This window comes from Microcoleus vaginatus PCC 9802 (assembly GCA_022701275.1).
In the GTDB taxonomy this organism is placed as follows: Bacteria; Cyanobacteriota; Cyanobacteriia; order Cyanobacteriales; family Microcoleaceae; genus Microcoleus; species Microcoleus vaginatus_A.
Window position 1 is genome coordinate 5,669,386 of sequence record CP031740.1, and the last position, 57,671, is coordinate 5,727,056.

The 57,671-nt window shown below is 46.1% G+C and carries 52 protein-coding genes and 2 pseudogenes (2 of these 54 only partly in view); 26 read left to right on the top strand and 28 right to left on the bottom strand.

What is annotated here, in order from left to right; all coding sequences use genetic code 11:
- From D0A34_23455 to D0A34_23485, 7 genes are all read left to right on the top strand, one after another.
- Nucleotides 1–508, top strand: the 3' portion of a protein-coding gene (locus tag D0A34_23455) for a histidine kinase (protein UNU21406.1). Its footprint begins 500 nt before the window's first position; the window shows 508 of its 1,008 coding nt (coding positions 501–1,008); its start codon lies off the left edge, out of view; it ends in the stop codon at nt 506–508.
- Between the two features lie 227 nt (nt 509–735).
- Nucleotides 736–1,200, top strand: coding sequence for a transcriptional repressor (locus tag D0A34_23460; GenBank protein ID UNU21407.1), 465 nt, complete (start codon nt 736–738; stop codon nt 1,198–1,200).
- Between the two features lie 734 nt (nt 1,201–1,934).
- On the top strand, nt 1,935–4,148 hold the full coding sequence (locus D0A34_23465; GenBank protein ID UNU22436.1) for a hypothetical protein: 2,214 nt from the start codon (nt 1,935–1,937) through the stop codon (nt 4,146–4,148).
- A 47-nt stretch (nt 4,149–4,195) separates the two neighbouring features.
- Nucleotides 4,196–6,124 (top strand): DUF3685 domain-containing protein, encoded by a 1,929-nt coding sequence (locus D0A34_23470; GenBank protein UNU21408.1) that lies wholly within the window; start codon nt 4,196–4,198, stop codon nt 6,122–6,124.
- Between the two features lie 215 nt (nt 6,125–6,339).
- Nucleotides 6,340–6,825 (top strand): DUF1817 domain-containing protein, encoded by a 486-nt coding sequence (locus D0A34_23475; protein UNU21409.1) that lies wholly within the window; start codon nt 6,340–6,342, stop codon nt 6,823–6,825.
- Nucleotides 6,826–7,129: 304 nt separating this feature from the next.
- Complete coding sequence (locus tag D0A34_23480; protein UNU21410.1) at nt 7,130–8,662, top strand: NAD(P)/FAD-dependent oxidoreductase; 1,533 nt, start codon at nt 7,130–7,132, stop codon at nt 8,660–8,662.
- Nucleotides 8,663–8,970: 308 nt separating this feature from the next.
- Nucleotides 8,971–10,185, top strand: coding sequence for an FAD-dependent oxidoreductase (locus tag D0A34_23485; protein UNU21411.1), 1,215 nt, complete (start codon nt 8,971–8,973; stop codon nt 10,183–10,185).
- Nucleotides 10,186–10,332: 147 nt separating this feature from the next.
- On the opposite strand, the gene D0A34_23490 is transcribed toward D0A34_23485, so the two are convergent.
- Entirely contained in the window at nt 10,333–11,205 is an 873-nt protein-coding gene (locus D0A34_23490) for a pentapeptide repeat-containing protein (protein UNU21412.1), read from the bottom strand.
- A gap of 1,119 nt (nt 11,206–12,324) precedes the next feature.
- Here D0A34_23490 and D0A34_23495 point away from each other — a divergent pair.
- Together D0A34_23495 and D0A34_23500 are read left to right on the top strand one after the other, a co-directional pair.
- Nucleotides 12,325–12,588, top strand: a complete 264-nt coding sequence (locus tag D0A34_23495; GenBank protein UNU21413.1) for an XRE family transcriptional regulator — start codon at nt 12,325–12,327, stop codon at nt 12,586–12,588.
- The gene (locus D0A34_23500; protein ID UNU21414.1) at nt 12,585–13,502 is read left to right on the top strand and encodes a hypothetical protein; all 918 of its coding nucleotides are present in this window, start codon (nt 12,585–12,587) and stop codon (nt 13,500–13,502) included. Before D0A34_23495 ends, D0A34_23500 begins: the two co-directional genes overlap by 4 nt.
- On the opposite strand, the gene D0A34_23505 is transcribed toward D0A34_23500, so the two are convergent.
- Nucleotides 13,492–14,553 carry a site-specific DNA-methyltransferase gene (locus D0A34_23505; GenBank protein ID UNU21415.1) on the bottom strand — a complete coding sequence of 354 codons (1,062 nt, stop codon included), beginning with the start codon at nt 14,551–14,553 and terminating at the stop codon, nt 13,492–13,494. The genes D0A34_23500 and D0A34_23505 overlap by 11 nt on opposite strands.
- A gap of 156 nt (nt 14,554–14,709) precedes the next feature.
- Nucleotides 14,710–15,387 (bottom strand): 5'/3'-nucleotidase SurE, encoded by a 678-nt coding sequence (gene surE, locus D0A34_23510; protein UNU21416.1) that lies wholly within the window; start codon nt 15,385–15,387, stop codon nt 14,710–14,712.
- Between the two features lie 964 nt (nt 15,388–16,351).
- Between surE and D0A34_23515 the strand changes: the two genes are divergently transcribed.
- The 5 genes from D0A34_23515 (at nt 16,352) to D0A34_23535 (ending at nt 26,790) form a co-directional block, all read left to right on the top strand.
- Nucleotides 16,352–18,310: a lignostilbene-alpha,beta-dioxygenase gene (locus tag D0A34_23515; GenBank protein ID UNU21417.1), complete on the top strand. Its 1,959-nt coding sequence runs from the start codon at nt 16,352–16,354 to the stop codon at nt 18,308–18,310.
- 74 nt (nt 18,311–18,384) lie between these two features.
- Entirely contained in the window at nt 18,385–19,173 is a 789-nt protein-coding gene (locus tag D0A34_23520; protein ID UNU22437.1) for a serine/threonine protein kinase, read from the top strand.
- 32 nt (nt 19,174–19,205) lie between these two features.
- Nucleotides 19,206–20,474 carry an IS701 family transposase gene (locus D0A34_23525; protein UNU21418.1) on the top strand — a complete coding sequence of 423 codons (1,269 nt, stop codon included), beginning with the start codon at nt 19,206–19,208 and terminating at the stop codon, nt 20,472–20,474.
- Nucleotides 20,475–20,557: 83 nt separating this feature from the next.
- Nucleotides 20,558–25,045 carry a GAF domain-containing protein gene (locus D0A34_23530; GenBank protein ID UNU21419.1) on the top strand — a complete coding sequence of 1,496 codons (4,488 nt, stop codon included), beginning with the start codon at nt 20,558–20,560 and terminating at the stop codon, nt 25,043–25,045.
- 272 nt (nt 25,046–25,317) lie between these two features.
- Nucleotides 25,318–26,790, top strand: a complete 1,473-nt coding sequence (locus tag D0A34_23535) for a DUF3370 domain-containing protein (GenBank protein UNU21420.1) — start codon at nt 25,318–25,320, stop codon at nt 26,788–26,790.
- Between the two features lie 49 nt (nt 26,791–26,839).
- On the opposite strand, the pseudogene D0A34_23540 reads toward D0A34_23535, so the two are convergent.
- From D0A34_23540 to D0A34_23555, 4 genes and pseudogenes are all read right to left on the bottom strand, one after another.
- Nucleotides 26,840–27,237, bottom strand: a pseudogene (locus tag D0A34_23540) (four helix bundle protein).
- Between the two features lie 56 nt (nt 27,238–27,293).
- Entirely contained in the window at nt 27,294–28,598 is a 1,305-nt protein-coding gene (locus tag D0A34_23545) for a 2-oxo acid dehydrogenase subunit E2 (protein ID UNU22438.1), read from the bottom strand.
- A gap of 176 nt (nt 28,599–28,774) precedes the next feature.
- Nucleotides 28,775–29,215, bottom strand: a complete 441-nt coding sequence (locus D0A34_23550; protein ID UNU21421.1) for a hypothetical protein — start codon at nt 29,213–29,215, stop codon at nt 28,775–28,777.
- A 144-nt stretch (nt 29,216–29,359) separates the two neighbouring features.
- Nucleotides 29,360–31,309, bottom strand: a complete 1,950-nt coding sequence (locus tag D0A34_23555; GenBank protein UNU21422.1) for a long-chain fatty acid--CoA ligase — start codon at nt 31,307–31,309, stop codon at nt 29,360–29,362.
- 138 nt (nt 31,310–31,447) lie between these two features.
- Here D0A34_23555 and D0A34_23560 point away from each other — a divergent pair, with 138 nt between their 5' ends.
- The gene (locus D0A34_23560) at nt 31,448–32,995 is read left to right on the top strand and encodes a leucine-rich repeat domain-containing protein (GenBank protein UNU21423.1); all 1,548 of its coding nucleotides are present in this window, start codon (nt 31,448–31,450) and stop codon (nt 32,993–32,995) included.
- Nucleotides 32,996–33,193: 198 nt separating this feature from the next.
- Nucleotides 33,194–34,240 (top strand): leucine-rich repeat domain-containing protein, encoded by a 1,047-nt coding sequence (locus D0A34_23565; GenBank protein ID UNU21424.1) that lies wholly within the window; start codon nt 33,194–33,196, stop codon nt 34,238–34,240.
- A gap of 2 nt (nt 34,241–34,242) precedes the next feature.
- Here D0A34_23565 and D0A34_23570 read toward each other — a convergent pair whose 3' ends face one another.
- From D0A34_23570 to D0A34_23630, 13 genes are all read right to left on the bottom strand, one after another.
- On the bottom strand, nt 34,243–34,554 hold the full coding sequence (locus D0A34_23570) for a hypothetical protein (protein UNU21425.1): 312 nt from the start codon (nt 34,552–34,554) through the stop codon (nt 34,243–34,245).
- 72 nt (nt 34,555–34,626) lie between these two features.
- Nucleotides 34,627–35,589, bottom strand: a complete 963-nt coding sequence (locus D0A34_23575; protein ID UNU21426.1) for a hypothetical protein — start codon at nt 35,587–35,589, stop codon at nt 34,627–34,629.
- 214 nt (nt 35,590–35,803) lie between these two features.
- Nucleotides 35,804–36,238 (bottom strand): hypothetical protein, encoded by a 435-nt coding sequence (locus D0A34_23580; GenBank protein UNU21427.1) that lies wholly within the window; start codon nt 36,236–36,238, stop codon nt 35,804–35,806.
- Nucleotides 36,238–36,438, bottom strand: coding sequence for a hypothetical protein (locus D0A34_23585; protein UNU21428.1), 201 nt, complete (start codon nt 36,436–36,438; stop codon nt 36,238–36,240). Before D0A34_23585 ends, D0A34_23580 begins: the two co-directional genes overlap by 1 nt.
- Before the next feature lie 181 nt (nt 36,439–36,619).
- Nucleotides 36,620–36,913: a hypothetical protein gene (locus tag D0A34_23590; GenBank protein ID UNU21429.1), complete on the bottom strand. Its 294-nt coding sequence runs from the start codon at nt 36,911–36,913 to the stop codon at nt 36,620–36,622.
- 37 nt (nt 36,914–36,950) lie between these two features.
- Nucleotides 36,951–37,436, bottom strand: a complete 486-nt coding sequence (locus D0A34_23595) for a hypothetical protein (protein ID UNU21430.1) — start codon at nt 37,434–37,436, stop codon at nt 36,951–36,953.
- The gene (locus D0A34_23600; protein UNU21431.1) at nt 37,433–37,681 is read right to left on the bottom strand and encodes a hypothetical protein; all 249 of its coding nucleotides are present in this window, start codon (nt 37,679–37,681) and stop codon (nt 37,433–37,435) included. The genes D0A34_23595 and D0A34_23600 overlap by 4 nt, the downstream gene beginning before the upstream one ends.
- An 8-nt stretch (nt 37,682–37,689) precedes the next feature.
- The gene (locus D0A34_23605) at nt 37,690–38,346 is read right to left on the bottom strand and encodes a hypothetical protein (protein ID UNU21432.1); all 657 of its coding nucleotides are present in this window, start codon (nt 38,344–38,346) and stop codon (nt 37,690–37,692) included.
- Between the two features lie 126 nt (nt 38,347–38,472).
- On the bottom strand, nt 38,473–39,513 hold the full coding sequence (locus D0A34_23610) for a hypothetical protein (protein ID UNU21433.1): 1,041 nt from the start codon (nt 39,511–39,513) through the stop codon (nt 38,473–38,475).
- Nucleotides 39,514–39,585: 72 nt separating this feature from the next.
- A complete protein-coding gene (locus tag D0A34_23615) occupies nt 39,586–40,596 on the bottom strand; it encodes a hypothetical protein (protein ID UNU21434.1) in 1,011 nt (336 codons plus the stop codon).
- Nucleotides 40,597–40,598: 2 nt separating this feature from the next.
- A complete protein-coding gene (locus tag D0A34_23620) occupies nt 40,599–43,214 on the bottom strand; it encodes a hypothetical protein (protein ID UNU21435.1) in 2,616 nt (871 codons plus the stop codon).
- Nucleotides 43,207–44,034 (bottom strand): hypothetical protein, encoded by an 828-nt coding sequence (locus tag D0A34_23625; protein UNU21436.1) that lies wholly within the window; start codon nt 44,032–44,034, stop codon nt 43,207–43,209. The genes D0A34_23620 and D0A34_23625 overlap by 8 nt, the downstream gene beginning before the upstream one ends.
- Nucleotides 44,034–44,576: a hypothetical protein gene (locus D0A34_23630; GenBank protein ID UNU21437.1), complete on the bottom strand. Its 543-nt coding sequence runs from the start codon at nt 44,574–44,576 to the stop codon at nt 44,034–44,036. The genes D0A34_23625 and D0A34_23630 overlap by 1 nt, the downstream gene beginning before the upstream one ends.
- A 212-nt stretch (nt 44,577–44,788) precedes the next feature.
- On the opposite strand from D0A34_23630, the gene D0A34_23635 reads away from it, so the two are divergent.
- Genes D0A34_23635 through D0A34_23645 form a run of 3 tightly spaced genes read left to right on the top strand, consistent with a single transcriptional unit; the run spans nt 44,789 to nt 46,280 of the window.
- Complete coding sequence (locus D0A34_23635; GenBank protein ID UNU21438.1) at nt 44,789–45,361, top strand: site-specific integrase; 573 nt, start codon at nt 44,789–44,791, stop codon at nt 45,359–45,361.
- 3 nt (nt 45,362–45,364) lie between these two features.
- On the top strand, nt 45,365–45,703 hold the full coding sequence (locus tag D0A34_23640; GenBank protein UNU21439.1) for a hypothetical protein: 339 nt from the start codon (nt 45,365–45,367) through the stop codon (nt 45,701–45,703).
- A 1-nt stretch (nt 45,704) separates the two neighbouring features.
- Nucleotides 45,705–46,280, top strand: coding sequence for a hypothetical protein (locus tag D0A34_23645; protein ID UNU21440.1), 576 nt, complete (start codon nt 45,705–45,707; stop codon nt 46,278–46,280).
- Here D0A34_23645 and D0A34_23650 read toward each other — a convergent pair.
- The 6 genes from D0A34_23650 to D0A34_23675 form a co-directional block, all read right to left on the bottom strand.
- Nucleotides 46,249–46,959, bottom strand: a complete 711-nt coding sequence (locus D0A34_23650; protein UNU21441.1) for a hypothetical protein — start codon at nt 46,957–46,959, stop codon at nt 46,249–46,251. The genes D0A34_23645 and D0A34_23650 overlap by 32 nt on opposite strands.
- The gene (locus D0A34_23655) at nt 46,952–47,347 is read right to left on the bottom strand and encodes a hypothetical protein (GenBank protein UNU21442.1); all 396 of its coding nucleotides are present in this window, start codon (nt 47,345–47,347) and stop codon (nt 46,952–46,954) included. The genes D0A34_23650 and D0A34_23655 overlap by 8 nt, the downstream gene beginning before the upstream one ends.
- A gap of 74 nt (nt 47,348–47,421) precedes the next feature.
- The gene (locus D0A34_23660) at nt 47,422–47,724 is read right to left on the bottom strand and encodes a hypothetical protein (protein ID UNU21443.1); all 303 of its coding nucleotides are present in this window, start codon (nt 47,722–47,724) and stop codon (nt 47,422–47,424) included.
- A gap of 73 nt (nt 47,725–47,797) precedes the next feature.
- Entirely contained in the window at nt 47,798–48,076 is a 279-nt protein-coding gene (locus D0A34_23665; protein ID UNU21444.1) for an HU family DNA-binding protein, read from the bottom strand.
- 98 nt (nt 48,077–48,174) lie between these two features.
- Nucleotides 48,175–48,594, bottom strand: coding sequence for a hypothetical protein (locus tag D0A34_23670; GenBank protein ID UNU21445.1), 420 nt, complete (start codon nt 48,592–48,594; stop codon nt 48,175–48,177).
- Nucleotides 48,595–48,674: 80 nt separating this feature from the next.
- Nucleotides 48,675–49,052, bottom strand: a complete 378-nt coding sequence (locus D0A34_23675) for a hypothetical protein (GenBank protein ID UNU21446.1) — start codon at nt 49,050–49,052, stop codon at nt 48,675–48,677.
- A 149-nt stretch (nt 49,053–49,201) separates the two neighbouring features.
- Between D0A34_23675 and D0A34_23680 the strand changes: the two genes are divergently transcribed.
- From D0A34_23680 to D0A34_23705, 6 genes are all read left to right on the top strand, one after another.
- A complete protein-coding gene (locus D0A34_23680; GenBank protein UNU21447.1) occupies nt 49,202–50,542 on the top strand; it encodes a hypothetical protein in 1,341 nt (446 codons plus the stop codon).
- Between the two features lie 362 nt (nt 50,543–50,904).
- Nucleotides 50,905–51,318 carry a hypothetical protein gene (locus D0A34_23685; GenBank protein UNU21448.1) on the top strand — a complete coding sequence of 138 codons (414 nt, stop codon included), beginning with the start codon at nt 50,905–50,907 and terminating at the stop codon, nt 51,316–51,318.
- A gap of 4 nt (nt 51,319–51,322) precedes the next feature.
- Nucleotides 51,323–52,144 (top strand): hypothetical protein, encoded by an 822-nt coding sequence (locus D0A34_23690; GenBank protein UNU21449.1) that lies wholly within the window; start codon nt 51,323–51,325, stop codon nt 52,142–52,144.
- Between the two features lie 11 nt (nt 52,145–52,155).
- Nucleotides 52,156–52,647, top strand: a complete 492-nt coding sequence (locus tag D0A34_23695; GenBank protein UNU21450.1) for a hypothetical protein — start codon at nt 52,156–52,158, stop codon at nt 52,645–52,647.
- 84 nt (nt 52,648–52,731) lie between these two features.
- The gene (locus D0A34_23700) at nt 52,732–53,034 is read left to right on the top strand and encodes a hypothetical protein (protein ID UNU21451.1); all 303 of its coding nucleotides are present in this window, start codon (nt 52,732–52,734) and stop codon (nt 53,032–53,034) included.
- Between the two features lie 280 nt (nt 53,035–53,314).
- The gene (locus D0A34_23705; GenBank protein UNU21452.1) at nt 53,315–54,550 is read left to right on the top strand and encodes an IS110 family transposase; all 1,236 of its coding nucleotides are present in this window, start codon (nt 53,315–53,317) and stop codon (nt 54,548–54,550) included.
- Between the two features lie 68 nt (nt 54,551–54,618).
- Here D0A34_23705 and D0A34_23710 read toward each other — a convergent pair whose 3' ends face one another.
- Nucleotides 54,619–54,861: a hypothetical protein gene (locus D0A34_23710; GenBank protein UNU21453.1), complete on the bottom strand. Its 243-nt coding sequence runs from the start codon at nt 54,859–54,861 to the stop codon at nt 54,619–54,621.
- A gap of 154 nt (nt 54,862–55,015) precedes the next feature.
- Nucleotides 55,016–55,264: pseudogene (locus tag D0A34_23715) on the bottom strand (DNA helicase RecQ).
- Between the two features lie 748 nt (nt 55,265–56,012).
- On the opposite strand from D0A34_23715, the gene D0A34_23720 reads away from it, so the two are divergent.
- Nucleotides 56,013–57,671 carry the 5' portion of an ATP-binding cassette domain-containing protein gene (locus D0A34_23720; GenBank protein UNU21454.1) on the top strand. The gene runs 1,488 nt beyond the window's last position, so the window shows 1,659 of its 3,147 coding nt (coding positions 1–1,659); it begins with the start codon at nt 56,013–56,015; its stop codon lies beyond the right edge, outside the window.

Consider the following 57,671-nt stretch of genomic DNA (forward strand, 5'->3'; position numbering starts at 1 on the left):
TGAAGTGATGACTTTATTGAAAGAAATGTTGCAGGTGTTCAAGCAGAAAGAATCGGTTGCTAGTCGCGCCGAGTTGACGGCTGTTTGCGTTCGCCTCTATAAGTTGGGAGGTAAAATTGAGACTTGGCAAAATTTAGTTAAAACAGCTAGAGCCGCCATCGTTAATCCCAAAAACTCGTATAAAGTCTTAGCTCCGCTGATTATCAAAGAACTCAAGGAAGCTGGGGATTTGGTGCAAGGGGGGAAAGTCAAGGCGATCGTTCCGAGTAAAAATTTGCTACTTTTGGCAGCAAGCCCAAAACCAGCAGAGGTAAGCGCCCCAGCAGCAGCCCCAGCAGCAGCCCCAGCAGCAGCCCCAGCAGCAGCCCCAGCAGCAGCAGCGTCGAAGCAAGTTGCACTTCCGGGCGAACCGAAGGCGGTAGTCAAGCTTTTGCTCAAAACTTTCAACAAAAAGCAACTCTCCGAAATCGCCAAGTTACTGGTTCAAGCCATCAAATCCTCGAACTAGGACTTGTTGCAGTAGAAGATAGAGTCAAAGCAATATTTTTGAAGCGGATAATTTTCTGGGGGTGCTGGCAGCCTGAGTTGAGCAGCAACTCGAAAAAATTCACTCATTCGAGATTTTTGCGCTCTACCTTCTACTGTTGGGCAACCCTGCGTTAGAATGAGTGGATATGTAGGCGTGCAATATTGTACCAGAATTAAAAATCGAGCAGGCTTTATAAGGCGGTAGCTGTGAAACCAATTCGTTCATTAGAAGATGCTTTAAACCGCTGTCAGGCGATGGGAATGCGCTTGAGCCGCCAGCGTCGATTTATTCTAGAACTTTTGTGGGAGGCAAAAGAACACCTCTCGGCTCGCGAAATTTACGATCGCCTCAACAAACAAGCGCATTCGATCGGTCATACTTCTGTCTATCAAAATCTAGAAGCTTTGTCGAGAGAAGGGATTATTGAGTGCATAGAACGCTCAGAGGGACGCTTGTACGGCAATGTCAGCGACTCTCACTCTCACGTCAATTGTCTTGATACGGCTCAGATTCTGGACGTTCATGTGGAATTGCCGATCGACTTGATCGAGCAAATCCAACAGCAAACTGGTGTCCGAATTGTAGACTACCGGATAGATTTCTACGGATATCGCTCGGCCGAGTCCGCTACGCAAGCATCGAGTGTCACCGATACGCCAAAGGCTTCGTAACCGATAAAGCCGCCGCTGTTGGAAGCAAAACAGATGTTTGTGCTGGGCCGGTCGGTCGTATAAAATGATTCAAGTATTTAGCTGCGCTTGATCGTTTTTTTTGCGTCGCCCGCCGGAATTCGGCACAGTAGAAAAAAAGGAAAACAGAAAAATGAAACTCGATCGGCAAGTTTGGCGATCGGGAATAAAATTTATGACTAAACCAAAAAAATCAATCCTATCCCCTACAGGTAAAAGTGTAGACCAAATCCGGCTTTAATACCCCCTTTATTTTTTAATCGGCTTGGAGTGGAGCAAAGTTTGTGTAGTTGGGGTTTCAACCGCTGAGTCCGATCAGGGAATTTCTGACCCGGATTTAATATGAGAGCTTAGTTGAATCCCTCCCACAATTCATGTGCACAGTCAATTCTAAAATCTAAAATCTAAAATCTAAAATCTAAAATTGATGGACTGACGGGGCTTTCTACTGTTTTTTCTGCTAAACGGCCCCGGAATCTGTTAATAACTGTTTGATAACTGGTATGATTTACGTGCTTCGAGAGCCTAAAATACTCGGAAGCAACCAGTGGGGCCAGACACGAACCTCACTATAAAACGCCGTAGAGGGAAAGATTGCCAGTACCTTGAAGGAAGTTCTCGATCTCCTTAACAGGAGTCAGAAGCCGACATCACAATCTATAGATTTGATGTGGGAGTGTCACATTCTAGTGCGCATTACAGGACAGGCTGAAGTAATGGCGAGACGACAATCTGACCAATTCCACACACCACCGCAATACAACCCATCCCCTAAACCGACGGCACAGTTCAGTGCAGAGGCGACAGGCGATGCGAGTTCCTCAGTAACGGCGCTGCCGACCGAGGGAAAAAGAACTTTTTGGCAGTGGCAGCTTATCTGGCTGAGTCTCCTGGTGGGATTTGGAGTAACCGGTGCCGCTGCATTTCTGTGGTTGCTGACGATGCCGCCACCGCCCAATTGCCAGCAACTGTCGCCGCTGGCGGCGGACGGAGAGCGACTTTACTGCGCTCAACAAGCTGCTAAGTCGGGCAAGCTAGAACAGCTAGAATCGGCAATGGCATTGGTGCAGGCTTGGCCGAAAGAACATCCGCTATACTCGCAGGGTCAACATTTGATAGGGGAATGGTCGAAAGCCATTCTGGGATTTGCCAGGGCAAAAATTGAGAGAGGCGATTTGAAAGGTGCTCTGGAGATTGTGGCGAAAATTCCGAAAACCAGTCGGTCTTACCCAGAGGTACAGGAGGCTGTTACTGCTTGGGAAAAAAATTGGCAGGAGGGCCAAAAACTCTACGATACAGCCCTAGCAGCTTTGAAAAGTGAGGATTTAAGGAAGGCTTGGGATTATGCTCAAGCTCTGTTCAAGCTGGAAAATGTTTTCTGGAGTCAGAAACGGTACAACGAGCTGATCCAGCAGATTTCTTTGGAAAGAAACGGCTGGCAGCGCTTGCAAGAGGCTAGAGATTTGGCGACGGAGGGAACTCCGCAAAAATTCGCTGAGGCGATCGTCCTGGCTCGTAAAATAGACTCGCAGCTTTTTGCCCGCGCTAAAGCTGAGAAGGAAATTGAGGGCTGGAGTCGGACTTTGCTGGCAATGGCTACTAAGCGGTTGGGGGCAAAAGACCTGCCGGGGGCGATCGAGGCTGCTTCTGTTGTGCCGCAGGATTCGCCGCTGTTTGCGGAAGCTCAAGATTTGATGCAGTTGGGTAGGGCTCAGGCAGTGACGTGGAACCAGTCGATATCAACACCGCTGCCACAACACATTTTTAGCTTGCTGGAAGGGCAGGGGGCTGCTAGCCAAATTGCTCCGGGTCGCCCTCTGTACAAGCAAGCTCAAGTTCAAATTGAAAATTTGCAGGTGCAGTTTCAAGATTTGCTGCGTCTGCAAGTGGCGAGCACGATCGCTAGTTTCGGTCAGATAGGGACGTTTGGACTCGCGATCGAGCAAGCGCAAACCATCGGACTTAAGCAGCCACGGCGGGTTCACGCTCAAACTTTGGTGGCTGCTTGGCGTCGGGAAATTCAGCGGATTGAAGACCAATCTTTTGTGACTCTGGCGAAGCAGTTGGCAGAACCGCAAACGGTTGAAGGACTCAAGGGCGGCATGGCTCAGCTACTCCTGATCGCTCAAAACCGCCCCCGCAGGATAGAGGCGCAAACTCTCTTGGCTCAGTGGACGAAACGCATAGAAGTTATTCAAGATCAGCCTTTTTTGGATGAAGCTATCGCCTTGGCGAAGCAAGGAAAACTTAGCGCTGCTATTGAAAAAGCTTCGGCAATTAAGAGCGGTAGGACTTTGTACGCCAAAGCTCAGGATAATGTCTATCAGTGGGTGAGCGAACTGCAAGTTGCTCAAGACAGACCGATTCTGGATCGAGCTTCGGAATTGGCATCTCAAGGCAGTCTAGGAGCGGCGATCGATACGGCTTCCCAAATCGGTTACGGTAGAGCGCTGTATTCAGAGGCTGCCAGTGCGATTGGGCGCTGGAGTGCTGAACTTAGAGCCAACAGTGCACCGCCGCCGGCTCCGCAACAGGAGTACGCCCCGGCTCCGCAACAGGAGTACGCCCCGGCTCCGCAACAGGAGGAGTACGCGCCAGCTCCAGCAGAGGAGTACGCGCCAGCTCCGCGACAGGAGGAGTACGCGCCAGAGCCAGAGCCTTACTATCCGCCTGCGAGACAAGAGGCCCCGGCTCCCGAACCTTACTATCCGCCTGCTAGAGAGCCGGCTCCCGAACCTTACTATCCGCCCGCTCCAGAGCCGGAACCTTACTATCCGCCCGCTCCAGAGCCGGAACCTTACTATCCGCCCGCGAGACAAGAGGCCCCGGCTCCGGAACCGGAACCAGCTCCTCCTCCGGCTCCGGAACCAGCGCCGCCCTCGATTCCTGAATCTGCTGGGCCTCCTGATGCTAATTTGCTCCCCGAGTAATTGGGTTTTCGCGCGATCGAGCTCTAAAATCTCCAATCTAAAATCAAGTGAGTAATTTCCAACTGCTGACGATCGATGGCGACCCGATTTTCCGGCTGGGGCTGCGAGTCGCTTGCGAGCAGTATCCAGACTTGCAAGTTGTCGCAGAGGTTTCAAGGGGAACCGAGGCTTTGCGAGTTCTAGAAGCTCGCTCGCTCGAATCGGTAGCAGCCAAGAAACCCGCAGATTTGGTAATTTTGGCTGTTGAGGCTTTAAATTTGCGATCGGGTCAAACAGAGGCGCTGGGATTTTGTCGCGAACTCAAAAGTTTGTACCCCAACCTGCCCCTGTTGCTGCTAGGCGGGCCGCTGACACCGGAGCTGTTGGCGACGGTACAGGCTACGGGCGCGAATGGCTATTGTCCTAAAGGTAGAGATATTTCCTTGACCATCGAAGCTATTCGCGCGGTGGCATCTGGTCGCACTTATTGGGGGACGGATACGGCAGCTAACTCCGGAATAGAAATAAATGCAGCGGGGGTTCAAATAGTAGAAAACTCCGCAGCAATTGCAGATAAAAATGCAGGTAATTCGACAGTTGATACGCCAGTACACAAAAAAATGCTGGCTTATTTTTGTCTTTCTGGACTACGGGAAATAGATGCAACTTTGGCGGTTGTCCAAGCTGATTTGCAAGAGATCAGAGCCGCAGAGCCGACAGATTTGCCCTCTATTTTAGATGGGGTTGTCCTCAGCGGGCGCCGCAGAGAATTGCTGGCAGCTCGTTGGATTGTCAATCAGTTATTATTTGAAGGAAAAGGAGAGAAGGCAGAAGGCAGAAGGCACAGGAGAGAAGGCAGAGGGGAGAAAGAAGAAATTAGAGGCGAGAATTTGTTAAATAATTCTCAATCGCAATTAGCGAATTCCCAAGTTTCGGCTGAATCTTTGGTGGTTGCAACTAATTGGCAAGGTAGCTTGTTTGACTCGGTGGCGGCTAAATTGCAGTTTGAGTTGGTGAATTTGACTGGCTTGCCTTTGGAAATCGATATTTTGCGATCGCCCAAAAAGCATGAATTGATGAGTTCCATCCTGCGGAAGTTAAAGGATTTGCTGGAGGAATTGCGTTTTTCGCAAGTGCAGCCAACTCAATTGTCGCAAAAAATGCCTGCTATTTTACGGAATTTGTGGGAGGCGACAATCATAGATTTTTTTGGCAGATACTATACACTGCAAACAGGAGAAAATCGGGTTTTTGATGGCAGTCAAGCAAGCTTAAAACTGGGAGAAAGTCAAGGGGGAAGCGCTGCTTATCTCTTGGCAGGCAGCGGCGTAGAAGTTGTGCCGATGCTGCTGGCAGATGCTGATGTAGTTGCAGCAGAAATTCTTGACAAAATACCGATGACCGTTGATTTTTTTGCACATTTGCTATTTGAAATTCCTCTAACAGTTGACAATATTTCTTGTGTTTCTGGCAGCCCAGAAGCAATGCAGCGAGCTGAAGCTTTGTTAGAAAATTTGGCAATACAAGTTGCTAGCGGAGTGGTACAGCCTCTATTAAATAATTTGGCAAATATTGAAGAAATTAAGCAAATTTTTTACGATGGTAAGTTGATTTCCACGCGAGAAATTGAGAGATTTCGGAATGATTTGTCGTGGAGATATAGCTGGGATAGATATTTTGTGGAACCGAAAGCTATTTTTGAAAGCAGGCTTTGGCTGTTTGTTTTGGGCGATTCTGGAATTAAGAAAATTTCTATTTATGCTCCGAGAAATGTGGAGTTAGCACAGCTTTCGGGGTGGCAGTTAGCCTTGACCTTGCTGCTGGAAACCAGGGATGCGATCGCACCTAGAGTTCGCGCGGTTATTTCGCTGTTGGGTGCTGGGGTTGTTTACGTTTTGACTCAGGTTATAGGGCGGGGAATTGGTTTGATCGGGCGGGGAATTATCCAGGGGATTGGTAATTCTTTGCAAGATAGCAAGTTTGGGAAAAATGGGTGATGGTTGGACAACGAGTAGTAGAAAATCTTGCATAAATCTTTGAGGCAAGGCGGAAACCGCAGATTAATCGGGATTAACACCGATGCTTTTCAAAATATTTTGCGAATGTCTGCAAGAGTTGTGGTGTAGGGAAGTTAACCGATTTGATATAATTGGTAATTGGTGATTGGTGGTATTATAGATAAAACTTAATGCTATAAGAAGGTTGAAATTTTATGAGTATTATGATAGCGATAGATGCCGATCGCATAAACAGTTTAGATTTGTCTCCGGTGCGGACTGTGATTGAAAAGTGGCTGGCCGAAGGAGCGATCGCCCAAAACGAACAACAGCTACAATTTGAAATTGAGTATCCGCGCGAAGAGTTAGATCCGCGAGAAATTTCAGAAATTCCCGAAGTGCGGCTGTGGTTTATTCGCTTGGATGCTTGTTACCCTTGGCTGCCATTTTTGCTGGATTGGAAAGCGGGAGAATTGGCACGCTATGCCGCAATGTTGGTGCCGCACCAGTTCCACCGAACCCAAGGTATTCAGTACAATCCTGAAGCTTTGGAAATGTTTTTGATGAACAAAATTTTTGTGTTGACTGATTGGTTGAATCAGCAGGGAATCCCCAGTAAATCGAAGTTGATGGCGATGTCGCAGATGTTTGGTTATGATTTGGAGGATGCTTTTTTTGATGTGATTGTGCCGAACAAATAAGCGAGCGCGCCTCTAATTAAGATACTCCTAATTAGGTAGGCTACTCTATACCTTAAGACTAAGAACAAAGGTATAAACCCGGTTTCTTCCCTTGTGGGGCGGGCTTTCCAGTCCGCCTCGGAAGCTATAAGTTCTATCCACAACAGGTTAATTAAGCTTAACAGCAACCGTACTCAGGGTTTAATACAATCCTTAAACCAGCGCGCCTCAAAAAATTGTTGCTGGACTTCAGAATTTTCTCAGAATTGATAGTTAGTTTAAATAGACAACGATCGCCCCATTCAATCGATCGAGGAAATTTACCATGAAAACAGATTACCTCATCGTCGGCAGTGGTTTATCAGCACTGGTTTTCGGAGCTTTGATGGCAAACTCTGGCAAAACCGTACACATCCTCGAAGCTCACGAGCACCCCGGAGGCTTTGGTCACACCTTTACGATGGCCAAAAAGTACACCTTTAATGCCCAATTCCACTACGTTTGGGACTGCGGCGAAGGACATACAGTAAATCGAGTTCTCAAAAAACTCGGTCTCGATCGAGATGTCACCTTTGAACGGTACGATCCGAATGGCTACGACCACATGAGAATGCCTGGGTATGCGCTGGATATTCCCTCGGAACCAGAGGAACTGATCCGCAGATTGTCGGCGCTGTTTCCCGAAGCGGGCGAGAGAATTCGCCAATTCGTCAACGAAGTCGAGAAAACCGGCAACGGACTCAGAAAACTCGCTCCTCCCGTCAAACCAATTGAATTGCTCAAAAATTTCGGTGACGTATTCTGTGCCGTCCAACACCTCAACAGTACACTTCAGGACGTTTTCGACAAGTTCCAACTCCCGCAAGCCGCCCAAACCCTATTAGCCCTGCAATGGCCGGACTTTTTGCTGCCTCCAAATCAGCTTTCTTTCTATGCTTGGATTGCCTTGTTTAGAGGGTATCAAGAAGGCGCATTTTACCCGACCCAGCATTTTGAAGCTGTCATCAATTCTTTAGTTAATGTCATTGAATCCAACGGGGGGAAAGTTCTATTAAACCATGAAGTCACGAATTTTAGGGTGACAAACAGAACAGTAACAGGAGTTGAAGCGATGGATTTGACCACGCATCAAACCCATGAATTCACGGGGGACACGGTGATTTGCAACCTTGACCCGAAAAGAGCGGCCAAGATGATTGGAGAGGAACTGTTCTCTAAAAAAGTGCGGCGGAAACTCAACTATGAGTATTCTGCATCTAACTACATGGTGTACTGCGTTGTCAAAGATATCGATCTCCGAGACTATGGATTTGGCAAGTGGAATACGTTTCATTCGGAACACCTGGATCTAAATGAAGCTTTTGCTCAAATGTATGAGCAAAATGATTTTTCTCGTCCGAGCTTTGCAATTACAACGCCAACTTTACTGACCCAAGCGCGGGGGGATTGTCCAGAAGATTGTCAAATTGTCGAATTTCTGACTGTTGCTAATTACAGCTATTTTAAACAACTTTGGGATAGCGATCGCAAAGCTTACAGACAGAAGAAACAAGAGATTCTGGACTCGATTTTAGATGTAGTTGAAAAACACTATGTTCCGAATTTCCGCAAACACATGGTCTTTCATGTTACCGGAAGTCCGACGACTAACGAGCGCTTCTGTTGGTGTCCTAACGGTAATTCCTACGGTTCCAGCCTGACGCCGCGCAACATGGGGGTCGATCGACTAAATCATGAAACATCCCTCAACAATTTCTATTTCTGCAACGCCTCCTCGGGCTATCCAGGCTTTGCGCCGACATTTTGGACGGGGGCGCTGCTTTATCAACGTTTATCCGGCGATGCGATTTTAGGCTAAGGAAAATTGGCAATTGGTTATTTTCCTGTTTCTCTCGTTCCTTGGCAAAGCCAAGGAATGAATTTCACTCTTGCTCTGCCTGTTCTTAAAAATCTCTCATTTCTGCTCTCATTATCTCGTTCCTTGGCTCTGCCAAGGAATGAATTTCTGGAGGCTCTGCCTCCTCTTAAAAATGACCAGGCATAGCAAGAGTGAAATGCGTTCCCAGGTTCTACCTGGAAACAAGAATTTCTTCCTTCTTCCTTCTTCCTTCTTCCTTCTTCCTTCTTCCTTCTTCCTTCTTCCTTCTATCAATCTAGGAGTGAACTATGAGAATTGCAATTGTTGGGGGCGGAGCGAGCGGTATGGCAGCAGCCTACTGGCTCGATAAACAGGGGCATCACGTCACTGTGTTGGAAAAGCAGCCGATTTTAGGCGGACACATTCGGACGCTCAACAAAAATGTTGCGCCCAATCAATCCGAGTGCAATGAAATATTAGAAAATGGGGTGCTGGAATTTCCCACTGTGTTTTACAATTTCGTGGCTTTTATGCAGGAGCTAGGCGTTGAATTAGAACCCGTGCAGATTGGTTCCGCGCTGTTTCTTAAAGATGGCGATCACTTTTTGTCTAAGGTCTCTATCAGGAAAAATTTTACAGGAATCCAACGCCTGCTCGAGTATTTGCGGCTCGATAGTATCTACGCTCGTTCGGCTGCATTTATTTTAAAAATGCGGTTTGCTAAACAGCACGATTTCTACGATGTGCCGCTTTCTCAGAGTTTGAAAAGCTCCAACATCCGCAATTATTGGCTGAAGTTGCTGACGATGTACAGCTACTCGATACCGTTTGAATCCCTCGACAATTTTCCGGCCGAATTGGCGCTGCCTGTTCTGCGCGACTATGCCTTGGTCAACTGGGTGAGGATTAAAGGCGGGGTGTATTCTTACATTGAAAAGATTCTGGAGCGGTTTAAGGGCGATATACGGCTGAATGTGGAGATTGCCCAGACTTTCAGAAGTGCTGATGCTGTAAAAATTGTGCTTTCTAATGGGGAGAGTCAGGAATTTGATAAGGTGGTTTTTGCGATGCCACCAGACCAAGTGATGAGGCTGTTGTCTGACCCGACGGATGCGGAAACGAAGCGGTTTTCGGCGTGGAAAGCCAATTATGCAACGACTGTGCTGCATTCGGATACATCAATGTACGATCGCTACGGTATCCGCAAGTTATCAGAATTTGATTTTTTCGAGACGGACAAGGGATGGGGATATAATGCGAGCTTGAATCAGCTTTGCGGCATTTCATCCCCACGAGAGTACAGTTTAGCTTTTCAACTGCAGGAGTCGATCGCCAAAAAAGACATTATTCACATTCAGAAACATCACACGCCGCTATATAATGTCGAGTCTTTTCGCTATCGAAATGAAGTTATCGAGACTAATGGCGAAAACAACACTTATCATGCAGGAGCTTATTTGGGGGATGGTTTGCACGAAGGAGCCATTACCTCTGCTTTGCGAGTCGCAAAATTAATTGGGTGAGCTCAATGGTCATGCTACAAACTCTCGCAAATATCAGTAAATTTCTTGCCGGTGCAACACTCTCACAAAAGTAATGATGTCTGCATCAAACAGTTAAACCAATGCGAGAGTCGTCCACTCGGATGCGAAATTAATTTTTGGCGTTGCCTAAGCTGCGACACCACGTGCTGTAGTTAAGTAGACATCATTGCTCAAAGATGGGGGCATTGTTGATCCGGCTAACTGAGTACCCTCAAAGTTGGTTCCCGTGAATGTTGCCCCGCTCAAGTCGGCTTCGCTCAAGTCTGCATAGCACAGCCTAGCCCAATCAAGGTTTGCCTGCACCAAAGAAACTCCCACCAGATTTGCCCTGGTTAAATCTGCTCCCATCAACTTGACGCCCCGCAACTGAGCCCCGCTGAGATTGGCAGCTAACAAGTTCGAGCCTTCCAAGTTTACCCCGTTCAGTTTGGCTCCGCTCAGGTTGACCCCATTGAGATCCGTCCTGCTCAGGTCGATGCCATTGATGTAAGCTTTGCTGAGATAGATGCCTGTTAGTTGAGCGCCAAAAAGCTTTGCACCGCTGAGTTTTGCCCCTCCGCAGTTGGCCCAGTTAAGGTTTGCTCCCGTGAGGTTTGCGCCCCGCAGGTTGATGAATTGCAGGTCGGCTGTACACAAATTGGCGTTCCAGAGGATGGCCATCGCCAGGTTGCTACCTATGAGTTGGGCGCCACTCAACTTTGCCCTGGGCAGTTTTGCTTTGACGAGGAAAGCTCCGCTGAGATTGGCTTTCGTGAGATCTGCGTCCGCTAGTCTGGCTTGACCCATTTTGGCAAAACTCAGATTTGCCCTGTAAAGGTTTGCGTCGTTGAGTTCTGCTTTAGTGAGATGCGCCCGACTCAGGTTAGCTCCCGATAGGTTAGCCCTCGAAAAATTTACCCCGACCAAGATGGCTCCGCTGAGGTTTGCTCCGCTAAGGTTAGCGCCAGCAAAGTCTCTGTTTCCATTTTCGTACTCTTTGAGCAGCTCGGTTACTTCCATAGCGGTCAGATTCCTAATAGCAGAAATTTATCTAGAAATAAACACTCTTTATAGATATTTTATCTCAAAGGGAGTGGAGGCGCTCGCACTTTCAAGAAAGCTGACAATTAACTTTATATTTATACATATATAGCAATCCTTGCAGGAGTCGTAAATTTTTACCCCACCCCAACCCTCCCCGAACCCGCTCGCTCGGAAGTAAGAAATTCACAAATGATGCGAGGATTACTATACTTTGTGCTTTTTCCCGAGTCCCGACCTTTTTGAGGTCATAGTCTGAAACCTTTGATTTATCGTGGGCCTCTAGTGTGCTTCGGCAAGCGTTGCGATCGTACTGAGATCAGTGAAACCGTTATTCTCAGTAGGTAAGCCATCAAACACTGTCCGAAGTGTTAATCAATAGTTAGAATCAATATTCTTGTTGTCCACTGTGGCTAACAGCTTTTTTAAACGGAGACTGCAAATTTGTTAGTTGTGTTTGCGTCAGGTGTCGCGAAGCCTGGCAGGGTCATTGATTTATATTTTATCTACTGTCATTTTTCATGAAAATTAGAAATGGAACAACAGCTTACTCAGGGAGAATTTTTCTCGGTTGTCTCGCAGCAGTTATACGATCGTGCTTTTCAATATTTCCTTGAGTCGATCAGGGTTAAAAGTAATTTCAGACATTCTACTTCTGAGGAATTTATCGATATGCCTAACGGTAGAGGGTATTCGTTCAAAACCTAGCAGATAATATACTGCAGATGGTACAAAACTAACAGCGAGTAGTATCTGTATAGGATCACCCCCTCTACTGACAGTTAGACAAATGTGTCCATCTATGTTATGCTGAGTCAAAATTGAGGAAGGATCATGTCAAAAGAAAGAAAAAGCAACAAAGAAGTCAAAAAGCCAAAGAAACAACCTGATGGTGTTGCTAAGCCGAAGGATGACAAAAAAAATTATGGTAGCAGCGAGGGCCGCAAGTAGAGATAGCTGCCACTCTCTGAACGGTGATTAATTGTGTTCAATTGTCATTACTATCGATTTTTAACAGATTTAAATATCCTTTTTTGGGAGTATCCGAAAACAGGTTTATTATATCTAGGGAATATGCAGTGCTAAACCCAAAGAATAATGAAGTCTGTTTTTAGCGATCAATATGAAACCTTCCGTTGCTGTATGATTGCGGCTCGTAAAGAAGCGCAACTAACTCAGGAGTCTGTTGCTAAATCTCTTAAAAAGCCCCAGTCTTTCGTAGCCAAATATGAAAACGGTGAACGACGGTTAGATGTAATTGAGTTTCTGTTAGTTGCTCATGTAATTGGTGTAGATCCTTGCGATATTATTAGGAAAATTTCACAAAAAATATCTGAAGGATATTGTGAGAGCGAGATATGAATACCCAAGATGTAATCAGACTGGCCTCCCAATATTTAGATCGCTTATCGGGTAACACTTTCGATGTTTTAGATGTATCTAAACCTGTTACCGTAGATGCAGCGGTGAACCTGTCTAAAGTTATCTCAAAGCTTTCGCCCTTAGTCGGAAATTTAATCGAATTTAACACCATTGAATTCTTGAATCAACAAAATGAGTTCGCTGAATTGGGAAAGTGGCATAGGCAAGATCCTGGCTTTCCAGATACTATTTTCCTCGGCATAGTTCAACCAACGCCAGGATTAGAAATTAAAGCGTGGTTCCCACTAGCAACAGAGATAACAGCACGTTTCAAAGATAGTCAAAATCACTTTAGGTTTGATCAGACCTACGTGGCTATCCTGGCATGGCTACCCGATAAAATCATCTATGGCAAGCCTCGCATTCTTGATGTGTGCGTTGTCTCTGGTTTATCGGTAGCTGTAGCGAGAGATACCCACTATCACAATCCGCCGGATTATCTTGTTTTAGAGCCGGAAGATACAACTCAAAGAACAGCAAATTTGCAACAAACAAACACCAGTGGATATAAATTCCAAGGCTCTGCTGAGGAGTTTATAGAAGCTGCGAAAATAGTTGATTCATGGGGTACTCAAGGAAAAGTCTACAAACCAACTAGAGAGTATCAGCGCCTTCTGCGGGAGCTACGGATACGCTATGAATATAGACTAGATACAAATTTTGCAAAGATGGACAGAATTGTACATCCAGGCATTGAGGAATTTAAGCGACGTGTATACAATACTGAAGTTTCCGGTATGACCGTTGGTCGGTGGAATAAGCTTTTATCAAGTCGCCTAGAAGACAGCATCAAGAAATCCCTACAAGATTATCTACAGATTAGAGAAGAGAGTATTGATGAAATTATTGATTAAATCTCTGTACACCATAGTAGAAATAGTCGGGGTCTATCTCGCAAGAAAAGGCTTTTCTTTTGAGTTTACGTGCTGACAAAGCTGCACTGAAAAGCCCGCCAAAAGGTTCCCATATAACATCGTTTTCATCGCTCGATGCCTCAACAATAAGGTTCATCAGCTCCAGAGGTTTTTGGTTGAGATGTAATGCTTTTCCAGAAATAGTTTTAACTCTCTCATCGCCCCGTAAAGCTTGACGCTCCCAAACGTTTGTAAAACCGTGAGGGCATCTAAACTTTGATCGCATCTTGCTCCATTCTTGTCCCGTTAAAGGCTGATTTCCATCCAGCGAAAAGTATGGTTTTCCTTGAGGACTACCATACTCATTTGCATAGTTCACTAGCCTTTCAAACATCTCGGTCGGAGGGAAATACCACAAATGCCCTTGATCGAAGTATTTCCTGGTTGCTGCATCCACCACCCCGCAAGCATTGTTGGCTCGTCGTAACGGCAACCCAGAGCGTTTCCACTCTCGCAGTAACCACGCCTTTAAGGTAAGTTCATTAACTGTTACTTCTCTAACGTATTGAACGCAGACTTCTGTAACGACGGGGAACCTGCGAATTTTCTGTGTGTTAACATTCCCTGCGATATGACCTTTTCCCTTGTTCCAAATATTGGAATTGACATAGCGCCAACCATATTTTTCTAGAAGTGGATGCACAATAGCCCAACCAATCTCTGAATTCCAAAACCAGAGTGTTGTACAGGGTATGGCTGCTTTTGACCAAGCCTCGATATGAGGTTTATACCAATTAGGTAAATCAATGTGATCTGAGGTATCTCCTTCAAACCCAAGAATACCGTAAGCTCCATCTGAAACTATGACAGTAGGTTGCTCCCACTTGTCGTAGTGCTGGAGAGTATCGCCGAGATATAAAGTAACGTATTCGTCACTCCATGCAGAAAAATTAAAGTTGGTATTGAGATTAGCTACTTTGCCACGACCAACAGTGCTGCTCGCTTTGCGTTTTAAGATGCTCGGAGAATTCGCTTCTGCGTTAGGACTCATTTGTTGACTTACGTGACTCTAAAAATTAAGTACAAACATTTTATCCTGTTTTGGGATATTGAGGGGAAGTGATACCAAAGTTAACCTACCTACTTCCGCTTTGTTGACAAAAAAAATAGTTTGATCGCCCAATCCTATCAAATCCCATCAAATGTATCACAGCGATATCTCAGTCACCGCAATATTACCCTCAAAACACACGTCAACATCAGTCCCCGCCGCCCGAGCGCGCGAGCCATATTCTCCGGCATAATAAAAGTATTCTCCCTCCATCCGGTAAACCACTGGCAGTGGCTGCGTCGAAGGCTGGCAAAACACAATTTCCGGTTCCGCACTTCCCGGCGCTAAATGCGGCAAATTCACATTCCAGAAACACCCAGACTTTAGTTCCCGGTTCAGCAAATCCGCCAACACCCGCGATGTCCAGCGAGTAGCGACATCCCAGTCGATTTCGAGCGGCCTTTTAATCCGGTGGGAAATTGCGATGCCCCGAATACCGTGCATGGCTGCTTCGCGCACAGCCGCAACCGTACCCGAAATATACACGTCAACCCCCAAATTGCCACCCGCGTTAATACCCGAAAGCACCAAATCCGGCTTTGCACAAACGTGATGAAGAGCAATACGCACGCAATCGGCCGGTGTTCCCCCTACAGCATACTCAAATTCCGATCGCCGATCGACATGAATCGGACTGTGAGCCGTCACTTGATGCCCGCAGCCCGACAATTGCCCCTGCGGAGCCACCATAATTGTTTTGCCTTCTACAGCCTGCAAAAGTGCCTGAATCCCTGGAGCGTCGATGCCGTCGTCGTTGGTTAAAATTATCGTCATTGAAAATTTATCTGTTTGTAGAACCGTTTCGCTTCATCTGGCTGAGTCAGTTTGATAATCAGACGCGCCATTTATTTTCACGGCTAATTGCCGCCCCTCTTCGGGCGTTTCGGTTAACAGAGAATTATTTGGAATCAGCATAATTTCAGGCGGTAGTGCGGGTGAATCGTTGGAAACTGTTGTGCAATTCATCTCAATATCTCTTGTGGTGTGTTGATAGAGATTCGGCTGTTCATCTACTTCGATCGTACAACAGCTTTGTAATTGCTTCAATGAGCTAGCTCATATTTTAAACGATTTCTCCAGGATTTACTCACGGGTGGCCAGAAACCTGGTTTTTTACGAAAATTCTGCTCCGCAGTTTGCAGATTAGGTAAAAAACCAGGTTTCTTGGATAGAAATGCGTCAGTCTTGTTGTCGATCGCGATCGGCTGTGAACCTCCTGTGACACTCGGTGAACTATAAATAGATAAGACGAAACAGCATGGTTATTTGTGACAATAAAACTGAAGTCAAACTTAAAATGGCGATCGCCAACTTACCAATCAGCGCGATCGCCACATTTTAGGTCAGCCGCATCTTGAGGTGTCAGTTAAAGCGACTTGTTAGGCTTGCCCCAGTGCAGCATTCATGACATCAGTGTCGATGTAAACATCTAATCACATAATTTTTTCCTCGGCTCTACCGGATGCTTGGTGTAAAAAGTAGCAAATAATACTAAGTATCTAAAAGCTGAATGTTGAAACCCTTGATACTGCTAAATTATTAGCTTACGTTATCACCATAAGTACGAGAGAGCCGATAATAAGTTAATGTCGATTCAAATTGAGCTTTGACGCAGGGGATGGGAGAATAGGAAATCCTTACCAAGCAGAGTATCTAAGTTCCAGTGCTCAGCCCCCATTCATAAATCCAATACTCATCTACACTGTTACAATTATTACATCTCACCCAGGAGAGCCACATGAGCGAACCCCCTCAAAGCAATGCCAAAACAGGCTGTCCCCCAGTTCCTCAGTCGATTATGACCGCAAGCAGGGACGAACTAGATAACATCCAACTGGAAATTGAAGGGAACTTACCAGAAGAGGTACAGGGTTATATCTTCATTGTTGCGCCAGTAGGAACCGTTGAATCAGGAGGTCTTCCTTTTCCCGACGGAGACTCATTTTTGAATGGCGATGGCATGATTTACCGACTTGATTTTAATCAAAAGGGTAAAGTAATTTTGAAAACGCGGATTGCCAAGCCTCTAGATTACCATTTTGACGAGGCAACTAAGGGTACTAAGTTGGGATTTTCCAATCGTGGTATCTTAAGGTTCTCCTTACTTCTTGGCGCACGCAACGAGTTAAATACAGCTTTTCTGCCCGTGAAATTCTCAAAAGACGAACAGGAGCGTTTGTTAGTAACTTATGACGCGGGTCGTCCTTATGAAATTGATACCGATACCCTCGATCTGGTGACCCCAGTTGGGTCAAATAAAGAGTGGCGTCCTGAAGCTCCTCTGCCCTATCTTTTTCCACCCATTTTTAGTACCGCCCATCCTACTTTTGATACCTACACGGGCGAGATGTTCGCAGTTAATTACGGTAGATCGTTAGAGAATTTTCTTGATACTATACCTTTCATTGAGAAGATAGACGAACGCTTTCCAGGAGTTCGTCAATTTTGGGAAAAATTTAAGGGTTTAGAAGATTTTGTTTATCTGATTCGCTGGGATGGAGTGACTCACTTGGAGCGGTGGACGCTGGTAAATCCTGATGGTTCGCCAGTCAGCATCAAGCAAACTATCCATCAGATTGGAGTAACCAAAGATTATGTAATTTTGATGGACACAGCCTTTAGCACTGGACTGGATCAGTTGCTCACCAATCCTTTTCCAGACAACAAAGAGCTAGAAAGAATTTTAAGGGACTTATTAGAAAGTCCACCGTCACCCGATTCTATTATTTATATCGTTAGCCGCAGCGAGCTGCAAAAGGGACAACGGCCAGCCTTGAACGAACCTGAAGTTAAAGTTGTCGCGCGAAAAGTGGTAATTCCCCTCGAAGCAGCTCACTTTTTAGTGGACTATGAAAATCCTGACGATAAAATTACGCTCCACGTAGCCCATATTTGTGCTTGGGACGTTGCTGAATGGCTGCGTCAATACGATATTTCCGCTTATCCACCCCACAATCCCGCGCCCGAGTACCTGCCTGGAATGGAACTGAATGAGATGGACATCAGCCGTTTGGGACGCTATGTAATTGACGGAAAAAACCAAGTCGAGCCAAAAGTGATCTGGGATATCGAGTGTACGTGGGGGCTTGGATTATACGCCTACCTTGACCGATTACCGTCAGGTAAAACTCCCAGAAAACTAGATAATATCTACTGGATTTCTTTCGGACTGTGGAAGGATTTAACGACCGATTACTTGTGCCAATTATACCGGCATTATAAGTACCAGAAAGTACCACAGTCAGAAGTTTTGGCTCTTGCTGAAAAGGGCATACCAGCTTGCTTGCTGCGGCTGGAAACGCAGTCGATGGAAATTGCCGATCGCTATCAGTTTGATCCTGGCTACATCGTGAGTTCGCCGCAGTTTATGCCGCGTCGCGGTAATCAAGGTAGTTCAACCGACGGTTATATGGTATGTACGGTTTTCACTCCCCAGAGAAATGAAATCTGGATTTTCGAGGCTGACAATTTGTCCCAGGGGCCGAAATGCAAACTTAGTCATGAATCCCTTAACTTTACATTCACATTGCATACAGCTTGGTTGGAACAGATAGGTTCTCGCTCAGCTCGGTACAAAATCTCGCTGAAGGCAGATTACGAGGACTTAGCAAAGAAATTCCAATACCCTCCGGAGTTCAAGAAAGAGATCGAGGAGTTGTTTGCTAAAGAGTTGTACCCGCGCTTTGAAAGCGAGTAAAAATTTACTAACAGGCAGATTATCCATGAATCGGCCTGTGATTTTGAATAGTTAATGAAAAGGAGAAGGTGAAAATAATGATAGTTCTTTCAGGATACAAAATTATAGAAAATATTTACGAAGGAGTCAGAACCGTTGTTTATCGAGGGATAAGAAATCGGGATCGACAGAGTGTTATCGTTAAAATAATAAAAAATGAACATCCTACGCTTGAAGAAATTACAAATTTAAGGCAAGAATTTATAATTGCTCAAAATTTAGATTTTGAAGGTATTGTCAAACCCTACAGTTTTGACAATTATTATAATAGCTTTGCTCTAGTCTTAGAAGATTTTGGCGGTCAATCACTTTATGATTTTATAGTGACTAATAAACTGTCAATAACCGAGTTTCTCAGAGGCGCCATTGCTATAGCCGAATGTTTGATTTATCTCCATCAAATACCGATTATTCACAAAGACATTAAACCCTCAAATATAATTATCAATCCAGCTACGGGAAAAGTGAAACTAACAGACTTTAGTATTGCTTCGCGGTTGGAATTAAAGAGCCAAACAATTAGCAATCCCAACTTGCTGGAAGGGACATTAGCCTACATTTCCCCCGAACAAACAGGGAGAATGAATCGAGCAATTGACTACCGCACCGATTTCTATTCTTTAGGAGTGACTTTCTATGAAATGCTGACCAACCAGTTGCCATTTACTACCACCGATCCGATGGAGTTGGTTTACTGTCATATTGCCAAACAACCCGTCCCACCTAAAGAGGTAGCAGAAATTCCTCAAGCGGTTTCAGATATTGTGATGAAACTGTTAGCGGGACTTAAACAAAAAAATTGTGCTAAAAATAGTATAATGTAGTCAGGTTAAGCTTTTTACGTCAAAAACGCGCAATGAAAGAAACAACTCCTAGCGCCATGCCACCATGCTTCGATCGATGGTGTCGTCGTTTTGACGATGTTTTTAGCCATCAAGCCCAAAAAACAGGGTTTAAGCACTATTTAGGGGGATTATTGGGAGAAAGTGAGCGAAAAAACCTGACTCAGATGTCAAGAGACTGTATAGGAGTTACATACAACCGATTGCATCATTTTTTGACAGAAGCTCCTTGGAATGCCCAGCAAGTTAACCAACGACGGTTGCAGGTGATGCAGCAGTGTAGGCAGACTCATATCAGCAGAGGGTTTACTCTGATAATAGATGATTCCGGTCACAGAAAAAGTGGCAATTTAACAGCAGGAGTTGGTCGGCAATATATTGGAGAAATCGGAAAAACAGATAATGGTGTAGTAGTGGTAACTACACACTTATATGATGGAGTGAAAAGCCTACCACTTGATGTTGAATTATATCAACACGCTCATTCGTTACCTCAAGGAAAAGAAAATCCAGAATTTATTAAAAAACCCGATATAGCCATCAAACTAATTGACAAATGCTTAGAAAGGAAAGAGCGACCAGCAGTAGTTTTAATCGATGCAGGCTATGGGAATAATAGTAGATTTTTGCAGGAGTTAGAGAAAAGGAAGTTAACCTATGTAGGAGGATTAGCCAAAAATCGAAAAGTAGTCTGTCAAATAGAACCCGAGCGACAACCCGAAGAACTCAAACTCTCAGAATTAGCAAAACGTTTACCAGCAGAGGCTTTAAGTGCTATTACACTAAATCGGGAAAAGCCCAGAACTGTGTGGGTAGCAACTATCACAGTAGAATTCTCAACCATGTCCGGGCCAAAAACAGTCGCTATCGTCATGAATGCTCCGACTTGTTCTACCGCCACAGAAGTTGATTATTTAGTGACTAACGCTGCCAGTGAGCGGGCAACAGCATCATGGATAGTAACAACTTACTCCCAACGTAATTGGGTAGAAGTGTTTTACCGTGAAGCTAAAGGATGGCTAGGGTTAAAAGAATATCAAATCCGAGGAAAGAGAAGCCTTTATCGACATTTAATATTAGTATTTTGTGCTTATACTTTTATCATTTGGCATCAGTTAACAGGAGGATTGCGTCGGCAGTGGGCTAACCAACCTTTAACAACATTTACTGAAGCTTTGTCAGCTTTTAGAACAGCTATATCTTACAGGTTTTTTGGCTGGTTGCAAGAAAACAGGGACCTATTTACTTTATATAAAGCCAGTTTGGGCTTTGTTTGGGCTTAAAACTTGTTTAAGTCCCATTAGCAAAAAATGCGGAAGACCGATATCAAAGTGCGGCGGGATTAAAATTTGACCTGGAAACTTGTTTGCAGCAATTGCAGACAACTGGCAAGATAGAAAACTTTCCCGTCGGTCAACGCGATCGCCGCAACCAATTACTCATTCCCCAGAAGCTTTATGGCAGAGAAACCGAAGTCCAAATTCTTCTAGATGCCTTTGCGCGAGTCAGCCTCGGTGCCACCGAGATGATGTTAGTTTCCGGTTATTCCGGGATTGGTAAAACTTCAATCGTCAATGAAGTTCATAAACCAATTGTAGCAGCTAGGGGATATTTTATTGCGGGTAAGTTTGACCAGTTTAAGCGCAATATTCCCTATGCAGCTTTAATCCAAGCATTTCAAGAATTAGTCGGTCAGCTATTAACCGAAAGTTCCGAACTGATTGGGGTTTGGAAAGAAAACTTATTAAAAGCGCTAGATAATAACGGTCAAGTTATTATTGATGTTATCCCCGAAGTAGAACTAATTATCGGTAAACAGCCTGAAGTTCCTCAACTGGGATCTTCGGAATCGCAAAACAGATTTAATCGGGTATTTCAACAATTTATTCAAGTTTTTGGTCAACCAGAACACCCGCTAGTCATCTTCCTTGACGATTTACAGTGGGCAGATTCGGCATCTCTGAAGTTAATCCAACTCTTAGTCACTGACCCAGATAACAAATATTTGTTAACGATTGGAGCTTATCGAGATAACGAAGTTAGTCCCGTTCATCCTTTAATTCAGACAATAGAAAAAATTCAAGAAAATGAAACGGTGGTGAATAATATCACCATTCAGGCGCTGGCTTTGGATAGCGTCAACCAATTAATCGCCGACACTCTCGATGCCAGCGTAAACTCAGAGCAAATCAAACTTTTTTCTGAATTACTTTTTAATAAAACCCAAGGCAATCCGTTTTTCTTAACCCAGCTACTCAAAACCCTGTACTCGGAAAATCTGCTGCTTTATCAGGTAGACACAGACCGCTGGGAGTGGGATCTTCAACAAATCCAAGCAATTGGTATCGCAGATTTCAATATCGTTGAACTGGTTGCCAGAAATATTCGCAAACTCCCAGAAACAACGCAGAAAGTATTAAAATTAGCGGCTTGTATCGGCAACCAATTTAACTTAGAAGTTTTATCAATTGTCAATGAAGAATCAAACTTAGTGACGGCTGCTCATTTGTGGGAGGGAATGCAAGCTGGTTTGATTCTGCCGCTGTCTGAAAGTTACAAAATTCCTTTACTATTTGCCCAGGAAGAGTTGGCATCTGTACGGGATATCAAAGTTGAATACAAATTTTTGCACGACCGCGTGCAGCAAGCTGCTTATTCTTTGATTCCAGAGTCAGAGAAAAAAGCGACTCACTTGAATATTGGTCAACTGTTGCTGAATAATACAACAGAGCAAGAGCGAAAAGATAATATTTTTGCTCTGGTCAACCAACTGAATTTTGGCACAGATTTGCTAACTAATGAGTCAGAAAAAGATGAGTTGGCTGAATTAAACCTGATCGCCGGACAGAAAGCGAAGGCAGCGACTGCATATGAAGCCGCTGTTAATTATTTGAATGTAGGTATAGAACTCCTGAGTCAAGATAGCTGGGAAAGTCGATACGATCTGACATTTACCTTCTATCTGGAAGCAGCGGAAGCCGAATATCTTAATGCTAATTTAGAACGAGCGGAAATTTTGTGCGATAGCACTCTCAAAAAAGCCAAAACAATCCTCGAACAAGTCAACTTATATGTGCTAAAAATTAGGCTTGAACTCGCTAAAAACCAGATAAAATCTGCTTTAGATACGGGGCTACAAATCCTAGAAATGCTGGGAGTGACAATATCTCAATTACCCCCGCAAGAACTTAATATTGAGGAGTTAGCTACGCTGCCAAAAATGACCGATCCCTACAAGCTGGCGGCTATGGAGCTTTTAGTTCTGATTTTCCCACCAGCTTGCTTCGCCGAAAGCCCGCTATCGCTACCAATTCTATATACTATGATCGAACTTTCTCGTCAGTATGGGAATTCGCCACAGTGTACTTTTGCCTATTCTATTTACGGAGCACTGGTGTCTTGGCTCATACCAGATATAGATTTTGCCTATCAACTTGGTAAACTTTCTTTACAAGTATTAGAGCAGTTAGATGCCAAAGAGTTTCGTTCTAAAATATTGGTTAATGTTTCCATCTGTATTTCGCACTTCAAAAAGCATACTAGGGAAACTATAGAACCCCTTCGTCAAGCAATTAATAGCGGCTTAGAATTTGGAGATATAGAATATGCTTGTCATGCTGCTGATTACTACTGCGCTCATCTGTTTTTTAATGGCGAGCATCTAGACTACGTGCAAGAACAACAAAAACACTATATTGATTTTGCCGATAATTTTTCCCAAGAATATCAGTTTTATCTGCTCAAAATAATTGGTCAATTAGTCGCAAATTTACGAGGCATAACAGATAATAGCCTGATTTTAACTGGTGAATTTTTGAATGAGGGAGAAGCTATTGCTTATTTGACAAAAATTAATAATTTAATGTCTTTATTTAGAGTGCTTTTTGCAAAAACCCTACTTTGCTATTTATTTAAAGATTATAAAAATGCTATAATTTATGCTAAAACAGCGTTAAATAATTCAATGCTTGTTCAAGCTAACATTAGCTTTAATAATCACCTTTATTACTATTCTCTGGCTCTTTTAGCTCAGTATTTTCAGGAAAATGAGGAAAAGCAGCAACAATACCTGAAACAAGTAGAAGAAAATCAGGAAAAGATGAAATATTGGGCGCAACATTGCCCAATGAATTACCAGCATGAGTATGACTTAGTAGAAGCAGAAAAAGCCCGCGTCTTAGGGCAATCTTTCTCAGCAATGGAATATTACGACCTGGCGATAGATGGAGCCAAGGAAAATGGATACGTCCAGCACGAAGCCCTCGCCAATGAACTAGCAGCAGAATTTTATTTAGCATTAGGTCGTCAGAAAGTAGCGCGTACCTACATGATAGACGCTTACTATGCTTATATTCGCTGGGGAGCAAAGGCAAAAGTTAAAGATTTAGAAGAGCGCCATGCTGAATTACTCGCACCAGTCGTCGGTAGGAAAAAGAGCCTGACGAGTGGAAGAGACGAAATGATTGTTCAGACCAGAACCACTGTCACTTCTACCAGTTCAGGTGCTGGACAAGCTCTGGATTTATCAACAATTATCAAAGCCTCCCAAGCCCTCTCAGGGGAAGTTCATTTAGATAAGTTACTCTCGAATTTGATGCAATTCTTGCTGGAAAACGCGGGAGCAGAAAAATTTTATTTCCTCATACCTGACCCAGCAGGTAAGTGGAAAATTGAAGCTCAATGTACGGGTGAACGATGTCAATTAATCTCCAAGTCAGCGACTGAAAGTCAAGAGATTCCTATCTCGCTGATTAATTATGTAGAACGCACGCAAGAAACTCTTGCGATCGATGATGCAACCACTGAAACCAGGTTTGCCTCTGACGCGTATATTATTCAGCAGCGACCTAAATCTATCTTGTGTAGCCCCCTGATTAATCAAGGTAAATTGGTGGGCATCTTATATCTAGAAAATAATTTAACAGCGGGGGCTTTTACGCGCGATCGCCTAGAAGTCCTCAACATCATTTCCGCCCAAGCTGCGATCTCCATCGAAAATGCCCGCCTCTATCAAACTTTAGAAGAAAAGGTGCAACAACGCACCGCCCAACTCGCCGAAGCAAACCAGGAAATTAGCGCCCTCAACAACAAACTTAAAGCCGAAAACATCCGCCTCAGTGCTGAGTTGGAAGTCACCAAACGACTGCAACAAATGATCTTGCCCAAACAATCAGAACTAGCTAAAATTAAAGGATTAGAAATAGCTGGATATATGCAACCTGCCGATGAAGTTGGTGGCGACTACTACGACGTGCTAACCCAAAATGATAAGGTAAAAATTAGCATCGGCGATGTTACGGGACATGGTTTAGAAAGTGGCGTATTAATGATTATGGCGCAAACCGCCGTCCGCACTCTCCAACAAATGAACGAAACCGATCCGGTGAAGTTTCTTGATGTGTTAAACCGCACCCTTTATGCCAATATCGAGCGCATCGACTCGTCTAAAAACATGACCTTGGCTTTGTTAGATTATCAAGATAGTAACTTCAGCCTCAGCGGTCAACATGAAGAAGTTATCGTAGTCCGTACTGATGGTAACATCGAACTGATCGATACAATGGAACTCGGTTTTCCCCTGGGATTAGAGGAAGATATTTCTGGTTTTGTTTCCCAAATTCAAGTGCATCTTAATCCAGGGGATGTAGTAGTGCTTTACACAGATGGAATTACCGAAGCTGTAAATATAAATCGAGTGTATTACGGCATAGAAAGATTGTGCAAAGTGGTGAAAGAAAATCGCCACAAAACGGTTGAAAAAATTCGACAAGCAGTAATTGATGATGTGCGGCAACATATTGACAAGCAGAAAGTTTTTGACGACATTACGTTGGTAGTCCTAAAACAGAAATAACGCAAGTTGGGAATTGGGAATTGGGAATTGGGAATTGGGAATTGGTAATTGGTAATTGGTAATTGGTCATATCAAGTCCGGTTGCACCGGACTTGTATAGTGGGGGTGTAGTCGATCGAGACGAAGAGGCTCGCTCCATTGCCTTCCTTGGACGCGACTTCTCCAAAGTCATAAATTGGGCGATCGCCCGAATTTCCGCAAAAATTGACCTAAAATCCCCAAATCCCCAGAAAATATCAACCAACTTGTGGTAATGTTTTGTGTCGGTTGCTATGTGGCAATCTCTCCAAGTTCAGTTAAACGCGCTCTCAGCAATGTTTTTGCCAATTTTCCCCCTAGCTCAAACAATCCCCGCACCTCCCGCCCAACAACAACTGATCATCGACCCAGAAGTCCCCGTACCCACAAATGAACAGGATTTGCCGCCACAGCCAAGCAGCAGCCTGCTGAAAACCCTGACGGTGCCCCAGCAAGTGCGCGTTTTGCCGGGACAACTCGACAGCATCCCGGTTTTCAACAGCAACAGCCCGGAAGTGGTGCAAACCGAAGGCATTTTGCTCTCCACATTTGGGCCCGAAGGAAAACAAGTACCTTCTGCACACTTAAACTTTCCCTTCAAAGGTCGATTTGACATTTTTGCCCACCACATCGCTAAAGCTAAAAATCGCGAAGAAACTCGCACCTTATTTCAAGGAATAATTGTCCACAATCCTAACTCCGAACCTGTTACTTTAAATGTCTTGCAAGGAGCGACTTATTTAACTCGCCCGGATGCTTTGTTTATCGATTTGCCGTCGTATTTAGAGAATCGATTTGGCACTGTGTTTGCGGGGCCTGGAAGCCGCATCACGAGCGATGTGCTGCGGGGATACAGACAAGCCATTTTGCCGGCTGCGATCGAGATTCCGGCGAATCAGAGCCGAATGTTGATGAATTTGCCGATACCTGTGGGGAATGTCACGCCTTCTTCCAATGGTCGATCGACTTTGATGCGAATGTCGAGCAGCAATTCGGTTTATGTAGCATCATTAGCAATGTTTGCTCCCACAACTCCAGAAGGAATCGAGCAATATCCCACATTAGAACAGTGGGAAAATATTTTAAATACCAAAGGTTTAGCCGGGCCGAGAGATTTAGCACCAACTCCGAGAGGCGAAAATCCGGTGCAAAAAATTTACGGGCGCGTGGCGGGAGTAGCTGAAGGTTCCCAGTGGGAAGCTAAAATTACGGACAATTCGAGAACCGATTATTTAACTATTCCCAAGCGCGGCGAGTCATTTTCCTATGCTTTGAGCACTACTGATACGGGTACTTTTGGAACTGGTCAAGTTCAAAGTGCTAAAATGTTAGCTCGCTATCCCGATACTGCTTATTCTGCTCACGGCAATTACGGGATTCAATACAACTTAACTTTTCCGCTTTACAACAAATCTGGTGAGTCCCAATCTGTTAGCATTAAAATGCAAACACCGATTAAAGCAAATACAGAATCGGGGGGATTGATGTTTTACGATCCTCCCGAAAATCGGATATTTTTCCGAGGTACGGTGCGGGTGATGTTTAATGATGATACGGGCAAGACTTTGACGCGCTACATTCACATTGTGCAGCGCAGGGGACAGCAGGGGGAACCTTTGGTGAATGTAAATATGAAGCCGGGGGAACGCCGTTTAGTGCAGGTGGATTTCTTGTATCCGCCGGATGCGACGCCGCCGCAAGTTTTGACTGTGCGATCGAGTAATTAGTTGGTGGTTGACGGTTGACGGTTGACGGTTGACTGTTGACGGTTGACTGTTAACCTTTGGGTTTTTGTTTTAATGAGTTAAGATAGGCATTAAGTTTGGGTGAAAGTTCATTTAATAACGGATGCAGTCGCTCGCTCTGTTTTTGAGTCAAAAGATTGCGAGATCCTTCAAGTCTCAACCAATGTCTTGGTTCGTTTAATGAACCTCGATCAATTTTCACACAACGCTGATTATCTTGATAGCTATAGCGTCCATGTCCTTCTGCAAGATGAGCACCAACACTATCAGCGATCGCACTATTTGTTTGCCCCTCGTATCCTTCGCAAAGTCGTCCCACTTTTTAACAATAAACCATATTTCGTTTGATATTTTTTCAGCTAAGTGATAAACTCTTAGCTGGTGGAAGCTTTCCCTATGAGATCCTTGGAATAGTTGATTGCCCAACATTGACAGTCAACTGTCAACAGTCAACTGTCAACAGTCAACTGTCAACAGTTAACTAATTAAAGTGTCAAAGACTGAGGATTTGTCTCAATCAATTTCGCTAAATCTTGCAAGAAAGACGCCGCATCAGCACCGTAAATAATCCGGTGATCGCAAGTAATATTCACCTGCATTTGGCGCTTCACTCCCATCAAGCCTTCCTCGTTGGCTACTACTTGCGGCCGCGAAGAGCCGATCGCCAAAATCGATCCTTGATTCGGCGGCAAAATCGCGTCAAACTTGTCTACTCCAAACATTCCCAAATTGGAAAGAGTAAAAGTTCCCGTGCTATATTCATCAGGCTTCAACTGCTTGGTGCGGGCGCGATCGACTAAATCCTTCCAGGTGCGCGAGAGCGAATAAATATCGAGGCGATCGGCATTTTGCAGCACCGGCGTAATCAAACCGCCGCCGTCCATCGCCACAGCTACCGCCACATTAATATCAGCACGGTATTGAATCGCCGACTCCACATAAGAAGCATTCAGCAGAGGATGTTTTTGTAATGTTACTGCTACAGCCTTCGCCAGCATAGCCGTCATCGTAACGCCCTTCGACTTAATTTGTTTGTAGAGTTTGTCCAGATTATCAGTAGTAATTGTGTAACCGACGCGGAAAGACGGCACGCTCAAACTTGCTTCCATATTCCGCACCACCGCATTTTGCAGCGCGTTCATCGGTACTGTTTGACCAGAAAGTGCCACCGCCGGGACTGGTGTGGGTGCGGGTTTGGCTGCTGCGGGGGCGGGCGCTGCGGGTGCTGCGGGTGCCGGTGCGGGTGCTGCGGGGACTGTTACGGGTTGCTGAACCGGAGCGGGTTGGGCTTTGCCGGCTGCTGCTTCCACATCCTCTGCGACAATTCGGCCGTTGGGCCCGCTGCCTTTGATAGAATTCAAATCTACTTTAAACTCTTTGGCTAACTTGCGAGCGCGGGGAGAAACGACGCTGCGGCCGTTTTGGCGGCTGACATTTTGCTGCAAACCTACTGATGTTGTAGGTGCGCTGGCAGGAGCGGGGCTGGGAGCGGGGGCTGCTGCTGCGCTTGGGGCGCCGGCTCCTTGCTGCTGAGCTGTGGCGATTTCGGCTTCCGTTTCTGCTACTAGGGCGATTGCTGCTCCCACCGGAGCAACTTCGCCTGCAGGTACGATAATTATTGCTAAATAGCCTTCGTAGAAAGACTCCACGTCCATGTCGGCTTTGTCGGATTCAACGACTACCACCGTTTCGCCTTTTTCTACTTTGTCTCCGGCAGATTTGACCCAGGAAACAATTTTGCCCTCTGTCATTGTCGAACTCAGGGCTGGCATGAAAACTTCGCGAATCATCTGTAAAAAGTCCTTGTGTGTTGGTAATAGGTAATCGGTATTTGGCAATTGATCATTGGCGATCGGCCACGGGCAATACTTATTATTATTATGCCAGTCTCTCGCATTCTTGATGTGTGACTGTTGACTCACAATCAATTGCCAATTACCGATCGCCAATTACCACTTACCAATTTCTAAATATCACCTCGAATTTCTTCGACTATGCCGTCTCGGAGGAGAATTTCTACTTGCATTTTTTGAATCAAGTTTTCTCCCAGCCCGACAGTGAATGTGCCGTCAATTTGACCTTGACTCACTTCTTGTTCCAGGTCTAGCACCTGCACTTGCTGAAGCTGTTGCAGGTTTTGGTTTTTCTGTTCTAGCAGTTCGCTTTTTCTTTGATTCACCTGCACTTGAATGTTTTCTATTTGCTGCATTACTTGCGGGCCTGGGGGCTGCAGATTTTGCTTTTGGATTTCTGAAACCATCCGCTGCCCTTGCATTTCGAGCTGTTGTAGCTGAGAGTCTATTTGGTTGATTTGGGCTTGGAGTTGCTGTTGAGCTTCTTCTTTCCAGCGGGGAGTAACGACGACTTTAACGTTAATCGATCGCTTCAAGAGTAATTGTGGTTCCATAAAGTTGTTGCTTGTCAATTAGGAATTAGGCATTAGTCATTAGTTGGTAAACATGAACTAATGGCCCAGGACTGAGGACTCGGACTCGGGACTCGGGTATTGGGATAATTTTTTCTTTTCCATTCCCCAAGTCCTGCGAATATTTCAAAACATCCCGTCAATCATATCGCGGTAGTGTTCCGTCACAACCGGGCGCTTAATTTTAAGGGTCTGGGTCAACATTCCATTTTCCATCGAAAATGGCTCCTGAATCAACCGGAACGGGCCGATGCGATCGTCCGCGCGGTATCCAGGGCGATTTTGCACCTCTCGGTTCAATTCTTTGCGGAATAAATCTTGAATGGTCTTGCTATTCCAGTCAATTTCGTGTAAGGGGGGATTCTGAGTTTCTGCCCATTTCTGCACAGCTTCTGCATTGGGGACAATTAAGGCGCCGACGGATCTCTGGTCTTGACCTACTAGCATAATTTGGTCGATGTAGGGGCTGCGGAGGCAGGCGTCTTCTATGGGTTGGGGTTCGATGTTTTCGCCGTTGCTGAGGACGATCGTATCTTTGGCCCGCCCGGTCAAGATTAAGTCGTTTCCCGGTGTCAGCCAGCCCAAATCGCCGGTGTCGAACCAGCCTTCGGGGTCGATCGCCTTGGCAGTCGCTTGGGGATTAAGATAGTAGCCCTGCATAATTTGCGGCCCCCGCGCCAATACTAAACCGCGCTGGCCTGTTGGCAGTTGCTGTCTGGTTTCTGGGTCTACTATTTTAATTTCCGTATGGGCTAGAGGCTGTCCTGCGGAACCTTTAAGATTGTGCCAAGGGCGGCGGACGGTTAAAACCGGGGACGTTTCGGTTAAACCATATCCCACTAATAAACCGATATTCGCTATTTCAAAGAAATTGTCTATATGGGCGGCCAAAGAACCGCCGCCGCTAATCGCCCATTTTAAGCGTCCCCCTGTAGCTTCCCTGACTTTTTGGTAAACCAGTTTTTCGGCGAGGGCGTGTACGGGCGACAACAGAATGCTTTTGGTGCGGGCGATTAGTTTTTCGGAACCAGAAGCCGGTTTCAAACTGAGAGTTAATCCTTGGCAAATGCGGCGGGTCTCGATGTATTGCTGGCTGGCAGATAACAGGAAATCCACCAATTTTTGTTTGTTAGGTGGCTGTTCCCGAAATTGCTTTTGTACGGCCTCATAAATCGATTCCCAGATGCGCGGAACGCTGACCATGTACTGGGGTTTGTAAGTTTTAAAGTCTTGCTTGAAATAGCGAATATTGGTGTAAATTTGCGTGCATCCTTGGGAAAGCAGGAAGTATTCGACGCTGCGTTCGTAGGCGTGCCAACTGGGCAGAATGCTGAGGGCAGATTCGCCGGCTTCGGGCTGGAGAATTGTGCCCAAGGTGGTGAGTTGGTGCAGCAGGTTCCCGTGAGTCAGCATGACGCCTTTGGGTTTGCCAGTGGTGCCGCTGGTGTAGAGGAGGGTGGCGAGGGTTTGAGGCTTGTGGTTGGTGGGTTTGAGGGGGCGGTTTGCCCCTGTGGTCATGACTTGGGAAAATTTGACTGTGCTTAGGGTTTGGCTGGTTTCCGGTTCTTCGTCGGAGAGGAGGACGATGAGTTGGATGGGCAAATCCGGGAGGCGGTGTTGCAGTTTTTTGAGTAATGCCCGGTTTTCGACTACCAAGGCGGTGCTGCCGCTGTCTTGGATGATGTACAAAAGTTCTTCCGGGTCGGCGGTGGCGCCTCGAACGGCGTTGGCTGCCCCTGCCATCATGATACCTTGGTCGGCTATCAGCCAGCGGGGGCTGTTGTCGGCGAAGAGGGCGACGCGGGGAGGGACGGCTTCTCCTGGATTTGGTTCGATGCCGAGGGCTTGGAGGCCGGCGGCGAATTGCTGGATTTGTTGGTAGAGGTCGGTGTAGGTGAGTTTGATTTCGGGCTGGCTGTGGGGGTCGTGGAGGGCGACGGTTTGACCGAATTGTTTTTTGACGATCGCCCAAATTTCGGGTATCGATTGAATGGAACTGTAATCGATTAGCTTGCTGAGATTAGCGCGATCGCGATCGGTCATTTGAGATGATGCGTAAGATGCTGTGCTGTTCATAGGGTATTTTCCTGAGTTTTCGGAGATAAAATTATTGGCTATTAGTTTAATATCACAGTTATTTTATAACTTTGTGGCAGTGTCGTGACAGTTTGTAAACTTACTATTGTCTATTCGGACAATTAGAGATACAAAATGATGACAGTTATAGTTGCACAGAAACAGATGAATTTACCAAGGTTGATAGTAGTTATTTGGAGCGCCATCGTCCTAGCATTATTTGGAAATGAACTATCTGCGCAGGCAGCAGATCCGCAACTGAGAAACAGCAAGCGAACATTTGCGGATTGGTGCCGCCAAAAAGCAGATTTGAGTCCTGAAACCAAACATACTGTTGACGTGTTGTTGGAGCAAGCAGGGACTAATGATTGCGATGCGGCCGATCGGAAACTTTCTAGTCTCACGGAACTCTTCCTCAGCGGCAATGTGATCGGCGACATCACACCGCTAGCATCCTTGACTAACCTGACTGTGCTCGACCTCGGATTCAATGCGCTCGGCGATATCAAACCGCTAGCATCCTTGACTAACCTGACTAGGCTCAACCTCTTCGGCAATCAGATCGGCGATATCAAACCGCTAGCATCCTTGACTAAACTGACGGAGCTTACCCTCAACAATAATAAGATCGGCGACATCAAACCGCTAGCATCCTTGACTAACCTGACGGATCTCGTCCTCAGCAGCAATCAGGTCGGCGACATCAAACCGCTAGCATCCTTGACTAATCTGACTAGGCTCGACCTCGACGGCAATGTGATCGGCGATATCAAACCGCTAGCATCCTTGACTAATCTGACTAGGCTCGACCTCGACGGCAATGTGATCGGCGATATCAAACCGCTAGCATCCTTGACTAACCTAAGTTCGCTCGACCTCGACGACAATCAGATCGGCGACATCAAACCGCTAGCATCCTTGACTAACTTGATGGGACTCGACCTCAGGCGCATTGTGATAGGCGATATCAAACCGCTAGCATCCTTGACTAACCTGACTGATCTCTCCCTCGACGACAATCAGATCGGCGATATCAAACCGCTAGCATCCTTGACTAACCTGACTAGGCTCGTCCTCAGCAGCAATCAGATCCGCGACATCAAACCGCTAGCATCCTTGACTAACCTAAGTTCGCTCGACCTCAGCGGCAATGTGATCGGCGATATCAAACCGCTAGCATCCTTGACTAACCTAAGTTCGCTCGACCTCAACAATAATAAGATAGGCGATATCAAACCGCTAGCATCCTTGACTAAACTGACGGAGCTCACCCTCAGTGGCAATGTGATCGGCGACATCAAACCGCTAGCATCCTTGACTAACCTAAGTTCGCTCGTCCTCTTCGGCAATGTGATCGGCGATATCAAACCGCTAGCATCCTTGACCAACCTAAGTTCGCTCGTCCTCGACGGCAATGTGATCGGCGATATCAAAGCGCTAGCATCCTTGACCAACCTGGCGGGGCTCTTCCTCAGCAGCAATGTGATCGGCGACATCAAACCGCTAGCATCCTTGACTAACCTAAGTTCGCTCGACCTCAGCGACAATCACATAGGGGATATCAAACCGCTAGCATCCTTGACTAACCTGATAGAACTCCATCTCAGCGGAAATCCGATCGCACCCAAGACTTGTCCTCTCAAGCCAGAGTCTATCTGTAAGTGGGAACCACAAGCTAAACCATAAAACTTGAAAATGACGCCCGATCGCACTTCAATATTTCAGTCGCGATAGCTGTGCTGCTGATAAAGTTCGCTCGCCAATTCTATCCGCACATCGGCTTCAGTCAGGGGGAGATTGTCGGGAAGGTCGATCGTAATTTGCATAATTTATAGTATCCTTAATTTCACGTAAAATATGTGACGCTTATCGTTGGAAAAAGATATGATTTTATCAATATTAAGAGTAGTTATTTGGAGCGCGATCGTCCTAGCATTATCTGGAAATGAACTATCTGCGCGGGCAGCAGAGCCGCAACTGGGAAACAGCAAGCGAACATTTGCGGATTGGTGCCGCCAAAAAGCTGATTTGAGTCCTGAAACCAAACATACTGTTGACGTGTTGTTGAAGGAAGCAGGGACTAATGATTGCGATGCCGCCGATCGGAAACTTTCTAGTCTCACGAAGCTCGACCTCTTCGACAATCAGATCGGCGATATCAAACCGCTAGCATCCTTGACTAACCTGACTTGGCTCTTCCTCGGCAGCAATCAGATCGGCGACATCAAACCGCTAGCATCCTTGACTAACCTGACTCGGCTCTCCCTCAGCGAAAATCCAATCGGCGACATCAAACCGCTAGCATCCTTGACTAACCTGACTTTCCTCGACCTCAGCGACAATCAGATAGGCGATATCAAACCGCTAGCATCCTTGACTAACCTGACTATCCTCTTCCTCAGCGACAATCAGATAGGCGATATCAAACCGCTAGCATCCTTGACTAACCTGACTTTTCTCTTCCTCAGCGACAATAAAATCGGCGACATCAAACCGCTAGCATCCTTGACTAACCTGACTTTCCTCGACCTCAGCGACAATCAGATAGGCGATATCAAACCGCTAGCATCCTTGACTAACCTAAGTTCGCTCGATCTCAGCGACAATCGGATCGGCGACATCAAACCGCTAGCATCCTTGACTAACCTGACTAGGCTCAACCTCTTGGACAATCAGATCGGCGACATCAAACCGCTAGCATCCTTGACTAACCTGACTAGGCTCAACCTCGACGGCAATGTGATCGGCGACATCAAACCGCTAGCATCCTTGACTAACCTACGTTCGCTCGACCTCAGCCGCAATGTGATCGGCGATATCAAACCGCTAGCATCCTTGACTAAACTGACTGTGCTCCACCTCAGCGGCAATGAGATCGCTCCCAAAACTTGCCCTCTTTCGCGAGAGTCTATCTGTGAGTGGGAACCATAAATTCAACTATAAAGCTTTACAATGCCCTGCCACAGTTCAGAAATAGGATGCAATTTGCCTTGTTTAACTTGTGGCATAGAGTTGCGGAGGCTCGCTAGTATGAGTTCGGCCAGTTCGTCATCGGGATCAGCAGGCGGGGTGACGATATCGCGGTTTATTAATATTTGGTAGAAATCGTCCGCTGAAATTTTAGCGAGTTGAGCGACTTTATCTAAACTGAGGCTGTGTTGTTGATAAAGTACGATCGCCAATTCTATTCGCACATCGGCTTCAGTCAGGGGGAGATTGTCGGGAAGGGCGATCGTAATTTGCATGATTTATCTATAATTTAACTCTTGTGGAACAGGCATCTTGCCTGTTCATGAAACTCGTGCAATATCTCAGATTTAAGCGACCTTGCGCGGTGCATCAACCATCGGCGCAGTGCCAAACAAATGTCTGAGATAACTGCGACTGAGCTCGCGGTTCCAGCGCCGCAGCCGCACCATCACTCGCGTGAATGTAAAAGTCAATTCCAACACCAAAGAAATCTGTTTGAGACTGAGTGAAGTATTAAACACATCGTTACCGTGCGTGCGTTCAATCTGATGATGTTTCAGCAAAGCAATCAGATTTTTAGTAGAGCCTTTCAGTTGATTGAAATAACTCTGGGAGAATGCCCAACGGCTGAAACCCCAAAACTTAGCCAAATGATTGATCTCATCCTGTAAAGGCTGGGAAATTGCCTGTTGCAACGCTCCTGTTGAGTGTACCATCAACCATAAATAAACAGAAGTAGCTCCCCACTCGGTACTCAGGCGACTAATCACGTGTTTATAGGTATCTTGCCAAGCGTCACCTGTGGATTGACAGCCATTCACAGAATTGGGTTTAACTTGCAGTTTTTCCGCTGTAAGTTGCTGGTAAATTTTCCTAAATGTCGGGCAATGTTGGCGTTCTTCTTTTTCCCAGACACCTATCTCTAAAATGTTGCCATTGTCATCAAAAATTCCTCCCATAAACCGCGCCATTTGCGGGTAAATATGCTGTAAATAGCACCAACTTTCTCTACCGTAGCTGCGGATGGGAGCTTCAATTTCTGCCGCACTTGCCAAAATTTGTAAAAATATTTCTGGCTTGACACCAATAATTTGGTCGCGATTGATTCCTTGCCAATCTATGGGTTCCCAATGGCGGGGATGCGGGGTGGAAAATTGCTGGGGCAGATCGGAAAGTCGATCGCTCAAAACTTCCAATGACATATAATGGTCGATGAGCGAGTTAATCCTGGCGCGACTTTGCAAATAGCGAGGGCTTTGATACTGATTTCCAGCCAAATCAATTGTATACACCTTACCAGTAGCTTTCATTGTTTCTGCCTGTTCGTAACTTTTACAGCTATGGTGCAAAAGGCATTTGGGAAGTCGCAATGAGTAACGTGCAGCCTGCTCAATTACTAGCAGTTGCCTTGATTGAGCAGAACTCAGGTGAAACGGCATGAAGTAGGGTGAATCCCCAATGTTAAAATAGCTGTGGCTTCCAATAAGCGCTGCACCGTGTCGCGGGCTGGAAGCCGCCCAAACTTTAATACTTCACAGTTAGCGGTAAACTCTTTACGCCCAAATCGGCAATCGACGCGAGGCGATTGCACAAACGCCGCCAGCCTTCCCAATTTTTCAGCACCACGCACCCAGCGCTACCTGGGTAATTAGCATCAAAGTGCAAACCTAGCTCGGCTCGAATTCCTTTGTCAGAAACCACTGGGTCGGGCGTGATGTGGAAAAAATCGCCTTCGACGCCCCTTGTTTCCAAATAGTAAGGCTCGGTTGGGATTTGGTATTCACCCGCCGGAATCGGGCCCTTCCCCCTCACCCATTCATCACCAGGGCGCTGCCAGTCTGCACAGCCTGAAGTTGCCACATAGTCGATCGCCCGATCGTCTGGGTAAATTAACTGCAAATTTCCATAAATTAGCTCTGACGAGTGGCGCAAATTCATTGTAAAAATTAGTTGGTGCATTATATTTTCTGCTTAATTTGGTCAATTAATGATTGAATCTCTACAAGCGTTTTGCGCCCTGACACTAAATCGCGCCTGCCAGCAATCGTCATACCCTGCACATATCCATACTCTTTACTTAAATCCTCTAAACCATTTATCAACTGAGACTGACTAGGATTAGGAATTTCTAAAAGTTGTTTAGCTTTGTCGATTGTCATGCTGCGACTTCGGGGGGGAAACGAGCAAACCGCCCAACAGTGTTAGAATCGGCGCTAAAAAAGGGATAAGCGACGTGGCGTTTTCCTTTTGAAATACCAGTATTATCCCCGCGCCAACTAGCATAATTACGGCAACGTTTAAGCTGGCAACTGTAAAGCGATACGAGTATTTGTCCACTTGCTAAAAATCTGTGTGTTGTGGCTTATTTTCTTCTGGTAAAGAGGGTTTTCGTCGCATATCCAAAACCCTGAAGATATCATTTACAGCATTTTTTAAGAGTCCGAGTTCTACCATAGTGTGATTGTCATTCTGAATAGATTTTTGTGCAAATCTATTCCATTCCTTAACCTCGTTTCTAACATCTTTCATGTTAGATTCAGCTCGCAGCGTCGCAACGGTAAAGGCTCCCGTTGCGACAGCACCAGCACAACCAATAGATATACCGATGATTTCTATCAAATCTTTAACATTCATTACTTGCAATCTTTGACAATTTTAATTTATCTGCTACTTACAACCCGTCTATTTTTGATTCGATAGAGTTTAGTTGTTGACCAATAGCTGCTATAGCTGTCAATTCAGTTGTTGAAATATTTCCCTGATATTCCCAGACAACTAATTTTATTTGCCTGTGCCAGCGATGGCATAAAAATGCAATCGCAAAATCGGCAACCCCAATATCAAGGAAAGGTACTATCTGGGTTTTACCTAAAACTATTCGACGACTCGACCCGTAACTTGTAGGATTACCGCCCACTGTTAAGGGCAAAGAGATGCTTTGGCTCAAATAGCCCGCGCTAAACCATCCAGGCTTTGCCAAAGGATTACTTGCATAAACCGCCAGAAGCGATTTATGCAAAATAATCGGGCATTTTTGCTCGGGAATGCGAACGTAACTGTCAGTCTCGACATTTGAACCTAGTGTTTGAGCGGCAACGTCAAGCTCCCAAACAGGAACCCACAAATTAGGGTCGTTGAGGTTGACGATTAAACTCACAGAAAAAGCCCTATTTTTTCTAAATTTTCCTCGACTTCATCAGCGTATCGGTCAATGTCAATTTCGGTTGTTTCTGCTAAATCGAGAAAGTCACCGCCCGATATTCGCCCCTCTAAGAATAGTTTTGAATGTTGGCTAATTTTTTTTGCCAAATTCCAGCGATATTCAATTTCCTCTACTGAGGCGTCGAAGTCGATGACTATTTGCAGCGCCGATTTAATTTGATTGATAGCTTCAGAAATCATTTTTAGTTTTAGAATGCTGGGGCAACAGCATCTCCAGTAAAACCTGGTTGGCTTCTTTCTGATCGGTAAAGCTCCGGCTCGAAAGAAAGGCGCTTCTTGCCCGCGTAAGTGGGGGTACCGACCGCCAATTTAATAGCATTTTCAGCATCTTTGTAATCAATATCGGCGATCGTTGTTTGTGTAGATGCGGGATCTTTAGCATCTGTTTGCACCGTTGAAGATCCTCTACCAAAAGGAATTGAGCCGCTGCGACCTCCTTTGTAGTTTCTTGGTCTGCCCGTAAAAGCAGACGTCCCCGCTGTATTGACCGCGGCGTTAGTTGGAATCAGCGTAACTCTCGCGATTGCCGGATAAAAACCCGCAGGTGCATCAGTTACGGTTGGTGTATTAGTCAAATTAAGCCCAAAAATACCATCTAAGTTGGTGATACCTAACGTACCGAGTATACCTAGGGCACCGCGCGTCATTGAGGTTCGGACAAAATTAGCTGTTGCAGCCGGACTTAGACCAAACGGTACAATCCCTACTGCCCGTCGCTCTTTGTATACCGCAGGAGCTTTACGCGGTTGGGAGTGTATTCTTTCTCCCTTGAGGTAACTTGCATAGATATCGACTTCAGCCGCCGTTAAAGTTTTTTTGGTAAACCGTCGAGAATTTCGTGGCATTGTTCACTTCCTTTTTTTTTAGTCTAGTGAACCTCGAAAGCTTTGCACAGTCTCGTTTTTAAGCGTTTTTTACTGGAGGAACCTAATAGGTTTTGGTAAAGTTAACAAAGGTATTGTCAAGAATTGTTAAGCCTCATAAATGACTTTATTGCCTTTTACTAGCGGAATCGGCGATTGTAATTTGGGCAAGTACAGGAGAGCGTTATCAAACATAACGGTAGAGTTTGGCCTTTTAGTTTCGGATTCCCATTCTTTCCCTAAAAGCTGGAAGTTTGGGGGGTCTTGGGGAAAAGCAATTTCCGGGGCCTCGTTCGCCGAGTAGTGGAAACCGGCAGGATCAGGGGTAAAATCAAAAATTTTCAGCAATTTTTCAAATAACTCCTTTCCTTGTCGGGACGATCGCACAAAAGCGTACCCCTCCAAGCCTTGAAGTCTTGCGATTTGTCCAGAGTAGGAAAGGCACTCGCGCCCCTTTTGCCAGCGATACAACTCTGGGGAGGCAAATTCATCTCTAATTTTCGTCGCCCACCGCCGAATACTACTATTACTAATAAGCTCAGCTAATCCACGCTGCACGATTTCTAAATCGTCCGAATATCCAGTGCAGCGAATTGTTTTTTCGCCCTTGACTCGACTGCGAGCTTCTCCTGTAGGTTTCCGTCTCAAACTGTCGTTAGGTTCAATAAAATTTAAGACTATAGCGGGCCATCCTTTTAGTGGAGGCTTGCTATTCTTTCCCGAAATATTGATATTTGACTCACTAGAGTTTTGCCACTCATACTGAATAATTTGATTTATTATCTGTAAATGAGTGCCGCTAAACACTACAGAATCCGACTCATTGTTACGGTTTTTCCAGTATTCTATGGTTGTATATTTAGGCTTTTTGTCACCTAGTCGGGGTAGCCACTCTCGATATCGCGGGCGCGATTCCATTCTCCGCCAGGGCGAAATTCCCGACAGTTGATAATTTGATTCTATTCTTTCCGATAGCAGCGGAAACCCGTTTTCCCACCCCTCCCACCATTCCTGGAAATCGATTTTCTCGCGTTCCAACAAGTCATAAAGCGCCAGAAATAACGCGCCGTTTGCTGCGAGGTCTTCTTCGCGCCCCGATAGCGTGTATATTTCCTGGTCTTTTTTCTTGTTAGGCTTGACTTGAATCACCCTGTACGGCCAATTGTTCACCGTAGGAGTAATCGTTTCTCTTAACCTCTCTTCCCACGTCATGATTTCTATTTATCCAAAAGCGGTTGATAAAACGAAAACTCCCTCTTGACAGCTTTCTAGAAACTCTTCCCACAATTCCTCGAAGAACTCTTGTATATTTTTGTCGGAAATCGTTTGGATGACAGCTTTCACGCCGATGTTGATACTCCAAGGCTTAGCATCAGGAGCACCCCACTTTTCGAGCCAGCTTGCTATGGTTTCCCCTACAAAAGGAACTCTCTTAATTGCTGGTGACAAACTTTTCAAGAATTTTCTCGCGTTCTTAAAAATCTGCACAAATGCAGCCGTCGTGCCTACTCGAATTGTTGCGTTAATCAAATTTCTGACTTGGGGGATAGCTTCTTCATAAAGCTCTTGGTTAACTTCTTTGATAGCTGCTAATTTGGATGGATTTACCCGGACAATGCTTGCTCCTGGAGCGATGCCGCAAAGAGCCGTCCCCAATAGCGAACCTAAAGACCCGCCCGCAACGCTCCACAATTGAGCCTGTGCTGACGCGATTCTTTTTTCTAAAGCTTCATCGGTTTGGTTCCAATTGAAATTAATTAGCTGCATCGCTTTGCCCGCGCACCAGCGCATAACAGCGCCGACAGTTACGCCCGTCAGCAGGCTGGAAACCAACGCGCCCGGATGGCCCAACAAGTAAAGCGCCCGCCCCCCGATCGCTCGCCCTGCAGCTAGCACTCCCTGACCTGCTGCCATTCCTGCGGCTCGCAAACTTCCCAACACTCCTAGTGATCGGCAAGCTGTCACAAGTGAGCTTAGTGATTGATAGCCCCCGACAACCACCTGCCCGCCCAAGTAAACAATAACCCCGCCTAGAGTTACGCCCGCAGCAGCTCCCACCGGGTCTGCCGCGTACCAGTCGCCGAGCTTGACATCTCCGATTTGGATGTTGCCAATAACATCTCCGATAAAAGCTGTAACAGAGTTGAACAAATCGCCTAATTTATCTATCCATGATTTGTCCGCAGTCCCGTTAAAATAAGCCGAGCTTGTTTGATTGTCTAGTATTTGCATAATTAGTCCGCCTTTGGGTCTTTAGTATCGATTTCTCGCATAGTGGGGTTTTGTGTTGCTGGCCGCCCGTAGGGTTCCAGCGTGTTAGATTCTGGAAATCTTAAAGATTCGCTCTCTAAGTTGTCGGTGTAACCCTTTTCGGCGCTAGATATCCAGTTATCCAAGTCGCCGATTCCCAAACTTTCCCTAATGTCTCGCCTCATCAAAAATGAAGCTAATTTTTGCGCGATACCCGCCGCATCTACTACCCGATCGAGCGCGCTTTCGGTTGCTACTTCTGTTACGGCTGCCGCGCTTGCAGAACTGTGTTTTAGAATTTCGATTAGCGCTTCTTTTAAAGTTTTAGGGTCTTTTTTTGCATCTATTGAACCAAATTTGATGGTACTAACTTCCAGCTCAGAATTTTGCAAAAGACCTGCTGACAACTGTTCGATTTCTGATTCTGTATTTTTAGTAGGAAAATTCGTTTTTGCTTCCCCAAAACCGTACTTGATCCACCATTGCTCAATCACAGAACGGTCTTGTCCTGCAAAAGGATCGAACGGTATAGGAATTTTGCTAACCTCCTCTGTTATGTCGAACCCTAAATACTCGGTTATTGCTTGAACGTATTTCGTATTTTTGGCTAGCATTTGAAATGCCATAATGTCCAAATATGTTCGTCGCAAGTCGTAATTAGACCCCATGTCTCCGTCGCCCTCAACATCTAGAAGCTGTTGAAGTATGATTCGCAGCATATCGGCTTGAGAATGTACTTCAGTTACTATTGGTTTGTCATCTTTTATTGCGGGATTTGCAGCTTTAATTGTTATCTTTTGAGGCCAAAAACCGCGAGCGCGGTCATCGGCGCGAAACATATATTCAACCAAGTGAATTAAATTGCCTACCCGTAACTGACCTTTTTTCCCGGGGTAAACCCAGCGAGCCGGAATAGTTGAATTCTTGATTTCTGCAACTGGCAGAATTCTTTCTAACCTATTTTGCGATTCAATCAAATAGCGGAAGCCATCAGCAAATGATTTCACCTCTACTTTTTTCTCGTTGATAATTCCGTCGTCGGTATTGAACCAAAAATCGTTAGGGTCTGGGTAGGTGAAGTCGTCGCCAGCAAGCCCTGTCACTCGCTGAGTAAGCCACCTTAAAGTTCCAGTCTCGCTTTGCCTCAATTGTTCTTGACTGTCTTTTAAAAATTCCCCTGTACCGAGAACTCTTTCTAACCTCTCATTCTGCGCGCCTATTACAAGCAGTAATTCGCTTAAATTTCTTACCGTTATCCGCTCGTTACGCTTAGCAAATACAGGGTCGATCCATCGTTTCGGAACTTCAAAAGGAAAAGCCATCTTGTCACCTTGGAAAGCTTCCCCCTTAGTTTTGACGCCTGCAAATTCTTCTAGGGGTTCCATTCCCGGTATCGGGCTAACCCCTAAATGTTTATGTATCCGGCGCAGCATTCGCACACTATCTCTACAGCATTCGTCCACGTTTTGCCTCCTTGGTGGTGGGTTTGGAAAAGGAATCGGGGAAGGAGAAAGAGGTACAATACGCTTTGGTAATGTTGGATCAGTGTTGTTACGGCTGCAAGGGATTTCATAAGCTGAAATATCCCATATTTGATTGGCGGGCCGAGTATTAGCAATATGATTTTTTAGGTAAGCGCCAGTACCCGTTAACATGAAAGGTGCTAATAATCTATCGAAATATTGGAAACTTTGAGAAGAAAGTATTATTTGTGGGCCCCCATCCAGTACGCCCCATGCTTTAAAATTAGCGCTAAATTTATTGTAATTTGCAGAAAAAGGATCTCTAGAGCCATTAGGATCAGGCGGCTCATGATAGTCAATAAAAGCGGGAGTTCTACTATAAGGAATCTCTTGATAAGACGCGTAAAACAAAGGAGTTTGTTGAGTCCAATTACCACCACCATAAGGGCTGCTAGGTGAAGATTGACTTATGAATTTAAGGGCGTTTTTATGTACTATATCCCACGTATAAATAGCAAGTGAGGCTGTATGCCACAAAATCACTAAGTGATAACATTTGTTATCTTCGAGCAAGGGTACTATCTGATCGTGCGAAAAAGCAATGCCCGGTATTGAGGGAGTTGGAGATATTGGGGTTGTCGGCTCTTCTTTTTTAGGAAATCCAAATCCGAGGCTTATTTCTACGGGGGTAAATGGAATTTGCAACGTAAACTCAACGCCTACATCTCCCTCTGATGAGGAAACATTAATTCCTAATCCTCCAATCTCTCCCCCAATACTTCCCCCTATAACTTCGCCTGTATTTGTATTAATCTTTACGCCCCCACCGACTCCTAAAAAGCCGCCGGGAACCTCTGCACTGCCGCTGATAGAAATACTATTTTTATTGGGGTCTTCAGCGTTCGTTTCGCCGCTGACATTGACAGCAAGCGGCGACACATCGACGCTCACGCCGCCAGTTACGGAAACGCCCCCAATATTTGCAACTTCTTGAGTGACGCCAATTCCTCCACTCGTTGCTGACGGTCGCGCCTTTCGCCCCATATCAACGCCGCTGTCCTTGCCGAGGTCGATTCCACTCGCCCCCCTGGTAGCGCTTGGTGATAGCCCTGACTTGCGACTGACTCTGCTAGACATAACTAGCTTCAACTCCTGAGAGGCGAGAGGGGCCGCCATCTGCGATCGCCCAAAGTTCCCCCGTCAACGTTTGCTCGGTCAGGTTGCCGCCGCCGTTGCGAGCAAGAAAAATGCCGCTGCCGACAGCGACGCTCGAATTGCCAGCAATCCAGATATCGGTGTTGCCAGTATTGGTGGCATAGAGGATGGCGCGGTTTTGGTTTGCTGTTCGGAATCGTGTAGGTGCTGCTGAAGGGATTTCGATGCCGTAGGGCAAGCCAGCGCCGATCGTCCTAATTTGTGGTTTGGCAATTAGGTCGAGATTAAATCTAAAATCTCCCTCTAAATTGATATAGTCGCCATTTCCGAGAACTCCATGCCCGTAATTAATAATAGAAATTCCAAGCCGATCGTCGGGGCTTAGTAACTTTAGTTGATTAATCGTTAGGTAGGGAATCGTGAAAGGAATTGTTGTTTCCCTTCCCTTGTTCTGAAGCCGTGCGGTTGCTAGAGTTGACCACGCGCCCGTTCCCTTGCGAGCATGAAAACTCAGACCTACAAACGGATAACCCTTTTCAATAGCAAGCATTGCAGCGATTTTTTCAGCCGCCGACATTTCGGGATAGATATCGGGGTAAGGTGCCTCTTGATAGGATGGCAAGTAAATTGCGCCGCTCAAGGCTTCTAGATAAAAACTTTTGCCTAAGTAATAGGAAGCAGACAAAGGATCATATTCAGCAAAAGCATTAGCGCAATTGAGTATTTCAATAATCCCCGTTCCGTCGGCGCTGGTGATACTTCGCCGAAAAGTCCTTGTGTTCTCAAGTTGATTCTCAGCCATCAGGTTAAATACACCTTGCCTTCGATTACACTGCCGCCACCGGGTAGGCTAATTACTTCTATGGGGAATTCCAGCAGCGCGCTAAATGTTGCGTTAGTACCTCCACTCGCAGCAAGGGTATGGGTGCAGCGGGTGATTGCATTTTTGTTTTCAGGGTTGCGCGATTTATCGAGTTCAATGAGCTTGAGAGCGATGACAGCCTCCATTGCCGCTTGAGCGAGGTTCGGGGCGCTGCTGCCACCAGTGCCACTGGTAAAAGTTGAACCTGTCAGATAATGAGTTGCGTTGTAACTTGTGCTGCCGCCTACTGCGTTGCTGGCGGTTACGTTTAGCAGCAAGTCAATTGCCGCCGTTTTAGTGGATAAATTGGCGGTGATGGTTATGCGATCGGTTCTTTCAGCGACTCGCGTTAAATTATTTTCCTCCTGCTCCAAGAGTGCCAAAATTCCGTATACATACCGCTCCTTGCTTGCTGGGCCGGTAGGGTTGGCGTGAGAGGTTCCTGAAACCGAAGCGCCGGAACCCGAAGTGTGATCCGCCATAAATGATTTAATATAATTCTTACTTCTCAAGTTTAAGTAAGATTAGAAGGCGGCTTGGTAGGCTTTTAAATTCTTAAGAAGTTGCTGAAATAGATAAAAGAGCAAATGTTTAAGAAAACCAAACAACCAGGAATCAATAGTTTCAACTGCTACACTAGATGAAGCGCCTAAAAGGTTGCTAATCGCCAAGTAATTGCACGGAAAGAGCAACTGTGAAGATTGCGGGAATTGGACAGGCTACACCCTTAAACCTGCTGACTTATCAGAACATCAGCAACCATTTTGTAACAGATGTTCATAAATTATTTTTAGCTTTGGCTTGGTACACTGGGGAAAGACCAGAGGCAATTCTAAGTATTGATGTTAAGCACGTCTACTCAGATGTTGCAAAATGTCAACCGCGTGACACAGTGCTTTACCCAGCTAGCAACAGGAAAGATAAAACTACTCGCGAGGTTCCGAATCACTGGGCGCTGAAATTAATGTTAAGCGCTTACAAGCCCCCCGATAAGGGGTTCTTGTTTCCTTCCCTCTACAAGTCCGATCAGCACTTAAGCAGGCAAGCTATGGACAAGGCTTTCCGACGAGCGGTACAAAAAGCAGGGCTGGGAAATCAAGGGTATTCTTTATACTCGGCGAGACGCGGATTCATCACGCGCCTGAACGAACAAGGTTATGACATGAAAGTAATTCAAAAGCTGACAGGTCATAGGAGTTTAACTTCCCTTATTCGCTATATAGATGTCACCGACGACCAACTAAGAAATGCAATTGCTAATTTTTAAATTATGGGACTTGTTAATCTAAATCCTTCTAATGTCGCTGTAAATGTTGCTGAAGATATCCGCAACCCCGACACAGCAACTAGCGTAAGTGCTACCGCCACCCTCGCCGTAGCACTTCCAGCTAATCCAAATCGAATCCATTATTCGATTTATAATGCAGGCAGTCAAACCGTATTTATGCGGGAAAATAGCACCGTCACGGCTACTTTATACAAGCAGCCTATTCCGCCGGGGTTTGTTTGTACGCCGGACGATGCAGGCTCTCGTTACACGGGAGCCATCGCCGTAATTACAGCCTCCGGCACTTCTAACTTGATGGTTACTGAATCTACCGCCGCTTAAAATGGGGCTAAAAAATTTAAATCCAGCCAAGCCGATCGCAGAGTCAGACCTTCCACCCGAGGTTACTCGCGATTCAGAGTTTATCGCCGCCGACGCAGCGCATGTCAACGCCACAGACCCGCACTTGCAATACGCAACGCAGGCGCGTGGCGACGCTCGATATCATCGGAAGTACGCTCAGACTTTTAAGGCCGCGCCCAATACTTCGCAAACATTAACGGTAAACACAGCGGTTAAAATCCTTTTTCCATTTATCTCGTCAAACGTTGGCTCGCAATTTGCGAATAGTCGTCTGACGGCTTTAGAGGCTGAAAGCTGGCAAATAAGCACTTTTCTAACTTTAGAGATGACAGGTAGGATTGTTCTATCCCTTTTTAAAAACGGAATTTTTTTTAGAAAATTGTCAGATCAGATAGCAAATAACGGATTCTCGGGGCAGTTAATAACACCTTTACCCGTGGCGCTTGTAGCTGGCGATTTTCTTGAACTTTACGCGCTAGCTTTTGGGACAAACAGCAAAGTTTACGGCGATGTTAATCTAGACTCTACTTTGTGGGAAGGTTATCGCGTGGGGTAGTTTTGAGCGTAGCGGCAATTTCGGCGGGGGGAATTCCTGCTGCTAGTTGCGATCGCACTTCGGCAACGTTCGCCTGGGCGATCGGGGAATCGGTGTTGCCACCGCGAATATGCACTTGCCTTACCTTCCCCCCGTCCTTGTAAGACAGTCGATAATACTTTGCCTCACCCGCCCGCGCCGTACCGCGCGCTTTGTAAGTTGATACGGCAGTGTCGGATTCCCAACACTCCTCATCAACCGGGGGATTTGATTCTCCAATTGCGACCTCTGCAAGGGTTGGAGAATCAACGGCGGGGGTTGGCAGAATTGATTCTCCAACCGCGTTAAAGTCAATCTGGACATCGGTTTCACAGGTTGGCAAAATTGATTCTCCAACTGCGACCTCTGCCGGGGTTGGAGAATCAACGGCGGGGGGTGGGGGCGCGTCCTCAACCGCTGGTGGTGCGGGTGCTAGTTTAACCTCGTCGGGATAGAGAAAATCCCAATCGCTTGTATGCGGGTTCCAGAATTGCAGCGAGCCGTCGATCGGGTGTACTCGATTAACCTTGTAAACTTCCCCTCGCTTCACCCATGCGGCGATGGCTGGTTTCCTTCGCAACATCACCCAGTCGCCGGCCTTGTAAAGGCTACCTACTTCCGCAGCAGCCGTATCAAAAAGTGAAAGTTGAGCGCTAACCATCTCTGTTGTAAGCTCCATCTGTTCCGCCGCCTAAAGTTTTTTCTATTTCCACAAGTTGCAAATCGGGAAATATGCAGTGCAGTTTGTCGTTGATGTAATCCAATTCCCAGCCCTCTATTTGGAGTTTGGGTTCACCGGGACAGTGAGCGCTGGTTTTAGTAAAATCGACCCCCCGCTGCTTGAGGTTTCTCTCGCAGATTTTAATGTACTCGTTCATCAGGCCGCTGAATTCAATAAATGTGTGGCAGTTGGTGGCGATCGCTTCACGGTAGTAGTTGTTGGCTGCTGCCTCCATCGCCTCCAATATTTCCTCTGGGGTTTGGGGAGAGTCTGGGAGTTCTTTTCTAGCTCCTCCCAGCAGAGATATCGCTTCCTCTTTCGTCAACATTGAATTCCCTCTAAGTGGTTGTCTACAGCTTGTCTACGACCTGTCTACAGTTTGTCTAGCAGCCGATCGCCCTGTTATGATTCAAAACCCTCTAGGGGGGATGTCTCTGGGGGGAAGTTTTTACCGCTGATCAAGTGCCAGCCGTGCTCGATAGCCGAAAAGGTAGCGGGACAATGAACAAATAATCTTTGCAATTTGAGGGCTGCAATTTTAGCGGCATACAACAGCGGGGCTAATTCCTCGCAATTTAGGCTAGAGCCGTGCAACGCTTGCACCGCTAGGATAAGAGCGTTGGCTTCGTGGCCATCAAAAGAAACTTGCAGGTTTTTAAGGCTTTCTAGCTCGCGTGAGACTTCATCTTCGTCGAAATTTTTCATGTCTATTTACTGTCTAGTGTTGGTCTAGTAGCCGATCGCCCTTCACGACCGATCGGCACATTGTCTTACTGTCTTACTGGTGACTTACAGCATCCCTGAACTGCTTGCCTGCCGAAAATGCAGGAATTGTAGTTGCTGGAATTTCCATCTTCTCCCCGGTCTTGGGGTTGCGGCCTTCCCTAGCTTTCCGCTCTCTCGCTTCCCAAGAGCCGAAACCTACCAGGGTTACTTTCTCGCCGTCGGCAACAGCTTGGGTGACGCAATCAAGGAAAGCGTCCAGCAGTGCGTTAGCTGCCTTTTGGGTGGTTTCGGCTTTGGCCGCCATCAGTTCCACCAGTTGTCCTTTGTTCATAAGTGCGATCGCCTCGAATGACTATATCTAATGACTAATTACTAACGCAAAAGCCAGCACCCGACGGCGACATTTTGAGCAGATGCGGGCGACTCTTGCTAGTTCAGCAAAATACCAAGACCCAAATCGCTGCACAGGAGGCTAACTAAGCGCTGTTGTTTAACACCATTGGGATATACCTTAAATCCACCGTCCTCTGCTTCAATTTCAATGTCACAAGAGCGAAAAGCATTGATCACATAATTGATAATTTCTGGATCACGCTCTTCTGGGCCCATGAAACATATGTTCGTTAGGCGATCGCCTCTAGTGAATAGTTTTTCTAGTGCAGTTAATGCTTCCAAGGCTTCATCGCAGCAATTGAATGTTCTCATGTGTCTTCGCAAGCTACTAGCAGTTGTGCCGGTCCAGTTTGACAATATAGAGAAGCTGTCGCGAGCTAAATCGCCAAACGGACTATCTTCTTCTAGGTAAGTTCTCAAAAAAGCCCGAAAACTTTTAGTTTCATTCGTTGCCATACGTCTGCTTCACTTAATTCGTTATTAACGCAGTAACGCAAAACCAGCACTCCTGATGGGGCGCTGGTTTCTGTTGCTTACTATTCTGGACTTGCGTCCTGGGATTCTAGTGAATGTTGTTCTAATTGTTCTTGCTGTAGCTCTATTAGCTTGCGAAGGTTTTCAATCTTCTGTTCGTATTCCTTTGCCTCCTCTCGATACCACACGATGCACTCCCGGGACTTCGCCAACTGCTTCTCTGCATCATCTAACAGTTGGGCAAGAATTCCCCCAATGGCGTCCTTACTACCAATTCCCTCCTTGCTATTTTTTCGATTAGATGGGATGCGCTGAGTCCGAATTCCTTCGCCAATTCGTCCAGCATCGTCGCTGCCGTCGGTGTCAAGCCGTAAGTCCTGCCGCTCTTCTTCTCCCCGTATTCCAATTGCTTCGCTTTCTTGGCCATAGTCGTGAGTCATAAAGTCTTCCCTCAGAATAGCAAGTCTTAAGTAAGATGTTGACAATGTGATAAGTAAGACTATACCATAATCTCAGAGTCTTAAGTAATGCTTGAGATTGCACTGCATACCCCTAATGTTGGCGGGTGGGATTCCCACCCTTTCCCCCTATGCACTACACGCTCGACGAACTGAAACAGAAAACCCTTAAGGAACTGAAGCAAATCGGCTACCAACTCAACGTGCTCCCCGATGACGATCGGCGGTATGCCCGAAACTGGGTTAACGCACTGGTTGGCAAACAGCCCCCGCTGCTGCAACTGCTGGAAGCTTCCCCGGTGGCGGAAGTCGAACCAGTCCAGGAGCCGATCGAACCTCAAGCCCAGGAGCCGCCGCTAGAATCCAAATTTGGCCGCATCGTCTACCCCAAACCTGCCACTAAGCCGATCGCACAAAATGCAGAAACTGAACCCCAACTCGCCAGAACAGAAGGTGCTGATGTACATCACTGGCGCTCTCATCCCGCCGAATCAGTTCGAGATAGCGATGGCGCTCAAGCTGAAGCACTGGGAATCGAAAAAGGCGATCGAGTTCTGGTAGTGGCAGGGAATCATCAAGCAGGTCGAGGGGGAGTTTTACCCGATCAGTCAACTCAATTAACCACCCTCACAGAAGGCGAACGCCCGCCCAACCGTGGCGACAACGGCCGCGACAGACTCGAAAGTGAGGCAAAAGTGAGGCAAAGTGCGATCGTACAAGCGGCCAAAAATTCCCCCGGTGTCAAAAGCAAGTCAACCGCTCATCAACTTTTGGAGTTGTTCAAGAGCTCCGCACACATCATCCCCGATTCCCCCGCTGATGAGGAAGTGACCGAAAGTGCGATCGGGCAAACTCCTGATCCAAATCTGATCTTGACAGGCTGCACCTTATCTTCTGAGTTTCTGGCGCGCTACTCCCCACCACAACCCCAGATTATCCACTTCCAATCCGATGCCGACGGTCAACTGAGCCTCCTCGACTTTGAAGTGGAATCGACCGACGAGCCGCCAGACCCCGATGACTTCGACTCCCTCGATGCGTTCAACGAGGCGATGGCTCGCTGGGATGCCGAAAACGCCGAAGCCCTTACTATATCTAACGATTCGATGTGCGAGTGGGCACCGTGTCCTGATGAGTGGTACGAGCCAGAAGCCGGAATTATGCCGCTAAAAGCTTCATCCATGCCAGAAAGTTCCAGCACTTGCAACTTTTCAATCCCGACTTTTGACGCTTGGTGCGATCGCGCAAACCGACAAACCGACAGCGACGAACCGCCCGACACAGGGATATTTGCCCGGTTGCCCAAGCCCAAACCCCCCAACTTTCCGCCGATGGCGAGTGCTTTAAAGCAAATCGCATACCAATCACATAACAGTCACATAACAGTGACATACCAAACCGATACTTGTCGCGTCGCCACTGGCCGCAGTAGTCAGTCAGGGCGAGCTCCCCCGGGAGGTGATGCACATTAAATCAGGTTCCATCGCTTGCTAAGTTTGCTTCCTTCTGCGATTGCTCTTTCAGCAAGGGCGATCGCTTCCTCTCTCCCTCTGCTCTGTGCTATGGAAATCACTCGGGAACACATTAATTTCTTAAAAGAACCGAAAGAGTGCTTGTTTGGCTACAACCATCTTGCCCAATGCCCGGGGTGGGTTATTGGTGAAATACGCCTTCCTCTCGTCCCTCATTCCAATCTCTTTTTGCTAATACAAACTTTCTCTGGCGAGCTTCAGTGGATGCCCCGCCATAAAGTTGATTTCCATTCATCGTGGAATCTCTGGACTCGCAATATTGCACCATTACCACCAACTACTCCTTACCCAAAATTAAAACCATGACAACTCATCTATCAATCACCATCCCCGTTTATAAAAAAGACCGCTGGGATAGAACTGAACGCGACGGAAAACTTGAGGTTAGCAGCGATGTAGATTCCTTGTCAGAGGGCTATGAGGCGTTAAAGCAACAGTTAGACCAACTGCTGGCAGAGTTAGACGCTCAAAACCGTTTAGCCGAAAATGCCCTCGCGCTAGACCATCAAATCCAGCAAAAAGCCTACACTCTTAAACGCCTCACCGACGACATAGAGCGGGCAACCAGGCATTACGACGAGTTGAAGTTGTTGTTAAAAGCCTTGGGAATTGACCCCATGCAATCTCGCTTAACTTTTGATAAAGATCTGCTGTTAAATGCAGCATCCGTCGCAGAAGTTGAAGTGGTTACAAGCAAGCTAGGCGACGAATTTTAAAACAATGCAACTCACTCTAGATTCTGATTTTTCAGACGAGTGCTGGCAACCCCCAGAAGCGGAATTTCAGCCGCTTCTGGACTTCGAGAACGAAATTCTCGACCAAGCACCCTATAACGATATTTCACTCATTACCCAGCGCATCAAGCGCAGCTTCCTTGACTACGTGCGCCAAGGCATCATGCTCGACGCCGTGCGCCGTTACCGTCTCTATAAACGGCAGTACCGGGACTTTGCCGAATACTGCAAGCTCGCACTCGGGCGATCACACTTCTACTGCAAGCGCATAATTCAAGCGGCCAAAATCTGCCTGCACTTAATCAAATCCAAATTTAAAATCCTTCCGACCTCAGTTGCTCAAGCCTTGCCGTTGGTGAAATTTGCTCAAGTGGACGAGTACGGACAAACCCAATTAGAGGAAAAATGGCAGACCGTGCTTGACGGACTCCCCCCGCAGTTAATCACAGCGGCCAAAATTCAAGAAGCCCTAGACGAGAACCCAGAGGACAGAGCCAAGCAAGTCCGCATTGGTGGCAAAGCCTACCAACTGTTGCAACAGAAAGCACTAGCAGCAGGCATGGCAGTTAGTAAGTATCTCGAAATGCTTATTGGCGCTACCGAACCGCCCGACGATGAACCCGACGACGTGGAGCCGACAGAACTGACACCCGAAAAAGAGGAAATTTGCGATCGGCTTGAAGCCTCCTTCGCGCGTCGCCAAAAGCCAAAACGTATAGCAGGTTTTGGGAGTAAGAATCTATCAACTTGCCCTCAAAAAGCTATCGGTTCCCCCATTAGATCGGACAAATCGTCCGACTCATCCTAATTTTAAAAAAAATGACAAACGAAACAAACGAGGCTGCCAAATACCCGACTGTCAGGCCTGAAATTACAGCAGAGACAATCGCCCTCGACTGCCAGCTTGCGGATTTAATCCTTAAATGCCAAGGCAACGCCCGCGAGCTCGACGAACTAGCAGGAATGCTTGACGCCCACCTAGGGTGTTGCGAAGAAGCCCGGGATTCACTCATGGGATTTAACACCGAACACCCGGAACCGTTAGACATGACAGATTTACCCGCCGACCAACAGCGGCTTATTTTAGAATCCGCAGTTTTCGGGGGATTAGCGATGCAAACATTGCAAAATCTAACCGATAAAGACGTTGCATTTTTAATGGAACGACTATCGGAGGGAGTAAAAACAATTACGGGAAAACTGAACGATAAACAAGTGACGGAAAGCTTGCAAAATTACTTAGAGATGCACGAGCAAAATACAGTCAAATTAGTATTTTATTCGAGTATTCACCCAGCCGACAACAACTAAAAAAGCAAGCGACTAATTCATAACTTTAGTCGCTCGCATCCAAGCTATCTGACTATTTCACCACAATTCATATACCAATCTATCATGAAAACTCAATCCCAAAGCAAACGAGTCGCCGAGCTAATCGAATCAGCAAAGCAGCGATTCGGCGACTTTAGCGAAGCTAAAAAGCAAGAAATCTTCCTCACAATCAAAGAAGCCAAAGCACGGGGATTGCTGCGAAAACAGCCCCCCGACCGCTGCTTAAGTGAGTATGTCAACGCGGCGAATCATCTCTTAAGAAGCTACGCAACGGATGAATTCACCGCCGCACTCAACCGCAACCTTGACTATATATACGTTTACGTCGCCCTCGTCAGTACCAACTCGATCACCGTTACCGCCTGACGAGCGCCGCTCGGAATCAGCGGCCGAAACTCCCCTTAATAAGGGGAAGTCGCGGATCGATTCCAACCCGACCGCCGATTAAACAGGTTGTGGTTTAGGGCTTTCAGGGTGAACCAAGCTGTTATGGCTTTTTTTCGTTCATAAGCTCAGTCACAACCTAGTTAATTGTTTTATCTCGCGCACTTAGAAGCTTTAAGAGTGAAGTAGGCTCATTTTGTGGCCTTTGGGTGATTCATAAGCTACTGCTGCGGGATTTGGAAACCTCACCTACAAAAATTAAATGCTGCAAATTATTGGGCTAGATATCAGTAAAGCCTCAGTTTCCGCTTGCCTAATTTTAGGAAAAGTGGACGAGCCAAAGGAATTTTACTATCACTACAACTTCCACAAATTCAACGCTACAGCGCATGGAATTTCAGAATTGCTCGCCCTAATCGGAGTCGAAAATTTAGCCAGCACGATCGCAATAATGGAGCCCACGGGCATCAATTACCAAATCCTTTGGGGAACCCAACTCGCCCGCGCCGGGGTAGAAGTGCGCTTAGTCGGTCACAAGGAATTAAGAAGTTTTCGCGAGCATCACCTATCGCTGCCGGACAAAGACGACGACGCCGACGCGCTGGCACTGGCGATTTATGGTTGGGATTATCAAACTAACCCACGTCGGTTTGTGCAAATGCGCGATCGCACAATCGTAGAGATTCGCCGCCTAGTCCTGCGGCTCGCGCACCTCAACCGCATACAAAGCCCCATTATTAATAGGGCAAGGCAAGATTTGGCTTGGCAATTCCCAGAAGCGGCACTGATTAAATCGCTGCGGTCTGGCGAGAAAGTGCCGCTGCTTTGGGGATGGCTTTGCAGCCAGCGGCAGTCTGTAAAATACGATCTACTTTATGAGCGGTCGATCGGACTGGGAATCACGGATGAAGTCCGCCGCCACGCCGCCCGAATTTGCGATTTGCAGCGAGAAGAAATGGCGATCGAGTTTGAGCTTTCCAAATTGGTGGGCGAGGCGCAGTTCTTGCCCTACCGCAAAGTTTTTGCCCGATTCGGTTTTGGTCGCAGAGTCGAGGCGCTGTTACTTTCCCAAATCTTCCCAATCGAAAATTATCTTGCTGCCGACGGCAAACCCGATGTCAAAATTCGCACTGGTCGGCGATCGGGCAAACCTACCAAGCGGCATTTGTCTCTTCGGAGGTTTTGCAAAGCCCTGGGCTACGCGCCATCCCAGGAAAGTAGTGGCGACTTGCAAAAGTCTAAAGTTGTCGGCGGCAGTGATTTGTGCCGGAAAGCCTTATGGCAGTGGGTTTTTACTAGACTTGAAGTTCAACGCTGCCGTATGGCTAACAACATCGGCGATCGGTTGGGGGAAATCATGGATGCAGAAAAACTCAGCGGCCGGCCGGTGCGACTTGTGCGATCGCGCGTGGCAGCAAAAGCAGTCAAGCTGCTGTTTAAAGAATTGGTTCGCGAGCTTGTTCGCTCCCAAAGCCCAAACCAAAAATTACTAGAGTGAACTAAACAACAGATGATACGGCTAAGATGTGCCGAAGAGTAGCCTTCCTCCCATAAATCGTCTATACTTCAGTCTTGACCAATGCTATAAGTAGAAAGTTGGTGATGGTGGTCTTGCAAAACTTTTTGATTTTTAGAACGGCGCAGCACGTCTATAGCAATCCTCGCATCATTTGTGAATTTCTTACTCCCGAGCGAGCGGATTCGGGGAGGGTTGGGGTGAGGTAAAAAATTTACGACTCTTGCAAAGATTTCTATATAATGCGATTCATGCCGAATTTGTCTTTCCACCGCGCCACGCCAGAAAGAAATTTTATAGCCTTAATTGTCAAGTCTTCTACTGGTATTTGATGGCAACAGTGGTCGCAATTGCCGCAATTTCCTGTAAATAAATCCCCAAAATAATTTAACTGGATTGTGCAGCGGCAATCGCTGAATTCTGCATAGTTAATTTCGCCACAAGTGTCTGGTCTTGCATCAGAACAATTAACGGCGAAATTACCACCGTCAATCCTGGTTTCAACAGGGCCGGTAATTGAAAATACAAAGACTTGCCACTGCTCGTCGGCATTACAATCATCATATCCCGTTTTTGTAAAGCAGCTTCGACAATTTACTGCTGCCCCGGGTTCAAAGAGTCATAGCCACAAAAATGTTTGAGAACTTGTTCCAGGGACAGCGGCACAGAAGATGTTGGCGGATTAGACCCGGACATTTGCAGTAGTTGGTTATTGGATTCTACACTATTCCATGCTTTTGGAGAGCAAATACACTGAGTGCGATCGCACAAAATTCGTTAAGCAGAGAAACCGATACTTTTAATCGGGGTTTAGACGGATAGTGATGGGTAGCGATAGTGATGAGTTTGGGTCCTCACAGAAGTCACCCCCAAATGAAAGGCCGTTATCAACAGCAGAATTTTCCATTTTACTTTAATCCGTTACATACCCAGATTAAATGGTGAATTAATTGCTTGAATTGCTGCTACAAACTAATACCCATCAATACTTTACCATGATCGGGCCCTGGACTTCACAAACAAGCGTCGAAAATTGATGGTTTTTTGAATCCTGAATGTAAATTTTTGCCTAGATCTACGTATACCGGGCAGAACATTGGCCTCCCCAGCTTCACAGAATCTTCATAATTATCCCGTAATAATACGGTAGATTTATAAAGATTAGGTAAAGATGATCCTTAAAGGTAGCCAAAATCACGTTTCTGTAAGTTAAACTGGGAGCCAGCCAAAACCAAACTTACGTAATCACCACAAAATCCTGAAATAACGCAATTTTATATATCCTAAAGGCGTTGAAGGGATGGCGTAACTAAGGGGTATTCGTCTGACATATCGACAAACAGTTTTTAAGCCAACTAAATTGCAACTAAACTAATAAAAATTGCTCATAACCAGGTTAGTTATAATTCCAAAAAAATAAAACAATTTTTTGACAAGGTGAGTTATGAAAAAAATTTTAGGGGTTAAAAATCATATTGTTAAAACCCGAGCAGCCTTGGAAAATTTCCCGGCTATTCAGAAAATTTTAGAGGAAGTCGGTGCAGGACCGACAGTAGTGGCGAAATTAAATACAGCCTGTGAAATTTGCGAGTTTCAGCTTGGGGATGAAATCAGTCAATATCAAACATCAGATAATAGCAACAATTTCGTTAAGAAAGAACAGAGCGATCGCAATTTTTATTTAGTTTGCGAGGGCAGAGTCAGACTTCTAGCGGTAGAAGCGTCTCAACAGCAGGAGATTTCGGCGGTGGTACTGGAAGTCGGAGCAATATTTGGGACAGATAACCTATTTATTGAAAGCGGACTGCCTTACAGGGCAATTGCGGCCGGCACTTGCCAAATCGCTCAAATTGCGGCCACCACGATGCAGCTTATTTTAGAAGAATTCCCGCAACTGCAACAGCGCTTGCAGCAAGAATTGCAAGAGCGACAGCGGTTAATATTTTTCAAGACACAAACAGATTTGCGATCGCTCGCTCCCCACCAACAACAGCTTCTGTGGCCGCACTTACTTCCTTATATAGAAGAAAGCCGAATTCCTGCCGGATTTTGCCTCGCTGAGCATTGCCAAAAATCTACAAATCATTTTTGGTTCCGCAGCGGTCAAATTCAAGGTCAAGCACCGCCAATGATCGGCAGTAACTGGGAACATTCAGACGTAAAGAGCGACTGGATAGCGGTAACAGACCTGCTAATTTACCAGCTTAGCAGCGAACAGTGGGAAATCGCCAAGGCTACAATTACTTCCGAAAGCAATTCCCGCCCTAAAATCATCCGCAAACCTCCAATTTTAAGCTTAGTAACGCCGGCCCAAGATGCCATATCTACCTCAAAAACAGAGCCATCAAAATTAACCGCAGTTGCTCCGCAAAAACCCGCAACCGGAATCATCAGCTTCCCCAAACCCAAGCAGCGGCGCTGGTTGAGCAGCAGACACCCATTCATTCAACAACAGAGCGCAGCAGATTGTGGAGCTACTTGCTTAGCGATGATTAGCGAATATTGGGGTAAAAAATTCAGCCTAAATTACTTGCGCGAATTGGCAGAAGTCGGCCGCAGTGGCGCGTCGCTCAAGAGTCTGGCAAAAGCAGCGGAAAGGATGGGATTTCAAACCCGTCCCGTGCGAGCTTCTTTAACTCCGCTGCGAAATCAAAATCCCTGGATTGCTCACTGGCAAGGCAATCACTACGTGGCAGTTTACCGCTTTAAAAATCAACAGGTTTTAGTGGCTGATCCGGCTGCGGGGAAGCGGTGGATGAGCATTAAAAGTTTTACCGAAAATTGGACAGGGTACGCCCTAATTTTAGACCCGACAGCGGAACTATACCGCAATCACACTGCCGAACATCAAGGCATCAAACTTAAAAATTTTGTTGGCATAGTCTGGCCCTACCGCGCTGCGATCGCCCAAATTCTGATCCTCTCCTTGTTGATCCAAATATTTGGGCTAGTTACTCCCCTATTTACCCAAGTAATTTTAGACCAAGTAGTTGTTAGCAAAAGCGTAGGAACGCTGCACGTTTTTGCACTCGGGATACTGCTATTTAGTATTGGGCGAATGCTGCTAACGGCAAGCAGACAATACTTGCTCGATTACCTATCT

What these genes read in the sequence shown, in the direction of transcription:
- D0A34_23685 (UNU21448.1), top strand. Translation starts at nt 50,905, where the DNA reads ATGACAACTCATCTATCAATCACCATCCCCGTTTATAAAAAAGACCGC.
- D0A34_23630 (UNU21437.1), bottom strand. Translation starts at nt 44,576, where the DNA reads ATGGCGGATCACACTTCGGGTTCCGGCGCTTCGGTTTCAGGAACCTCT.
- D0A34_23705 (UNU21452.1), top strand. Translation starts at nt 53,315, where the DNA reads ATGCTGCAAATTATTGGGCTAGATATCAGTAAAGCCTCAGTTTCCGCT.
- D0A34_23680 (UNU21447.1), top strand. Translation starts at nt 49,202, where the DNA reads ATGCACTACACGCTCGACGAACTGAAACAGAAAACCCTTAAGGAACTG.
- D0A34_23575 (UNU21426.1), bottom strand. Translation starts at nt 35,589, where the DNA reads ATGAAAGCTACTGGTAAGGTGTATACAATTGATTTGGCTGGAAATCAG.
- D0A34_23490 (UNU21412.1), bottom strand. Translation starts at nt 11,205, where the DNA reads ATGGAAGTAACCGAGCTGCTCAAAGAGTACGAAAATGGAAACAGAGAC.
- D0A34_23515 (UNU21417.1), top strand. Translation starts at nt 16,352, where the DNA reads ATGAGCGAACCCCCTCAAAGCAATGCCAAAACAGGCTGTCCCCCAGTT.
- D0A34_23560 (UNU21423.1), top strand. Translation starts at nt 31,448, where the DNA reads ATGACAGTTATAGTTGCACAGAAACAGATGAATTTACCAAGGTTGATA.
- D0A34_23620 (UNU21435.1), bottom strand. Translation starts at nt 43,214, where the DNA reads ATGTCTAGCAGAGTCAGTCGCAAGTCAGGGCTATCACCAAGCGCTACC.
- D0A34_23640 (UNU21439.1), top strand. Translation starts at nt 45,365, where the DNA reads ATGGGACTTGTTAATCTAAATCCTTCTAATGTCGCTGTAAATGTTGCT.
- D0A34_23645 (UNU21440.1), top strand. Translation starts at nt 45,705, where the DNA reads ATGGGGCTAAAAAATTTAAATCCAGCCAAGCCGATCGCAGAGTCAGAC.
- D0A34_23570 (UNU21425.1), bottom strand. Translation starts at nt 34,554, where the DNA reads ATGCAAATTACGATCGCCCTTCCCGACAATCTCCCCCTGACTGAAGCC.
- D0A34_23585 (UNU21428.1), bottom strand. Translation starts at nt 36,438, where the DNA reads ATGACAATCGACAAAGCTAAACAACTTTTAGAAATTCCTAATCCTAGT.
- D0A34_23485 (UNU21411.1), top strand. Translation starts at nt 8,971, where the DNA reads ATGAGAATTGCAATTGTTGGGGGCGGAGCGAGCGGTATGGCAGCAGCC.
- D0A34_23535 (UNU21420.1), top strand. Translation starts at nt 25,318, where the DNA reads ATGTGGCAATCTCTCCAAGTTCAGTTAAACGCGCTCTCAGCAATGTTT.
- D0A34_23625 (UNU21436.1), bottom strand. Translation starts at nt 44,034, where the DNA reads ATGGCTGAGAATCAACTTGAGAACACAAGGACTTTTCGGCGAAGTATC.
- D0A34_23555 (UNU21422.1), bottom strand. Translation starts at nt 31,309, where the DNA reads ATGAACAGCACAGCATCTTACGCATCATCTCAAATGACCGATCGCGAT.
- D0A34_23700 (UNU21451.1), top strand. Translation starts at nt 52,732, where the DNA reads ATGAAAACTCAATCCCAAAGCAAACGAGTCGCCGAGCTAATCGAATCA.
- D0A34_23660 (UNU21443.1), bottom strand. Translation starts at nt 47,724, where the DNA reads ATGAAAAATTTCGACGAAGATGAAGTCTCACGCGAGCTAGAAAGCCTT.
- D0A34_23615 (UNU21434.1), bottom strand. Translation starts at nt 40,596, where the DNA reads ATGCAAATACTAGACAATCAAACAAGCTCGGCTTATTTTAACGGGACT.
- D0A34_23590 (UNU21429.1), bottom strand. Translation starts at nt 36,913, where the DNA reads ATGAATGTTAAAGATTTGATAGAAATCATCGGTATATCTATTGGTTGT.
- D0A34_23580 (UNU21427.1), bottom strand. Translation starts at nt 36,238, where the DNA reads ATGCACCAACTAATTTTTACAATGAATTTGCGCCACTCGTCAGAGCTA.
- D0A34_23655 (UNU21442.1), bottom strand. Translation starts at nt 47,347, where the DNA reads ATGTTGACGAAAGAGGAAGCGATATCTCTGCTGGGAGGAGCTAGAAAA.
- D0A34_23690 (UNU21449.1), top strand. Translation starts at nt 51,323, where the DNA reads ATGCAACTCACTCTAGATTCTGATTTTTCAGACGAGTGCTGGCAACCC.
- D0A34_23475 (UNU21409.1), top strand. Translation starts at nt 6,340, where the DNA reads ATGAGTATTATGATAGCGATAGATGCCGATCGCATAAACAGTTTAGAT.
- D0A34_23565 (UNU21424.1), top strand. Translation starts at nt 33,194, where the DNA reads ATGATTTTATCAATATTAAGAGTAGTTATTTGGAGCGCGATCGTCCTA.
- D0A34_23500 (UNU21414.1), top strand. Translation starts at nt 12,585, where the DNA reads ATGAATACCCAAGATGTAATCAGACTGGCCTCCCAATATTTAGATCGC.
- D0A34_23650 (UNU21441.1), bottom strand. Translation starts at nt 46,959, where the DNA reads ATGGTTAGCGCTCAACTTTCACTTTTTGATACGGCTGCTGCGGAAGTA.
- D0A34_23545 (UNU22438.1), bottom strand. Translation starts at nt 28,598, where the DNA reads ATGATTCGCGAAGTTTTCATGCCAGCCCTGAGTTCGACAATGACAGAG.
- D0A34_23605 (UNU21432.1), bottom strand. Translation starts at nt 38,346, where the DNA reads ATGCCACGAAATTCTCGACGGTTTACCAAAAAAACTTTAACGGCGGCT.
- D0A34_23480 (UNU21410.1), top strand. Translation starts at nt 7,130, where the DNA reads ATGAAAACAGATTACCTCATCGTCGGCAGTGGTTTATCAGCACTGGTT.
- D0A34_23695 (UNU21450.1), top strand. Translation starts at nt 52,156, where the DNA reads ATGACAAACGAAACAAACGAGGCTGCCAAATACCCGACTGTCAGGCCT.
- D0A34_23495 (UNU21413.1), top strand. Translation starts at nt 12,325, where the DNA reads ATGAAGTCTGTTTTTAGCGATCAATATGAAACCTTCCGTTGCTGTATG.
- D0A34_23670 (UNU21445.1), bottom strand. Translation starts at nt 48,594, where the DNA reads ATGGCAACGAATGAAACTAAAAGTTTTCGGGCTTTTTTGAGAACTTAC.
- D0A34_23465 (UNU22436.1), top strand. Translation starts at nt 1,935, where the DNA reads ATGGCGAGACGACAATCTGACCAATTCCACACACCACCGCAATACAAC.
- D0A34_23675 (UNU21446.1), bottom strand. Translation starts at nt 49,052, where the DNA reads ATGACTCACGACTATGGCCAAGAAAGCGAAGCAATTGGAATACGGGGA.
- surE (UNU21416.1), bottom strand. Translation starts at nt 15,387, where the DNA reads ATGACGATAATTTTAACCAACGACGACGGCATCGACGCTCCAGGGATT.
- D0A34_23600 (UNU21431.1), bottom strand. Translation starts at nt 37,681, where the DNA reads ATGATTTCTGAAGCTATCAATCAAATTAAATCGGCGCTGCAAATAGTC.
- D0A34_23525 (UNU21418.1), top strand. Translation starts at nt 19,206, where the DNA reads ATGAAAGAAACAACTCCTAGCGCCATGCCACCATGCTTCGATCGATGG.
- D0A34_23550 (UNU21421.1), bottom strand. Translation starts at nt 29,215, where the DNA reads ATGGAACCACAATTACTCTTGAAGCGATCGATTAACGTTAAAGTCGTC.
- D0A34_23505 (UNU21415.1), bottom strand. Translation starts at nt 14,553, where the DNA reads ATGAGTCCTAACGCAGAAGCGAATTCTCCGAGCATCTTAAAACGCAAA.
- D0A34_23665 (UNU21444.1), bottom strand. Translation starts at nt 48,076, where the DNA reads ATGAACAAAGGACAACTGGTGGAACTGATGGCGGCCAAAGCCGAAACC.